Genomic DNA, 57,080 nt, shown 5'->3' with positions numbered 1-57,080 from the left:
GCAAAGCCATCCTGCAATTGCATATGGCGCCAGCGCTGGAGCACTACATTGTGGCGCTGGTGATGGCAACCCGTCAGCCAGCCGCCTACGACGACCAACTCAGCCAATGGCTCTCCTACGGCGCCAGCCCGCGCGCGACCATAGCGTTGGAGCGCTGTGCCCGGGCCAAAGCCTGGTTGGATGGCCGGGACTTTGTCACGCCCGACGATATTCAGGCGGTGTACCACAACGTATTGCGTCATCGCATTATTCTGACCTACGCCGCTGAAGCCGAGGGCATCAAAGCCGATGCCGTGCTGGATAAGGTGCTGGAATTGGTGCCTGTGCCCTGATATGAGCGACTTCAACCCATCCGACTGGTTGCAACAGCTGGCCGCGACTGGTGTCAGCCTGAGCCTGCCTGAATTGCTCTGGTATCAGCGCTACACCAAACTGTTGGATCTGCGACCACAGCAGCACATTCAAAGCAAGCTGGCTGGCAGCTACCTGGCACGCAGCAAAGGCCGTGGCATGGAGTTTGATGAGGTTCGTCACTACCAGCCAGGCGACGATGTCCGTACCATTGACTGGCGGGTTACCGCCCGCACCGGCAAAGCCCATACCAAACTGTTTCGTGAAGAAAAGGAACGGCCGGTCTTTGTATTGACCGACTTATCCGACAGCATGCATTTTGGCAGCCAGTTGCTGTTTAAATCGGTGCAGGCCGCCCACCTGGCTGCACTGATTGGCTGGCACAGCAAGGCCAGCGGCGATAAGTTGGGTGGTTTGGTGTTCAGCGAGCACCATCACCTGGAACTCAAGCCCCGCAGTCGCTCCGCCGGCGTCTTGCATTACCTGCATGCTTTGCAGGCGGTCCACAACCCAACATCCGGTCGTTTTGGGCTGACATTTCCTCAGGCATTAGGCCAGATGCGCCGGCTGGTAAGACCCGGCAGTCTGTTGTTTGTGCTGTCTGATTTTCATCAGCTTGATCAGGAAGCCTTGCGTCATTTAAGTGCCATCCGCCAGCACAATGAGGTAGTTTGTACCGCTTTGCACGATCCACTGGAGCGCACCTTGCCGCAGCACGGCAGCGGTCAGGCACGGGTCACCGATGGAGAACAATCGGGCTGGCTGGACTTGACCAGCAGCCGTATCCGGCAGCATTACCAACAGCGGCAACACCAAGCTCAGCAATCGGTACAGCAACAACTGAAACAGCTGGGCTGTCGCTACCTGGCTATAAGCGCTGCCGAGCCTTTGGTGCAGCAATTAACACGGAGCTGGCATGACTGAACCGCATCCTTTACTGGCAGAGTTGGCCGACATCGTCGAAGCCGGGCAAGCACCAGCAACCGGTATCGCGGCGGGTTGGTGGCTGTTGGCCTTGCTTGCTTTATTGGCGGCTGCGCTGGTGGTCTGGCTGGCCAGCAAGCGCAGACTTCAGCAACAACAGCAGGCTGCCTTAGCCGCTGCACGTCATGAGCTGCAGCAGCTGAGCCAACAGACAGAGCCAGATGCCGCCAGCATCAACCAGCTGTTAAAGCGGCTGATCCGCCATTATGCCCCCCATAGCGCCTTGCTTGGCTGCCCGGTGGCCGAGTGGCAAGCATTTTTGCAGCAGCAATGCCCCGGCGACTGGCCGGATTTAGCCACCCTGCTCTACCAGCAAACACCCGAGCCTGAGTTGGCACAACGCTTTGCCAGACTGGCCAATACCTGGCTTGCGCAGCAAACAGCAGAGCAGCTGCAGCAGTTGGACGGAGGGCCCCATGGTTGAACTAAGCTGGCCCTGGCTGTTGCTGCTATTGCCCTTACCCTGGCTAATACGGGGAAAAAGAGCAGAATCCGGTCAGGCTCTCAAACTCAAGCCCTTGCTGCAGCTGGCCAGTCAAAGCCCTCAAACTGAGGCCAGCTGGCGCCGTGCCAGATCCTGGTGCGCAGCTTTGATCTGGCTTTGCTTGCTGGTTGCTGCCACCGAGCCGCGCTGGTATGGCGAGCCGGTGCAAATTCCGCAACAAGCCCGGGACATTATGCTGGTGATTGACTTATCGGGCTCCATGACCATTGAAGACATGCACTGGCAAGGGCGAAGCATCGATCGGGTGGAAGCAGTGCAAATTCTGACCCGCGACTTTTTAAAACGCCGTCAGGGTGATCGCGTTGGCTTGATCCTTTTTGCCGATGCTGCTTACCAACTGACGCCGTTGACGCTGGATCTGACCACCGTCCAAAAAATGCTGGATGAAGTCGTGGTGGGCATGGCCGGCCGGCGCACGGCCATTGGCGAGGGCATTGGTCTTGCAGTCAAACGCTTTAATGAACTGGAAAGCTCCAACAAGGTGATCGTCTTTTTAAGCGATGGCGCCAGCAACACCGGCAATATCAGCCCGGAAGAATCGTTGGAACTGGCCAAAGCCGCCGGGGTGCGTATTCATGCGGTTGGCATTGGCGCCACGGAAATGGTGCAACAAGGCTTGTTTGGCCCCCGGGTGGTGAACCCTTCGCACGATCTGGATGAGCCACTGCTGATTCGAATGGCCGAGGAAACCGGTGGCCAGTATTTTCGGGCCACCAACATGGAAGAGTTTGAACAGATGTATCGGCTGTTGGATGAGCTGGAACCGATTGAACGCGAAACCCTAAGCTACCGACCACAACGCAGTCTGGTGCATTGGCCGCTGGCTACCGCTTTACTGCTGTCTTTGGCGCTGGCCTGGTGGCAAATCCGCTGGCGGGAGGTGCTAAATGTGGCTCGCTGACCTGCACTGGCTAAGGCCCTACTGGCTGCTTAGCCTGATCCCACTGGTGCTGATGCTGCTTTTGCTCTGGCGTTTTCGCAATCAACACAGCCCCTGGCAACGCTTAATCGCACACCACTTGCAGCCGCAGTTACTGGGCGGCTCACAGCAGCCACAAGCCCGCTTTGCGCTGCCACTGTTGGCATGGTGCTGGTTGCTGGCGGCCATTGCACTGGCAGGGCCTAGCTGGCAACGCATTGAAAAGCCAGCCATCAGCGTCAATAAGGCCACGGTGCTGATCCTGGATATGTCGATGTCGATGTACGCCACCGACATGACGCCGAACCGCCTTAGCCAGGCGCGCTTTAAGGCGATGGACTTTATCGATGCTCTGCCAGAAGGCGAGTTGGCGCTGATCGCTTTTGCCGGGGATGCCTTCGTGGTCAGCCCGCTGACGCCAGACCACAACAATGTCCGCTTGCAGCTGCCAGCCTTAACACCGGACATCATGCCCTCGCAAGGTTCCAACTTTTTGGCTGCGCTAAAAGAAGCCGATCGCTTGTTGCAGCAATCCGGCTATCAGCGTGGCGACATCGTAGCGCTGATTGATGGCTTCGAACGTCACAGTGAGCGCGCTCTGTTCGATCAAATCGCTCAGATGCGCCATCGGCTGTCTATTATCAGCTTTGGCACCGAGGAAGCCGCGCCGGTGCAATTGGCCGATGGTCGCTTTTTGCGTGACAACAACAATCAACTGGTGCTGCCGCGCGTTCCCCTGCCCCAGCTCAGACAGCTTGCTCAGCGTGGCGGCGGCGTCTTTAGTGAGGCCCAAGTGTCCGATGCCGACATCAACGCCATTCTGAATCAGCCGGCAGTGCGCGGCTCAGAGGGCGCCGAACAGCGGCTGCACAGCTTCGGTGATGACTGGCAGGATAAAGCTGTCTACCTGGTTTGGCTGCTGCTGCCACTGGCGCTTTGGCTGGGAAAACGAGGGCAGCTGCTGATCCTCTGTCTGTTGTTCTTGCCGCCAGGTGTGCTGGCAGAAGAGCGCCGCAGCTGGTTTCAGACCGACAATCAAGCTGCGATGCAGGCTTACCAGCAAGGCGACTACCAGCGGGCAGCGCGGCTTTTTCGCGATCCCGACTGGCGTGCTCAGGCCGCCTACCGGGCTGGCGACTATGCCACTGCCGCAACAGAGTGGGCAGCCCTCAACGAGCAGACCCCCAGTGCCCGGCAGTCGCATAACCTTGGCAATGCCCTGGCAAAACAGGGGCTGCTGGAAGAGGCACTCAGCGCCTATCAAAGCGCATTGGCACAAGAGCCTGGTCTGGCAGAAGCAGCGCGCAACGCCGAACTGATACAGCAGCTGCTTGAGGAGCAACAAGCAGAAGAGCAGCAACCGGAATCTTCTGAAGAGGCCCAGCAGCAAGAGCAACAACAAAGTGATGATGGCCAGTCTTCCGACTCGTCCCAAGATGAGCACAGCAGTTCATCGCAAGATGGCAGCACCGACGGACTGCCGGACACCGAGCAACAACAAGATGGCTCGGAATCCGCAACAGCTGAAGATCCGCAGGATGAGGGCACAGAGCCAGATGAAGGCGATGCCCGGCAAGAGGATCAGGCCAGTGCCGAAGCCGGAGCCGAACAAGAAGCAGCTGAACAACAACGGCAAATCGTCGAGTCTCCTTGGCCGGATGCCGATCCGGAGCAACATCAGGAACTCAACAATATGTTGCGTAAGGTACAAGATGATCCTTCGTTATTACTGCGCAATCGCCTGCACCTTGAACACCAGCGACGCAGGCAACAACAACTGCCAACAGGAGCACGGGAAGAATGGTAAGAGCCTTTTGTGTTTGCATGCTTATGATCAGCAGTTGGTCGTTGGCAGAAGTGACCCAGCTGACCGCCAGTGTCGATAAAAATCCAGCCATGGTCGGTGAAGCCATTGTGCTGGAAGTCACCGCCAATGCCCGGTTAAATGCCGATCAATTGAACTTCAGGCAACTGGAGCAGGATTTTCGTATCACGGTGCCCTCCGTTAGCCAAAGCACCCGGGTGGTGAACGGCCAGGCCAGTTTTAGCACCAGTTGGCGGCTAACGCTTTTCCCCAAAGAGCCGGGCCAATACAGGATCCCGGCGTTTGAGCTTGGTCAGGCGCGTTCCGAGCCGATTGAACTGTCCGTCCTTGCGGCTGAAGCCAGTGGCGATGCCAGTCCTGAAGTTTTCTTGCAAGTTCAGTTCGAGCCAGACCAACTGCATGTGCAGCAAAGTGGTTATTACACCGTCACCATTTTTTACCGTGGCGACTTGCAACGCGGCAACCTGTCCGAGCCCGTAATGGAAGGCGCTAGAGTGCAACAAATTGGTCGGGATGAAGAAGGCAGTCAGTTGGTCGATGGCGTGCGGTACCGCACCATCAGCCGCCGCTTTGCCATCACGCCACAGCGTAGCGGCCAGTTCAGCATTAGGGCCCCCGAGTTTACTGGCGAATTGCTGGACAGAGACAGCAGCCGCAGCAACTTTTTTGCACGCACCCGCACGGTGCTGCAGCATGCCGAAACCATCGAGGTGGACGTTCAGCCCATTCCTGCCAACTTTCCCGGTGAATGGCTGGTCGCCGGCCTGGTCACCCTGCATGAGGAATGGTCCGCTGATGTAAGCCAACTGCAACAAGGTGAGCCCATTACCCGCACTATTACGTTATCGGCAGTGGATGTAGCTCCGAATCAGTTGCCCGATCTTGAGTTTGATGCCCCAGCTGGAGTGCGATTTTTCAGCCAGCCACCAGAGCGCCAGGGCGCCCAGCGCAATGGCCGGCTGGTGGCGCAGCAAAGCTATACCTTGTCGATGATCCCAACAGAAAGCGGCACCCTTGAACTGCCCGAGCTGCAAGTCGCCTGGTGGAACAGCCAGCGTCAGATGGTCGACTTTGCCAGCTTGCCGGCGAGAACATTGAAGGTGCAACCAGCGGTTACAACCACGGCTGATGAACCAGCGGTGCAACAGCTCAGCGCTCCGCAACAAGACAGCACCAGACTTGAAGCGCCCTCCCCCTGGCGCTGGACGCACATCAGCAGCCTGTTGCTGCTGGGATGGCTGCTCAGCACCCTGGTTTTGCTTTGGTTTTGGCGTCGCCCTAAAGCCATTGCCCAGACTGAGACCAAAGACAGCTTTAACCCCGCAGCGCTTAAAAAAGCCTGCCGATACAACCAACCGCAGGTGGCCCGGGATTGTCTGTTGTATTGGGCACAACAGCAGTTAAACCCAAAGATCCGCACCTTGCATGCGCTGGCCGATCACGTCGATGAGCCACTACGGACTGAGCTATTGCAGTTAAATCAAGCGCTCTACCATCCAGAGTCCGGCCCCTGGCAAGGTCAGGCGTTATGGCAAGCCTGGCAAAGCTTCCGGCCAACCATTGCTGACTCTGCAACCACACCAAACCCATTGAAGCCACTTTACTCCTAGGTCAGACACCCTGGTTTGCCACCCCCCTGCTGACAGCATGGGGGGGTGGCGCTTCTGCGCTCAGCTTGTTAGCATGAGGCTATCCATACAAAAACAACAACAGCAGCTGAGTAACCAACAGGAGACTATTTTGGAAACTGGCACCTTTATTTCGCTCGCCATCTATTTTATTGCCATGCTTGGCATCGGTCTTTACGCCTACCGCACCTCAACCAGCGATGTCTCTGGCTACATGTTGGGTGGCCGTCAGTTAGGCCCTGGTGTCACCGCCTTGTCAGCCGGTGCATCCGATATGAGTGGCTGGATGCTGATGGGCTTACCCGGCGCTTTTTTTGTCGCAGGCTTTTCCGAGGTTTGGATAGCCGTCGGCCTGGTGATTGGCGCCTACCTGAATTACCGCATCGTAGCGCCACGGCTTCGCACCTACACACATGTCGCCAAAGACTCCATTACCCTGCCCGATTATTTTGAAAACCGCTTTAATGATCAAAGCCGTGCTTTGCGGTTGGTGTCCGCGGTGGTGATTATTGTGTTTTTCACCCTCTACACCGCTGCCGGAGTCTACGCCGGAGGCACTTTATTTGAGAATGCCTTTGGTTTGAATTACGAAGTGGGCCTGCTATTGACCGCAGGTGTTGTTGTTGCTTACACCCTGTTTGGCGGCTTTTTGGCGGTCAGCATGACCGACTTTGTCCAAGGCTGCATTATGTTTATTGCTTTGGTGTTGGTGCCGGTGGCCGCCTTCATGATTTTAGGCGGCAGCGAACCGGTGATGGCAGAGATTGCCCGGATGGATCAGCCCATGCTGGACCCGTGGCACGGCGCCACCTTCCTTGGTGTGATTTCATTGCTCGCCTGGGGACTGGGCTATTTTGGCCAACCACACATCATCGTCCGCTTTATGGCCATTCGTTCCATTAAAGACTTTAAAGTAGCGCGGCGTATTGGCATGAGCTGGATGATAGTGGCCCTGATAGGCGCCATGCTGACCGGCATCATCGGGGCTGTTTATATGAATACTCAGACCGGCGTGCTTGGACCGGCCGCTTATCTGGATGCACAGGGCCAGCTGGCCAACCCGGAAACCATCTTTATCGTACTGTCACAGATCCTGTTCCATCCGCTGGTCGGTGGCTTCTTACTGGCCGCCATTCTGGCAGCGATTATGAGCACCATATCCTCACAGCTGCTGGTCACCTCCAGCTCTTTGACCAAAGACTTTTACCTGGCATTTCTGCGCCGTGATGCATCCGACCGCGAACAAGTGCTGGTCGGCCGTATTTCCGTGGTGATTGTCGCGGCAGCAGCCATCGCCTTGTCGCTGAACCCTAGTCAGAACCTGCTCTCGCAGGTGGGCAATGCCTGGGCTGGCTTTGGTGCTGCTTTTGGTCCCCTGATTATCTTTAGCCTGTACTGGAAGCGCATGACCTACGCCGGCGCCCTCAGCGGTATGTTGGTAGGTGCGGCCACCGTGTTGTTCTGGATCTACGCTCCGGTAACCATTGGTGGCGAGAGCCTGGGCAGCTACTTGTATGAGATTGTGCCGGGAGCATTGCTCAGCGCCATCGCCATTGTTTTGGTTAGTAAGGCGACTGCAGCCCCTGCCAGCAGCATTCAACAAGACTTTGAACGAATGGAACAACGCTTAACCAGCGACATGGAATAAAGCATCGCCCCTGATTCAAGGTCAGGGGCTTTTTTTTACTTGTTTCCTGATGCACAAGCAGCTATAAACTAACTTACAGTCTTCGGTAGGATATAGGGCCTGCCAGCATCAATCTGAGGACCCAAGCTTCCATGTACTTCTACGCGGCTCGCCAGCCAATTCTCGATCGCAATAAAGAACTTTTTGCCTACGAACTGCTGTTCAGGGACAGTCTGGATAACGTCTTCCCTGGGATTGATGGCGATGAGGCCACCTCCAAGATGATCGAAGGCAGTCAATTTTCCTTTAGTATTGAAGATTTTCTCGGTGATAAACCCGGCTTTATTAACTTTACGCTGGAAACCCTGCAAAAAAAGTACCCGCGGATGCTGCCAAAAGAGCAAATCGTGGTCGAAATTTTAGAAACCATTCAACCCGGTAAACGGCTGCTAGCCGAGTGCCAACAGTTGAAAAAAGACGGCTACATCCTGGCATTGGATGATTACGAACACCAGGGCGTCTGGCGCCACTTTTACCCTTTTATCGACATCATTAAGATCGACTTTTTAACCACCCCCCTCGAAACCATCCAGACCATAAAAACTGCGATTACCGATTTCCCGCATATCCAGCTACTGGCAGAAAAAGTGGAAACCAATGAACAGTTTGAAATGGCCATGGAGCTGGGGTTCAGTTACTTTCAAGGGTACTTTTTCTCCAAGCCGGAGATGATGCAAACCAAAGCCTTGTCGCCGGCACAAATGACATTGGCCGAACTTTTGTATGAAACATCCAAGGCTGAAATGGATCTCACCACCATTACCGAAGTTTTCCAGCGCGATGTCAGCTTGTCCTACAAACTACTGCGCTACAGCAACTCGGCCATTTTTAAACGCCGGGCCGAAATTGCCACCATTAAGCAAGCCCTGGTGGTGCTGGGCCAGGCAGAGCTAAAACGCTTTCTTTCACTGCTCTTTACCGCTCAAATCAGCAGCGATAAACCTGCCGAGCTAATGCGACTGTCCATGACAAGAGCCAAGTTTGCCGAGGGTCTTGCTCAATTGCACGGCACCGATAGCTCCAAAGCCTACTTAACCGGCATGATGTCGTTAATGGATGCTCTACTCGATGAACCCATTGCCACTGTGATGGAAAAGTTACCGCTGGCCAAAGACATCAAAGATGCCCTGGTGAATCAGGAAGGGGTTCTGGCTGATTACATGAAACTAATGAAGCTATATGAGCAAGCCGACTGGCAAGGCGCCAAACAACAGATTGAAGCCTTGCAACTGCCAGTAGACAAAGTACCGGATGCCTACCACGAAGCCATCCACTGGGCCAACGAACAGATGAAGGTTATGGGCGACAATTGATCCCTACAAAGCCCCCTGCTTTTATCGGAAGCAGGAGGCTGTCTTCACTTTAGTCCTCAAAACGCACGTACTGCGCTACCGTTGCTGCTAACCTGGGTCCAATACCACGGACCTCCTGCAACTCCTGCTCACTGCGAATTGGGCCATGCTCGGCAACATGCTGCTGGATGGCAATGGCTTTTTGCTGACCAATACCCGGAATCAATGCCAGCTCATCTGAACTGGCCCGATTTAAATCGATTTTTTGCACCCCAGCCAATTGCTGCGATTGCTCCAGCTGCTGCTGTGGCTGTACCTCCAGTGCACACAACTGGTTGGCCGCTAAAAGCGCAAAGGTAAAACCGAACACAAAAAGCATTTTTTTCATTGTTAAACTCCTTTTTTGGGGCTTCTAACCCTAGGGTTAGACCGCTTCAACAACTTGCCTCCCGGCGTCACGCAAATGAATCATTAAAACCCCACAAATTTAACCGGGATTTTTCAAATATAACCCAAAATAAATTATGATCAAATTTTAAACACAAAATAAGCGAAATTTTCTCGGCCATGATTCAGCCAAAATTAAGCATCTTGCCACTAAGCTGTAAATGTTATTGGTCGCTCATCCATAGCTCAATTCAGAAGTGATGATGCCAACCAGAAAGCCACAAGCGAGGTGTCTATGTTGAAATTACTTCCTGTCATTGTTGCCCTTTCGGGCCTGACCGCCGGTTCTGTCTTCGCGCACAGCAGCCATATTGAGTATGCCCGTGTCACCAAAGTCGAACCCATCTACCGTACGGTGGCGACCAGGACTCCACAAGAGGTCTGCCACACCGAGACCGTTCATTACCGTGGTGCCCAGCGAAACGATCAAACGCCAGTAGTGCTTGGCGCCATTGCTGGCGGCGCTCTTGGTCATGCCCTGGGTCGCAACAAAAGCAACAAGCGCGTCGGCATGGCGGCAGGCGCGGTGTTAGGTGGCGCTGTGGTCAGCGATATCCAACGGCAAAATAATCAGCCCGCCGCAGTGCATCAACAGCGTTGCCGGGTCGTCAATAGTTCGGTACAGTATCGCCAGGTGTTTGATGGCTATCAGGTGAGTTATCAACTTCGTGGCCGTCACTATCAAACCATGTTGGACTACGATCCAGGTCCGCGTTTACCGGTCCAGATCTCAGTCCGGCCTGGTTATTAAGCAACAGGAATAGGAAGGATGCAGGTCAATCAGCGAACTCTTTGGTGGAGCTAACTATGTTACGTCGTACCGCAATTTTGGCCCTGGTTGTCATGCTCTGCATCCTGCCGATGCACCTAAGCGCCAACAACAGCCCAGCGATTAGCAAAGAGCAGGCTACGGAGCTTGCTGTGCAGCGATTTCCCGGCCGGGTTCTTAATGTGAAAACAGAATCGCAGCAGTATCGCATTCGCATTTTACAACGCGATGGTCGGGTAGTAACCGTGGTGGTGGATGGTCGAACCGGCCGGGTAACAAGGGATGAAGGCTAATGCGTATTTTAGTGGTAGAAGATGAACAACTGTTGGCCAATCAGATCCGCAATCATCTGACAGAGCAACAATTCAGTGTCGATATGGCCTTTGATGGCCGGGATGGCGACTTCAAACTTGGCGAATACCCCTACGATCTGGCCATTATCGATTTGGGGCTACCACATCTGGATGGTTTGAGCCTGATCCGCAAAGCCCGGAAAAAAGACATAAAAACCCCCATCATTATTTTAACGGCTCGTGGCAGCTGGCAGGAAAAAGTCGAAGGCCTCGACGCAGGTGCCGATGATTACCTGACCAAACCATTCCATATGGAAGAGTTGCTGGCACGTTGCAATGCGCTGATACGCCGCGCAGCTGGCCAACCCGATCCTACCCTGGCCGCAGGCCCCATTGCTTTGAACAGCCGAACTCAACAAGTCTGGTTGCATGAGCAGGAAATCAGCTTGACGGCTTATGAGTACAAGGTATTGGAATACTTTATGATGAACCCCAATAAAGTCATTTCCAAAACCGAACTGACCGAACACATTTACGATCAGGACTTTGATCTGGACAGCAATGTGATCGAAGTTTTCGTACTGCGGCTCCGAAAAAAGCTCGATCCGGAAGCCGAACTGAAACCGATTGAAACTCTTCGAGGCCGCGGCTATCGCTTCACCTTAGCGGTCAACTGAGCCGCGCATGTCTATTCTGTCTTTATCGCTGAAACTGCGGCAGGGTTTAATCAGCCTGCTGCTGTTCGCTTTTTTACTACCAGGCTCTTTCATTGCCATTGAGCGCGCTTTTTACACCCAGCTGGTCACCAACACCGAGCAAAAGCTGGAGGTGCATCTGTATGCTATTTTATCGGAAATACAGGTGTCTGCCGATAAGGTCCAGCTAAGCAATGTAGCCCTGGCGCCCGATTTTTCCCGGCCCAATTCGGGACTCAGCGCCTTTATCACCAACGAGTCGGATATTCTCTGGCAATCCGACTCCTCCATCACCCAGCAGTTTGAACCAGCCTTGCTGCAGCTGTTGCCCGGTAAAAGCGACTTTCGCCCCGAAGTGCAGCAGGGGCAGAAGTTTTGGGTGCTCTCCATTGCCTTGCTGTTTGACCAGGGCAATTACACCATTCCACTGACGGTGCATGTGGTGCAGGCAGATCACTTACTAAATACCCCTCACCAAAGCTTTTTGCGTACCTTAATCCGCTGGTATCTGGGGATCGCCCTGGTGCTGTTGTTGGTGATGTTGCTGGCTTACCGCTGGACCACCCGCCCGTTATCCCGACTGGATCATGAAATACGCCGGGTCGAAAGCGGCAAGCAAGAACAACTGACCGGGCGTTACCCATCAGAGCTAACCGCATTAAAAGAAGATCTGAACTTACTGCTGGCCAGCCAAAACCGGCAAAAGCAACGGTATCGCCATCACCTGAGCGACCTGGCCCACGCGCTAAAAACACCGTTGGCGGTGCTTAACACCTCACCTTTGAGTGAGCAACCCGAATTAAAAGAGCAGCTGGATCGCATCAGTGCCATGATCGATCACCAATTAAAGCGCGCCAGCAGCTCAGGACAGGATGTCTGGAAGAAACAGATTTTATTGCAGCCTTTGCTGGATAAAATGGTCAAAGCCTTAGCAAAAATTTATCAGCATAAAAATTGTCAAATCAGAGTGGAGAGTCCGGAAGGTATCGCCTTTAAAGGCGATGAAACCGATATGATGGAGATTTTAGGCAACCTGTTGGACAATGCCTGCAAAGCTTGTCGACAGCAAGTGCAACTCACCATCAGCCCGGAGCCACTGACTTTGGTGATTGAAGACGATGGCCCTGGCATCCCCGAGCATCGTCGCAAAGAGCTCTTTCAGCGTGGCACCCGGCTCGATACCTATCAGGAAGGCCATGGTGTGGGTTTATCCATTGTCGCCGAGTTGGTCAGCTCCTATAATGGATCGATGGAGGTGGGCAACAGTGATTTGGGTGGCGCCTGCTTTACCGTTCAATTCCCGGACAACTAGTTCTTCTATTCCCCAACTCGGAGGTTGGCATGACGATTCTTAGCCTGAGTATGCTCGCTGTCGCCTTGCACACCGCAGCCATTGAAGAAAAGTGCCCCTGGCCAGAATCCGGTCCGCAACAGCAGCGCTATCACCAACAGCTGAGCTGTTACGACCAGCAGTTGGTCACTGCCAGACGACAACTGGCACAATGGCAGCAACATCATCAGTTTGTGTTGCAGCAGCACAGCCAACGAACCGGCCGCCCCGCCGCCTTAAACAGCTTTCAGGCGGCCACCGAAAGCTTCCAACAATTGAAAGAGCAGCACTGCCGCTGGCAATACCAACTGCAACTGCCAGATGTTCAACTGGGTGCGGCCTACTACAAGCGCTGCCAGTTGCAGCTTATTTTGCAACGGGCAGAGCAGCTGGAATCGCTGGCCGCGCGCTAGCATCACTAGAGCAACGGCTTTTTCAGATCGTCGCGCTGTTGAGTTTGCTCCTCGGAGTCCAACAAAACGGCAATCCAGCGACCGTTGGGGCTGTTTTCCAGCGCAATTTTTACAATCATCGTCAGCGGAATGCTCAGCAACATCCCAACCGTTCCCAGCATCCAGCCCCAGAAAATCAAGGATAGAAACACCACCAGAGTGGACAGCCCCAGGCCCCGCCCCATGATACGCGGCTCCAGCATGTTGCCAACCAACAGATTCACGGCTACAAAAACCAGGGTGGTTGCAAAAGCCAGACTTAATCCCCCATCCACTAAAGCCACCAGCACCGCTGGCACGGCCGCAATAATAGAGCCGATGTTAGGAATGTAATTGAGCAGAAAAGCCAGCATGCCCCACAGCAAGGGGTAACTCACCCCCAATAACCACAGCATCAAGCCGACCACCACACCTGTTAAGGCACTCATCATGGTTTTAATGGCAATGTACCGATTCACCGATTGCAAAAAGCGCTGCACTTGCTGCAACTTTTGCTCGGGCTGCTGCATGCCAAGCTTGATTTTGGCCGGGATGCTATGCGCTTCTAACAGCATAAACACCACGATCAACAGAATCAGCAAAGTATTGGTCAGCATGGTGCCAAGACCAGCCAACAGGTTGGTTGCCAGTGTCATGGCTGAGCCTGGGTTAATTTGACTGAGCAATTGGCGCGGCTCCACCACCAGATGGTACTCCGCCAGCCAATTCAACAACTGCAACACCGCCGCATTAAGTCGTACCTGATACTCCGGCATGTTGCGGGTCAAATCGGTCAGCGACTGGCCTACAATGGTGGCGAAAAACGTACCCACCACCAAGATAAGCAAAATAACCAATAGGATAGCGAGCATTTTTGGCAAGTGCCAACGGTGCAGCAACTGAATCAGCGGACTGCAGATAATGGCAATAAACAGCGCCAGCAAGAAAGGGACCACGATGGTTGCGGCGGCTTTAATGCCCGCCAGGATGACCACCAGGGCGGCACAAGCGACCAATACCCGGGTGGTTTGAGCTTCAGGTAAATTCATAAACTTCCTTGCATTGTCTGATCGGCAAAGGCTTAATAGGCGTAAAGCAACTGGCTAGCCAACTAAAAATTATGGAGTTTTAGCGCATGGAATTAAACCCAGCCATCATTCGCATTAAAAACCTTCGCCTTCGCACCTACATTGGCATTAACGACGATGAAATAAAGAATAAACAGGATGTCGTAATCAACGCCAAAATTCAATACGTAGCAGATGATGCTGCCAACAGTGATGATATGGACAAAGCGCTCAATTACCGCACCATCACCAAAAAAATCATTCCCTTTGTCGAGGACAACCGCTTTGCCCTGCTGGAAAAACTGACTGCCGATGTGCTGGCCATTGCCGCCGAACACCCTTCAGTCCGATACGCTGAAGTCGAAATCGACAAGCCGCATGCGTTGCGTTTTGCCGACTCAGTTTCACTCACTCTGTCGGTGACAAAATAATTCAGATGCCGCATCTCAGAATGGAAGTCGGCTATCGACTATACTGTTTGAAAGGACGCACAGGAGCCAGGCCATGAATCTGCTTATCACCGGTGGTACCGGTTTAATCGGTCAGGCCGTGATCCGGCGCTGGTTGCCTGATCACAGCATCACCGTGCTTAGTCGGTCACCCGCTAAGGTAAAGACCCTGTTTGGTCATGATGTCAGCAGCTGCGAACAACTGACCGGCCTGGACATTAACCGCTATGACGCCGTGCTGAACCTGGCCGGTGAACCCATTGCCGACAAGCGCTGGAGTAAATCGCAAAAAAACCGCATTTGCCAAAGCCGGTGGGCCATCACAGAGCAGCTCAGCACCCTGATACAGCAAGCCAGCAATCCACCCAAGGTGTTTATCAGCGGCTCAGCCATTGGCTACTATGGTCGTCAGGATCCCCACTGCATTGATGAATCCCATCAGGACTTCTACCCAGAGTTTAGCCACGATGTCTGTGCCCGCTGGGAGAATCTGGCCAAACGAGCTGCCAGTGATCGTACCCGGGTCTGCCTGCTGCGAACCGGTATCGTACTAGCAGCAGATGGGGGGGCCTTAAAGAAAATGCTGCCACCTTTTCGTTTTGGTTTAGGCGGTCGTATCGGCGATGGTCAGCAGATGATGTCCTGGGTCCACCTGGACGACATGGTGGCCATTATCGACTTCCTGCTGCAGCACAGTGAGTTGGATGGCCCAATCAATGCTACTGCTCCCAAAGCCGTCTCGAACCAACGCTTTGCCGAACTGCTGGCTGAGCGACTAAAACGCCCTGCGTTACTGCCCATGCCTGCGTTCATGGTGCGGCTATTGTTTGGTGAAATGGGCGATTTGCTGCTGTATGGACAAAACGTCTACCCAAAGAAGCTACTGGATGCTGGCTTCCAATTCAGCTACCCGGACTTGCGTCAGGCCCTGCAGCAACTGGCGCTCTGAACAAAAGCAGGCAACGCAGCCACCGACATGGACGCGTTGCCTTGATTTGTGTCTTCAGCTATCTACCTAAGAATAAATAGCCCGCCGCATCAGCACCGAACTCTGTGTTGCCAGCAGCTGACGCAACTGCCACCAGCCCAGCAGGGTCACCACCAAAATGCCAAAGCCAGGCCCTATCCACCACAGGTTCCAGTGCAACTGAAACGGCAACTCGAATAGCCGGTACTGCAACACACCCAACACCGACTCAGCCAGAATGGTTGCCAGCACACCAGCCAGGGCCCCTAAGGCGGCAAACTCGAGCAACATCGCATTGCGTAAGAACGCATAACGTGCGCCCAGAGTACGCAAAATGGCCAGCTCTTGCTCACGCTGCTCCATGGTTGCCTGGACCTGAGCCACCAGCACCAGCACGGCAGCAGCAAATACCAGCAACAGGATGCTGCTAAGAGCAACCGTCACCTGGGCAATAATATCCTGCACCTGCTGGATAATGGCATCCACATTCAGCACGATCACCGTTGGGAACTGCCGGTTCAGCTGATTCAGCACAGCAGCGCGCTCCGCATCCAGATAAAAAGCACTGAGGTAACTGGCCGGAAAGTCCGCCAGCAAATCCGCGCTAAGAATCATGTAGAAGTTGGGTTGCAGCGTATTCCAGTCCACCAACCGAATGCTGGTCACACTGGCCGACACCGTCTGACCACCAATAGAAAAGGTCAACTCATCACCCAGCTCAATGCCCAGCCGCTCAGCCAACTCAGACTCCACCGATACCTCGGCGGCAGTTTCCGCGGTAAACCAGCGGCCTGACTGCACGCTGTTGTTGGCGGGCAGCTCTGAGGCCCAGGTCAGATTCAGCTCACGCCCTACGCCCACCCGCTCGGTGTCTTCTTCTTTGCTGGCCCGTTGCCGCAATTGCTGCTGGTTGGTTTCGGTTAAGCGCCCTCGCACAATCGGATAAAAGGTATCAAGCTCTAATTGATGCTCGGCTGCGAAGGCCTCAATGCCCGAACGCTCGTGCTCGGCAATATTAACCAAAAACTGATTGGGCGCCCCTTCGGGGATCTGCTGCTGCCATTGCTCCAGCAGCTCCATCCGTAAAAAGTACAGCAACAAGGTCAAAAAGAGTGCCATGCTGAAGGTCAGCAACTGAAAGCTGTTTTGCCACAAACGGCGACGTAAATTTGCCAGTGCCAGTTTTAGCGCCGAACTTTGACCAGCCGCCATCGGCCGGGCAACCCGTACCAACACAGCCGCCAGCCCCATCAGAATCAATGCAAAAAGCACGCAAGCGGCAAAGAGGATCAGACTCAGCATCAGCTCCTTGCTAAACAGCCACATCAACAACCAGACCGCCAGGGCGCCGGTCAGCAAATGCCAGACATCAAAACGCCATTCCGGCAATTGACGCAGCACCGCCATGGAAGGAACCACAGCCAGTTGCCAGACCGGGCGGGCTGAAAACAGACCAGCACAAATCACAGCGGTCAAGGCCCCCATCCACAAAGGACGACTGCTGAATACCGGCTGGTAATCTTCCAGCCACAACTGAATGCCCTGCTGCACCAATACCATCAAGACCAGGCCAGCGCCAATGGCCAGCAAAGAGCTCAGCAAGCTCACCAGCAGCAAGTGACTGCAATAAATTTTCCGGGCGGTGCCGGTGGTGGCGCCCAGCGCTTTGATCACCGCAACTGCTTCGGCATGACGCTGCCGATAGCGATTGGCTGCCACTGCAGAAGCACTGGCGGCCAACACAATACCTAACAGGCCCGCCAGCAGCAAAAAGCTCTCTGCCCGCTCCATAGCGGCGCCTATCGCTGTTTCCGGATCCAGCTCCTGCCACTGTTCATGCACCGATAAACGGTCATCAAACTGTTGCCGCAGCTCCGATAAGGCACCAGCAGAGCCGGCAAACAGATAACGATAGGCAATACGGCTGCCTGGCTGCACCACTTCGGTGGCGGCCACATCGTCCAGATGCATCAGCACCCTGGGATTGCCACCAAACACATTGAGCGGTGCATCGGGCTCGGCTTCAATGATGCCAGCCACCCGCAGCTGGGCCATCCCCAATTCCAGTGAATCGCCAGGCTCTACCGCCAACAGACTCAGCAACCTGGGCTCCAGCCAGATATCACCCGGCTCAAAACGACCAGAGACGCCTTGCCCTACTTCACTGCCATGGCGCAGCACCAGCTCACCACGCAAAGGGTAAGCACTGGACACCGCTTTGACAGTGACCAACTGCATTTCTTCGGCAGAAAACAGCATGGAGTCAAACAGCATTTGCTGCGCCTGTTGGACCTCGAGATCGTCAGCGACCTGCAGCAGCTCATCCCGAAAAGGCCGGCTGGAGCGCAGCACCAAATCGGCCGCCAGAAAGCTGGCACTGCGTTGATACAGGGCCGAGCGCACACTTTCGGTAATGCCGGTCAGCATCACCACGGAAAAAACCGCCAGAAAAAGCGCAAAAGCAATTACCCACAGCTCGCCACGCTTTAATTCACGCCAAAACAACCGCCAGGCAATGCTAACCCACATGGCGCTGCTCCGAAATGGATGCCAGTTCGGTTTGTTGCTCCAACTGGCCATGGTGCATCAGATACTGCTGTTGACAGCGCTCTGCCAACTCGGTTTTATGGGTGACCAACACCAGAGTGGTGCCTTGCTGTTGATTCAACTCAAACAGCAAGTCCTCGACCAGCAAACCGGTTTTCTCATCCAGGTTGGCCGAAGGCTCATCAGCAAATAAAATCCTCGGTTCGGTAATAAAGGCTCTGGCGATGGCCACCCGTTGTTGCTCACCGCCGGACAGCTGGGTCGGATAAAAATCACGGCGCTCTGACAGGCCAACCTTGGCCAGCAACTCCAAACCACGGGCTTTGGCGTTGTGAATACCAGCCAACTCCGCAGGCAAGGTGATGTTTTCCAGCGCCGTGAGGCCAGGAAGCAGTAAGAACGACTGAAAAACAAAACCCACATGACTGGCTCTCAGCCCTGCCCGACTGTCTTCATCCAATTGATGCAGCGGATGCCCTGCTAAAAAGACTTCACCTTCTGAAGCTGTATCCAGGCCAGCCAAAATCCCAAGCAAGGTCGATTTACCGGAACCGGAAGCACCCACTATGGCAACCGACTCACCCCGCTTGATTGTTAAATGCAAATCATTCAGGATAGTCAGTGATCCTTCAGTCAGTTTGACCCGTTTTGTCAAACCGGTCGCTTTAATCTCAATTTGTGGTGATGATGTCATGCGTGCTTTCTTAATTCTGCTGTTTGTTGTTTACAGTACCACGACTTATGCGCAGCCGAAAAGGTTGTTGCTGCTGGGGGATAGCCTGAGTGCTGCCTACAATATGCAGGAGCAGCAAGGTTGGGTCTATCTGGTGCAGCAATGGTTGGATACGGAGCAAGTCCCGCTGACGATCATCAATGCCAGCATCAGCGGTGAAACCTCGGCCGGTGGCCTGGCGCGTTTACCTGCTTTGCTTGAGCAGCATCAACCGCATTATGTGTTGATTGAGCTTGGTGGCAACGATGGGCTGCGTGGCTTTGCCATTCCGCAGCTTGAACACAACCTGAGTCAGTTGATTGCACTCAGTCAGGATGCCGGTGCTCAGGCGCTGCTGATGCAGATCCGCATTCCACCGAACTTAGGCCCTCGCTACACCCGCCAGTTTGAAGCCCTCTACCCCACCCTGGCTGAGCGTTATCAGCTGCCACTCTGGCCCTTTTTTATGGAACAAATTGCCCTGGATGATGACCTGATGCTGCCAGACGGCATTCACCCGAACCGGGAGGCACAGCCGCTGATTAAACAGCAGATGAAGCTTTGGTTTGCGAGACTGGTGGGAGAGTAGTTTTGAGTTTTGAGTTTTGAGTTTTGAGTTTTGAGTTTTGAGTTTTGAGTTTTGAGTTTTGAGTTTTGAGTTTTGAGTTTTGAGTTTTTTAACTTAACACTTAAAACTAATAACTCAACACTAAAGAAGAAATGGCGTCCCCTAGGGGATTCGACCCCCTGTTACCGCCGTGCCAGATGGCTTTGCGCGGTGTCCCGACACCGCCTCACGGCGATAAGTATTCGGACAGAAGTAATCAATTGAAGTGAAAAAGGTGTGGCGTCCCCTAGGGGATTCGAACCCCTGTTACCGCCGTGAAAGGGCGGTGTCCTAGGCCTCTAGACGAAGGGGACTTAGGAAGTGGCTGACTGTTAGTGGCGTCCCCTAGGGGATTCGAACCCCTGTTACCGCCGTGAAAGGGCGGTGTCCTAGGCCTCTAGACGAAGGGGACGCAGAACGAACAGTAGCACTTTGACAAGATTAATTGGCGTCCCCTAGGGGATTCGAACCCCTGTTACCGCCGTGAAAGGGCGGTGTCCTAGGCCTCTAGACGAAGGGGACGCACTAAAAAAATCTTTGGTGGAGCTAAGCGGGATCGAACCGCTGACCTCTTGCATGCCATGCAAGCGCTCTCCCAGCTGAGCTATAGCCCCACACGGGCGTATTCAGGAAACTGGTTTATCGCTGAACACGGAGCGCATTCTAGGGGTCACCCCGCCAGCTGTCAACAGTTTTTTCAGAGCCTTGTTTTGTTCGCGTATTTTTTAAACGTGATGCTGAAATTTAGTGCAAATCACTGCCAGTATTCACGCTGCCAGCGAAAAGTGGTAGCATGGCGTTTGCATTAAGAATTCTTTGCGCGTGACTACAGGAATGGATTATGTACGAAAAGTACTATGGGTTTAAGGAACGCCCTTTTCAGCTAACGCCCAACCCAAATTGGTTTTTTGCCAGCAAGCTGCACAAACGAGCGCTGGCATATCTACAATATGGCCTGAGCCAGGGTGAAGGCTTCATTGTCATTACCGGCGATGTTGGCACCGGCAAAACCACCATTGCCAATCAATTGCTCAGTCAGCTGAATCAAGATGAAATCATTGCCAAGCAAATTGTCACCTCCCGCTTATCGCCCGATGATTTGATCCGCATGATTGCATCGGCCTTTAACCTGGTGGTCAGTGAACACAGCAAAGCATCCTACCTGGATGCCATTGGCAGCTTTCTCAAGCGCCTGCATGCACAACATCGTCGCGCCCTGCTGTTGGTGGATGAAGCTCAAAATCTGCCCCTGGAGGCCATTGAGGAGCTTCGTATGCTGTCCAACTTTATGGCGGATGGCAAACCTTTGCTGCAAAGCTTCCTGCTTGGTCAAAATGAATTGAATGCGGTGATACAAGCACCGGATATGGAGCAGTTTCGTCAGCGCATCATTGCCTCCAGCAATCTAACCCCCTTGCAGGTCGAAGATACCCAGGCGTATGTCAGCTATCGCATTAAACAGGCCGGGGTTGAAACGCCCCTGTTGTCGGATGACTGCTTTGCATTGATCCAGGGCTTTAGCCGGGGGATCCCACGCAAGATCAACACCCTGATGGACCGGGTCTTCCTATACGGCTACCTGGAAGAAAAACCCTATTTGGAAGCTTCGGACGTGCAAGCAGTGATTGATGAGATTATGGATGAAGTGGCCAATCTCAAGCCGGTGCAGACAGAAGCAGCACCAGCCCCCGCTGCGGATAAAAGCGCTGCAGAAACGAACGCTCAGTTGCTCACTGAAATCAGTCAATTGCTGGATAATTCCCTGGAAAACAAATTGCGGTTGGCCAAAGAGCTGGACCAGCTGATTCAAAAGCAGCAAAAGGCGCTAAAAAATACCCCACCCGAGCAATAAAGCTCTGCCCAGTTACAAAAACAGCTGCCGAGGCAGCTGTTTTTTTGACTAGAAACGATGATGGTAAGTTAGCGATAAGCGATTTTCCCGAAAATCAAAGTTATCATTGCTGGAGTCTCGCTTGCTGTGACGAGCTGTCAGGTTTAAGTCGGACGAGGCCGTAAGATCACGCGCCCAACCTAACTCGTACTGCCAACTTTTATCTTCGCGATTATCATTGCCAAAGTTGTATTGATAAGCCCGCACATTAGCCCGGATGCTGCTGTGCGGCGTCAATCGCCAAGCGGTTTGCAAACTGGCATTGTGGCGGCGATCGACCCGGTCAATCTCCTGATAGCGCTGTTCACTGCTGGACAGGTTCAGGCTGGTGGTCAAACGATTTTTGCTGTAACCAATAACGAATGCGCCCTGCCGGTTTAACACCACATCGTCACGGATCTGCACATCGACATCAAACAGCTGTTGCAACTGCTCGTTGGCGCCCAGTTCATAGTCAGCACCCGGTAAATTAAAACAGGCGCCAATATCACTGGCATCGTCCGGACAGACAAAAACACCTAGATCAATCAATTCGGTTTCCAGGAAGTTACGGGTCGACACCCGATCGGTGTAGGACAGCCGCATGGTCAAAAAGCGCAGATTGTATTGCCCGTTAACCTGAGCCGTGCGGCCAAAATAGCGTCGATCCCACTGACCACTGAGCGAGGTTCGGCGTGAGGGTGCGATAAAAAAGTCGGCCGATACAAAGTCGCCATCATCCCGCCCTTTCAGCACAGTGTTGTAGCTCAGATTCACCCGGGAAACACGGCCAAATTGCCACTCCAGGCCTGTTCCTGCTGTATTGTACTCGTTAATAAAAGATGTGTTGCGAACATTGTTCTTCTCGTAGCGCCCTTGCACTGTCCAGGCAAGTGACGGCAACAGCGGAACGCCGAAGAGCATGTGAGCACTGTCTCGAGTCAGTCGTTCACGCGCCTCTCGCTCAGTTCGGCTTAAGTTACCATTGCCCCGCCAATACAAGCCGCCATATTGCTGATCCCGTGAAGTTTGCAACCGGAGGTCGTACTGCTCACTGTTGATATCGCCCAGAAAGTCATCCTGCTGCGGACGCTCTGATTTGACTTTGCGCCCGGACATGCTGAGGGCAAACTGAGCTTCTTTGTGACGGGCCGTTTCCAGCGCCAACCCCGTTCCTAAACGGCGGGTTTTGCTTAACTCGCCCGGATTGGTGATGCGATCGCGAAAAATAGCCCCGCCCTGCCCCGCTCGAACCGTATGGCGCTGACTGGCATCCAACGACCAGCGCGCTCGCCGATCAAAGCCAGTCAGCACATTTTGCAGGCTGTATTCATTCAGTGACAAGGTATCCTGATCACCATCGCTGTACCAAACCCGCTGATGACTGGCATCGATACGCGTCTGCAATTTCGGGCCCTGATAACGCCAGCGTAGGCCTGGTTCCAGCTCGACGGCAGCACCATTGTCTTTGCCATCCTGCGATGGAATATCAAGCCAGTAGCCGTGACCGGTGATGCCTAAACGCGGACTGAAGTTGGCCTCTGCCAGGACCAGGGAGGGGCTGGCAAGCAGCGCTACGCCAACCGCCAGCACCAAGGGAGTTACACAACGCTTCGACGGCTTAGTCCGACGATGAATAGTAGTAGCCATATCCTTTGCCTTGATTACGGTGCGCTTTATTAATGACAAAGCCTACCGCCAACTCCTCCGGCAGCAATGCCACAGCTTGTTCTATTTCAGCAAGTTTGGTTTGATTCTCTTCAATCACCACCACGGCCTGACCACACATCGAGGCCAGGACCGCAGTCTCGTTGACACCCAGCAGTGGCGGTGCATCAAAAATGACCACCCGATCCGGATAACGGGTGGCAAACTCCATCGCCAACTTCAGCATCTTTTCACTGGCCAGCAATTCGGTGGACAAATGATGTGGCTTGCCAGCACCAATCAGCTTCAGACGCTCAACATTGCTGCTCAGTAAAACATCTTCCACCGTTAATTCATCGCCCGACAAATAATCGGTCAGCCCATGTTCGGCACTAAAACCTAAAGTTTTGGAAACATTCGGACGCAACACATCGGCATCCACCAGCAACACCGTTTTATCTTTTTCCAATGCCATACTCAGCGCCAGATTAACCGCGGTAAATGTTTTGCCTTCACCGGGTCTGGAACTGGTCACCATAATCAGGTTCGGATGCTGCAAAGTACTGCTCAGACTACCAAAAGCGTTGTTCAGCAACTTCCGCTTGATGCTGCGCATCTCTTCGTTGATCAAACGCCGCTCTGGGCTTAAAGAAACAAAGTTCTTTTGTTCCAGCCGCTTTAAATCCAGCTGCACATCAATGACAGTCTCCTGCCGTGCCGCTGCAGAGGGTGACGACGGCGTCAGCTCAGGTGAAACCTCGGGTATGGCCGTGCTTGGCACCGCAGGCTCAGCCTGCTGAGTTAATTCGGCTTGCTTATCAACAGCTTTTTCGATGGTACTCATGGCAACAACCTCATCAATGCATCCACTGGTCGCCCGAGCATCAGTTCATTGCCCAGTAAAAACAGATAAATACTCAGCAAGGCACCACTTAGAATAACAAAATAAATAAAATGCTTTCGCACCTGCCAAACAATGGCATCCCGATCGATATGGGATATCACACCAAACACCGGAAAATGCGAGATGCTTTTCAGCTGGATGGTACTGGTCATCATCGGTGAGATCAGGCTACGCAATAAAGCGATGGCAACACCGGCGCCAACCCCCAGCATCAACACCATGGTGTAATACAACTGACGGTTCGGTCCTGCCGGTCGCGATGCTACCCGTGGCGGATCGATAATACGGAACTGCATGTCCATTTCAGAGTCGTCGACCCGGCGCGACAGCTCAGCCGATTCACGGCGTGACAACAACTGCTCGTACTTGGAACGGGTAATGTTGTAGTCGCGGTTCAGGCCGGTGAGCTGGGCTTCAATTTGCGGCACCAGATCCATCCGCTGACGCAATTCATTCAGACGGGTTTCGTGATTGGCCAAGCGAACCCGCCGGGAGGCAATTTCACCTTCAAGTTCTGAAATAGCCGTCATCAACCGGACATAGAGCTCGTTCTGCGACAACGCATTGTCGATACCAGACGCAGCCAATTGCCGTAAAGTCGCAATCTCTTCTGCGCGTTGCTGCTCAATACGCTCAATCAACAGCATGGTCTCACGCACATCAGGATGGTTGTCGGTAAAACGCATCCGCAAAGTATCCAGCTGGGTCCGAAGCTCCGCCAAGCGGGCATCAAACTGGGTTGCCGGCTCGCGGCCGCCTTCCGAGCCATCGGTCAAACGAGCCAATTCAGCCCGGGCTGCTTGCAGTCGGGTTTCCAGCTCGGCCAATCCCAGCCGGGCTTCTTCAATCCGTGTTTGCTCCTGCGAGATACGATTGTAGAAATTGCCATCGGCAGAGAGGATTTCCATGTTGTTGCGGCGAAAATCCGATAAACGCTGCTCGGCTTCGACCAGGCGGCGTTCATAATCGGCTATCTGCTGATTCAAAAAGTTCTCAGCCGACAAGGCATCCGAACGGGTACCACCCAGGCGGGTTTCAATGAAGACATTCAGGGTTTCCTGCACCACCCGCAAGGCCTCTGCCGGCATTGGGCTGTCAAAGGAGATGTTGTAAATATTGTCGCCGGAGCGGTGCGCCTGGCTGAACCGGATCCCCCGCTGCAAACTATCCACCACCCTGTCAAACTCTTCGGTACTCAGGGCCGTTCGGTCGAGATCGGCAGCCCGGGCAATTTTTTCCAGATTTGGCCTGCTAAGCAAGGTTCTGGCCAGCAAGCGAACTTGCTGGTCAGCATTAGTTTGCACGGTTAAACCACGAAGGATGGGGTCAAGCACAGTGCGGGTTTCAACATAGACCCGGGCATCGGCCTGATACACTGGCGGCATCGAATAGACATAATACCAGCCGATGGGGCAAATCAGCCAGGCCGTAATCACAATGTAGCGTCGGCGTAGCCAAATGCCATGCAAATAAATAAGCACTTGCTGGATAGCAAGATTAAGTTCCTTCATGTACTGCTCCGTGCGTCCATGTTAAAAAAATAGCGGGTCAAACGAATCAATTAAAACCATGCCTCGGGAATAATAACGATATCCCCTGGCAACATATCAACGTTGGCACGGATGTCGCCTTCGCGAATCAGATCATCCAACCGAACACGATAGCTGACCTGACGGCCATCCACGGTGCGGACCAATTGAGCCCGGTTGCCGCTGGCAAAGTCCGTTAAGCCGCCAACCTGAATCATCAGATCCAGCAGAGTCATGTACTGGCGGTAATTAACAGCCTGAGGGTTGGTGGCAGCGCCAATGACCCGAACCTGCTCGCTGTAGGGGCCAACAAAGCCAGACACTGAAACCGTGACAATAGGGTCACGAATAAACTGGCTCAGCACCTGCTCCATATCCCGGGCGACCTGGGTCGGTGTTTTGCCACTGACCGGTATATCCTCCACCAAGGAGGTTGAGATCATACCATCCGGACGCACCAGAAACGACCCCGAAAGCTCAGGGTTGCGCCAGACAAAGATGTTGAGATTATCACCCGGGCCGACCAGGTATTGGTAATTTTCGACAGAAGTCGTCAATGAGTCATGAACTGTGGCCTGCGGCAAGGTATTCGTGCTACCACAAGCGACTACCATCAGCGTCATCGCGACTGCAAGCAAGCCGCGCAATCCTTGTAAACCTTGTACTTTCATGGAGTTAATCCTTCGATTCCTTAGACAAGTCTGTGTACTATAGCGCATTTTTATACGGAAGTTAGCCGCATAAAAAACTATTTCAGTTTCCTGCCAGAACAGTGTATACTTTATGGGCTATTTTTAAAAGCCTGCAGCTTAACTGCCCGGTTCTGAAGTATTAAATGCATAGGATGCACAAGGACGATTTTTATGAACAAGGCTACCGGTTACGGAAAAAAATCTTTCGCAGACCAGATTTTCCTGTTAGGTGAACTCTTTCTGCTTCTGGCTTCCAGCTTTATCGCCAGTTACTTACTCCACCAGTTTGTCACCCCTATCCCCTTCGATGTTCGCCTGATTAACGCCATCTTGTTTGCAGCGGTGGTGATGCTTTGTGCCTTATCGGTCGGTCTGTACGACCAGCAACTGCGTGAAAGCCATGGTGGCATTCTGAAACGTGTATTGATTACGGTGCTCTTTAGTGCTTTTCTGTTGGAAGTGGTGCTGTTCAACCTCTTTAGCTCCATTGCCATCAATGTCTGGTACATGCTGCTGGCTTGTGGCATAGCTATCTTTTTCCTCAGCAGCTTCCGCGCTGTTTTTCATTACCACGACATCACCAGCATCAGCCGCCGACGCGTATTGATTCTTGGCGCCGGTGAGCGGGCCTCCATCATTGAAAAGCGGATGCGTCGTACCGTGGATCGCCGTAATTTTGAAATCGTCGGTTTTGTCCGTATCGAGGGCGATAAAGAAGGTGCTCTGAAAAATGAAACCATCCTGGACTTGAATGTTCAGGAGGAACTGTTTCAGTTTGCAATGGAAAACGCCATCGACCAAATGGTGATTGCCTGTGATGAACGTCGCAACATGCTGCCGGTGGAGCATCTGTTTAAATGCAAAACCCGCGGCATTGACGTGGTCGAAATTCTCGACTTTATCGAACAGGAAACCGGTCAGATTGCCGTCAACTTGATTTACCCGAGCTGGGTGATTTATTCCAACGGTTTTGACAGCAAAAAATGGCTGAAAACCAACCTGGATTACCGCCTCAACTTTCTGTTGGCGCTTTTCGTGTTGGCACTGACCTGGCCCATCATGCTGATTACCGCCATTCTTATTTATTTGGAAGACGGTCGCCGTACCGGTGCCTCGGTGTTTTACAAGCAAGTTCGGGTCGGCATTGATGGCAAACCTTTTCACATCATCAAGTTCCGCAGCATGGGCCCCGATGCAGAAGCTGGCGGTGCCAAGTGGGCCAGCAAAGACGATGACAGGGTCACCCGCGTTGGCCGCGTGATCCGCAAGTACCGGATTGACGAGCTGCCGCAACTGTTCAATGTGTTCCGTGGCGAAATGGGCTTTGTCGGCCCGCGCCCTGAACGCCCTGAGTTTGTCTGCGAGTTGGAAAAAGACATCCCTTACTACGCCCAGCGTCACAACGTCAAACCTGGCCTGACCGGTTGGGCACAGTTGAAGTATCCTTACGGCTCCACCACTGAGGATGCACTGGAAAAATTGAAATTCGACTTGTACTACATTAAGCATCGCAGTCTGCTATTGGATCTGGTTATCCTGGTGCGTACGGTAGAGATTGTCTTGTTTGGAAAAGGGCGATGATCGGATGCCATCAGAAGTAAAGCAACCTTTTCACGCCTTAACCATTGATATTGAAGACTACTTTCAGGTCGCTGCCTTCGAAAAAAAGATTCAACCCGGACAATGGGATCAGTATCCTATCCGGGTGGATCGCAATACCTACCGCATCCTGGACGTGTTTGACGAACACCAGGCCAAAGCCACCTTTTTTATTTTGGGTTGGGTTGCCGAGCGATTTCCAGAGCTGATCAAAGAAATCCATCAGCGCGGTCATGAAGTCGCCAGCCATGGCTTTAGCCATACCAAGGCCACAGTGCAAACGCCAGCCGAATTTCAGCAGGATGTCAGCAGCACCAAAATACTGCTGGAAGACATCATTGGCGCTGAAGTAACCGGCTACCGCGCGCCGAGCTTCTCAATTTGTGCAGAAAATGAGTGGGCTTTCGCTTGCTTGAAAGAAGCAGGTTACCACTACAGCTCCAGTACCTACCCGATCAAGCACGATCATTACGGCACCCCGTACTGGCCGGCAGAGCCCTATTTGCGCAAAGAAGGCATTTGGGAGTTTCCGATGCCTATCCTGCAGCTGAAAGGCAAACAAATTCCCATTGCCGGTGGCGGTTATTTCCGGCTACTGCCCTACTGGCTTAGTAAACACTTGATCCAGCGTTACCTGAAGCAGAGTCAAAGCCCGTACATGTTTTATTTTCATCCTTGGGAGATTGATCATCAACAGCCCAGGATTGCCGATGCCCCGCTCAAATCCCGCTTCCGGCATTACGTCAATCTAAAGCGGATGGAAACCAAAGTCGCCAAACTGCTGCAAGACTTTGAATGGAATACCGTGCAGCAAGTGTTTGAGCAGTATCAGAATCAACAACAACGCTAACCGCTGCCAGCAGGTGACAAGGAATGGTTGAACAAGTCAGACCCGCAGAGCGCACTTCAAACACAGGCCCCTGGCTGGCACTGCCCCTCTTGCTGCTTGGCTACCTTTGGGTGTTTTGGCCTAGCCTGGCCCGGATGGAGTCCATTTGGCGCCACTCCGAGACCTACATGCATGCCTATCTGATTTTACCCATCAGCTTGTGGTTGGTCTGGCGTCAGCGTGAACAATGGCTTGGGCTAGCCCCCAAAACAACCTTACTTCCAGCCATTGCCGCCTTCCCTTTTGCCATACTTTGGTTGCTGGCTTATGCCATCGATGTCAATTTTGTCAGCCAATTTGCCGCCATTTTCTTTTTGCAGTTATTGCTTTGGGCTGTGCTCGGTCACCGTCTAATGCGTATCCTGTGGTTCCCGGTGGCCTTCTTAGTTTTTTTGGTGCCTTTTGGTGAAGCCGCCAATCCCATCTTGCAAAACATTACCGCCGATATGGTGGTCTATTTGCTGCGGCTGGTCGACTTTCCAATTTTCCGCGAAGGGCTCTATATCTACACCCCCTCGGCTGTTTTTGAAGTGGCCGTGGCCTGCTCGGGTCTGAACTTTTTGCTGACCAGCCTGGTATTGTCCTGCCTGTACTCCTACCTGCATTACCGCCACTGGTACAAGGCCATTGCTTTTATCGCTCTGACACTGGCGTTATCCATCATCGCCAATGGCATCCGGGCCTTTTTGCTGGTGGTGATTGGTGAGAAATCGAACCTGGCCTATGGGTTTGGTGCCGATCACTATTATTACGGCTGGCTGGTGTTTTTTATCGTGATCATGCTGGCCTTTTGGCTGGGCGCCAAATTTGCCGACGATGAAGTGCCGGCTGTCTCTGCAAGCCATTTAGCGAAGAGCAGTAAAGCAAGCAAAATAGCCTGGGTTGCTTTGCTGCTACTCAGTCTCACCATGCTGGCAGTCGGCGCATCGAGCCGCAGCATGCAGCAGACAGAAGTACCGGAGCAACCTGCCCAGCTACTGGCGGTTGATCAGTCCATTGCGGAGCGTAGCAGCTGGGGCATTCAGTTTTACGACGGTTTAACCCGGGATCACTGGCTTTCTGAGGATGGCGTCGAGCTCTTTGTTGCGTCCTATGCCCATCGCCAGCAACGAGGCGATATGATCACCTGGCACAACACGCTGTACCGGATTGATCAGTGGAGCATCACCACGCAACAGGATTATGGCTCCCGGCTGGATGGCTACCGGGTACTGCAACTCAGTAGCCCAGGTGGTCAGCGCCGCAGCATGCTGTATTGGTATCAGCTGGGCGAGTATCGCACCAGCAACCGCATTGTGATGAAGCTGCTGCAATTGCAAGCCTTGCTGCGCGGTCAGAATGACCCCGCCTATGTTGTTGCCTTGTCATTATCCGGCCATTACTCGATGGATGAGAGCCAGCAACGCTTGCTGCAAGCCAAGGAGCAGCAGCTGACAGGCCTGTTACCATGAATCAATCGGTGAGTCAGAGCGTTTTGAAAAGCTCTGCCATTTTGCTCACCATCCAACTCTTTCAAAAAAGCCTCGGCTTGATTTCCACCCTGATTCTGGCCCGCTTGCTGGTGCCGGAGCATTTTGGCGTGGTCGCTCTGGTGATGATCTGTCTGATGCTGTTCGAAAATATTGCCGATGCCGGCAATCAGCATTACATTATTCAGAAACAACAGCTGGACGATGCCGATCTGCACACCGCCTGGAGCATCGATCTGTTGATGAAATTGGCCATGTTTGGTCTGATCCTGCTGCTGGCACCCTGGCTGGCACGATTTTTCAGCATGCCAGAGCTGAGCACAGCCTTGATGGTGGCCAGTCTGGTGTTGCCCATCAAGGCCTTGCAAAATCCGGTGCTGATGCGCTTTGCCAAAGAAATGAACTACCAGCCGGTGTTTCGGTTAAGCCTGTGGCAAAAGTTGCTTTCTTTTGTCGTCACTGTTGGCCTGGCCTGGTGGTACCCCAGCCACTGGCCGGTGATCATTGGCGCTCTGGTCTCTGCGCTTAGCTTTACCCTAGGCAGCTATTTTGTCAGCGCCTTTCGGCCGCATTTTTCACTGGCGCGTTTCAGACAGCAGTGGGATTTTTCGAAATGGCTGATGCTACGGGGTGTCATCGGTTTTGCCCGCTACCAGGCCGACAACCTGATAGTCTCCAGGCGCTTTAGTACCGCCGATTTAGGCGGCTACCATTTGCTGCGGGAACTGACCCTGCTGCCAGCCATTGCGGTGATAGTGCCCTGCACTCAGCCCTTGCAGGCCGCCATTGCCAACCAACGCGAACTGGCACAGCGCCTAAGTTACCGCACCCGGATGAGTTTGTTCTTGCTGCTACTGCTGCTGATTCCGATCACCGCCTTCTTACTGACCCATCCGGCCCTGATCGTCGATACCCTGCTGGGAGCCCAGTGGACCAACTACAACAGCTTGCTGGCCCCTTTTGCGCTGTTTTTTTTAACCTTTTGCCTGTTTGATTTGATCAGCAATGCTATTTTGGCCATTGGCCGCAGCAAGGCTCTGTTCTGGTTTGATTTCTGGTCGACGCTGCTGGTCATTGCGGCTTTGTTGCTGCTGGCAACAGGCTCATTAAGCGAGATGGCCTGGCTGCGCGCCTGGCTGTCGGTGCTCACCACCCTGGCCTTGCTGTGGCTGCTGCACCAGGCAACCCAGCTCAATTTACTACGTTTGCTGCTGCTTTGCCTGCCTTACCTTGGGTTTGCTGCCTTGGCCAGCCTGGTTAGCCAGCAGCTGAGCTTTGCAGCAGACACCTGGCTGCTTTGGCAACTGCTAAGCCACGCTCTGGTGTTTTTTGGCTGCTTTAGCCTGTGCTCTGTGGTGTATACCCTACTGGTTAAACAGCGGGTGCCCGAACTGGCGCACCAAACCGAGGTGATGGCACAGCTCTATCAAAAACTGCGCGGCGCAGAAAAGTCAGCTTAGATCTCGCCCCTGGCCGCCATCAGTTCGCGATACAAATGGCTGTAGGCCTGCTCCATCGCCTGGGCAGAAAAATGCTGATAAACATGCTGACAACCCGCTTCAGCCAGCTGCTGCTTCAATGCCGGCTGCGCAATCAATTGTTGCCACAAAGCAGTTAAGGCGGCAGTATCGCCATAGTCGGCCAACAAACCGGTTTTCTGGTGTTCAATCAAGCGATCCACACCGGGAATGTTAAAGGCTGTAACGCAGACCTTCGCCGCCATGGCTTCCATCAAGCAGCGCGGGATCCCCTCCAGACTGGAGGTCAGCACAAAACAATCGAAGCTGGGCAACAAGCGCAGCCGATCATCGCGAAAGCCCATGAAATCGACCTGCCCGGCCACACCCAGCTGCTGCGCCAATTGCTCCAACTGAGTCCGCTCATCGCCATCACCAATCAACACCAAACGGCAATTGGCATGCTGCTGCACCAAAGCAGCAAAAGCCTGCAAGGTGGCGGTCAGGTTTTTGCGGCTGATCAGCTGACCGATGTAGCCAATGCGAAATTCCTGCTCGTCTTTTAAAAAAGGCTCGGTCAAGGCTCGTTCAACCTCGGCTAAGTCCACGCCGTTGTTGATCAACCGGACGCGATTGGGGGCAACCCGGTACTGCTCCAGCACCGTCTTTTCAATGTCCGGTGATAGCGGGCATACCCAGTCGAACCAGTGAAAAGCCTTGCCCCCCAACCACATATAGGCTCGCAGGCGTTTGTCGCTGGAGTTTTCAAAGCCATGAGGGGTACAAACCGAACCGATGCCAGCCCATCTTGCGGCAATAGCGCCTAAAATATCGGATTTATAGCCGTGGGTATGAATGATCTGAATGCCTTGCTGGCGAATTAAGTCCACCAGCCGCTTAATGGCCCGCAGATCAAACTTGGATGCCATCGCAATACGGTGCTGTCGCTCAACCGGCAAGCCACAACGGCGCAGCACATCGTCGCAAACACCGGGTTCATCGGTGATGGCCAGATGCTGCTCCAGGTCCCCGGTGGGTTCAACCGACAACAGCGCATTGACCCAACGCTCCGCGCCATAGTAGCCACTGGGGCAAATCAGTTGCAATACTTTGATGGTCATGCCGCATCCTTACGCATTAGAAAAAAACGAACACCGGCCAGAGTGCCAATTGCCCTGGCGGCAAAATACACGGTATAAAACAGCAGCAGATAACGCAGCCCTACTTGATTCTGCGGTAAACCGTACAAGCGCAGACTGTACAGCAGCACCGGCAGGAACAGCAACAGCAACGCTGGTGCCAGTAAAACCGGTTTAAAGGCGGAAGCGACAGCACCGAATAACGCCAGCAATATCCAAAAAGGCAACAAAATGCTGGGCCACTCACGCAATGGCACCTTGCGCCCTCGCAATGAGGTTAAATTGTATTCCGAGCGCCAGATTTCTTTTTGGAAGGTCTGCTGCAAACTTTGATCTTCACCCAGGTGGACGTAGCTGGTTGCCGAGGTATAAAACAATTCACCCAGCGCACTGAGCTGGTCGGTGTAGTAATAATCTTCGCAGGTTTGCAGGTGCTGCGGGAAGCCGCCAACCGCCAGGTGGTGCTGACGACTCAGCAGCAAATTGCGTCCGGGCAAAAATTGCACAGCGCAGTCCAGTGCCGCGTTGCTTAAAGCCGTTCGCAATAATTCCACCTTTGAGGGATCAGTACCAGCCTGTTGCATGGCACTGACCACTACCCGCTCGGGTTTTGCTTGCAATAGTTCGAGGCATACACCCAGCCAATCGGGCGCTAACTGAATATCGGCATCCAAAAAAGCCAGCCAGGGTGACTGCCCTTCAGCCGCGCCCAGGTTGCGCTGCTCAGAAATGCTGCCGGCATCGGGCCGGTACAGCACCCGCAGTTTCGGATGCTCCGGTAGGGCCAGCGGCTCTGAGTTTTTGGTCACCACCACCACCAGACCAATGCACTGTGCCTGTTGCTGGGCGAAGATCGATTCCAGCGTGGCCACCAGCATCTCCGGCCGTCCCATATGCGGGATGACAAAATCAACCTGCCCCTCAGTCATGCTGTGCACCTGCTTCCGGCTTTGCTGTCGCCTGCTGTTGCAGCTCTGCCACAGTGCGCAGCACGCGCGCCGGATTGCCCACCACAATCACGCCGGGAGGAACCGGCTCGGTCACCACGGCACCGGCACCCACAATGCTGCCATCGCCGACCGACGCCATCACGATGGCACCATTACCCAGCCAGCAGTTGCTGCCGATCCGTACCTGCTCAAAACTGCCGCCCTGATCTTTGTAGGGCTTGGTTGGGTCCTGAATATGATGCTGGTTTTTGCCGCTTAAAATATGCACGCCGCTGCCCAGCAGCGTATCATCACCGATCGCGCACCAGCCAATATTGCACTGAGGCCCAATGTAAGCGCCGCGGCCAATACGGGTGCCTTGCTGCGAGAACAAGGCGCCAAAACCAATGTAACAATCGGCTGCGCACTGCTGCATCGTCAAACGGTAAGCGGCAACCCGCAAATAACTGCCCAGCACGCCGGGCACCAAAGACAACAACTGTGAAAAGCCGCTGAATAATGCATCTTTGGTAGAGAAAGGCCGCAGCAGCAGGTACAGCAGCACCAAAGGCGCCACCAACAGCAACATCAGGCCCCGTACCGCCTTTTTTAACAGCGACTTCATACTGAAGCCTCCTCTTTAGCCGCCAAGATGCGCTGCAAAGGCTGCAATACCCCCTCCCAGCTGTACCGCTGGCGGATCAGCTCAGGTCCGTTTTGCTGCAACGCTTGTCTAAGCGCCGGATTTTGCTGCACCTCAGCAATGCACTGCAAAAACTCGGCTTCGGTCTGGGCGGTTAACAGGTGCTCGCCGGGCTGACAGGCAATGCCTTCGGCCCCCATCGGGGTGGTAATGACCGGTAAGCCACAGGCCATCGCCTGCAAAATTTTGTTTTGCACCCCCCGGGCCAGGCGAAAGGGGGCAATAAAGATACTGGCCTGATGGTAATACGGCAGAATATCGTCGACGTAGCCGGTCACTTCAACACCCGGCTGACTGGCCAGTTGTTGAATTTTGGCGCTTGGGCTCATACCGGCAATAATAAAACGGGCATTTGGGTACTGCTGCCGAACTTGTGCCCACATCGATTGCACAAACCACAGCACCGCATCTTCATTGGGTTTGTAATTCATCACTCCGGTAAAGAGAAACACCGGCTCGGTTGCATTAACGGGTGCAGAAGCAGGATAAAAGGCCGAGGTATCCAGGCCATTGGCCAGCACACTAACCTTACTGGCATCGGCCAGTTGTTGGCTGAACAGGGTCACTTCGTTGTAGGAGATAAAAAAACAGCGATCAAACTGCTGGTAAATCTGTCGCTCGGCCCGGGCAACCAGCCGGGCTTCGCGTTGATACACCCAGCGCATCGGAATCGACGCCTGGCGGGCATACTGCTGCCATTTGTCCGAATCCAAATCCATAAAATCCATCAGTAAGGTGCAGTCCCGTTTGGCCCGTTCGGATAACCCGGCACGGTCCAGATAGAGCGCCATGGCTGAACTGGTGCAGAGCACGGTATCAGGCTGCTCTGTCCTAAGTAGCTGCTTGAATTGCGCCAACAGCGCCGGACTAAAGAAATGACTTTGCGACACCGCCAAACCGCGCAGAACGGCACTGATTTTCCGGCCAAAGCCAGAGCCCAGCCTGGCAGTAATGACGTCAATCCCCAGCTTTTGCTGCAGCGCTTCGGCAAAGCCTTGCTCCGCGTCGTCTTCCAGCGGCGCCAGCACCGTCAGTTGGTGACCTTGCTCAACCAGGTACTTGATTTGATGGTAAGTGCGGATTTTTTCGCCTTTATCGGCGGGGTAAGGCACCCGGTGGGCCAATACCAGGATTTTCATAGCTTAAACCCCAGCCTTTTAGCGCACTGAAACTGTCTCAGGACTAGCGTCATTCAGACTTCCTTCCTTGGTTAACTGATAAAGCGGTCAATGGCTGCAAGTATACCCTGCTCAACGAACAGTACAACAGCGGCATTCCATGGATTGGCCATGATTACTTTCGCTCCCTTAATCGAATCGGGTTGGTGTAAAAGTAATGCCAGCGGCCATCGGTTAACTCCATGCCTCCACGGGCACGAACTACGACAAAATCGGACTCCAGCCGACCGCGCCAGCGAGCACGGTAGTGCAAGCCATCAATCTCCGGATACAGACGAACCGTTTCCACCCGCTCCGGGTAAATCACCACCAACTCGACTTTATCCAGCCAGGTCGGATCGCCCTGATAGTTGCGGGGTTGCAATGTTAAATCCAACACGACCTCGTATCGCTGCTGGGGCAGCATGTAGCCTTCATCCCCGCTGTACAAGACACCTTCAGAGGTTACTAGCTGAAAATCGAGCTCTTTTAAAAAGTTACCCTGTGACCCATAAAAGCGCCCGGCGCGCAATGCTGCAAAGATGCTTTGCTCGGTGCTATCCTGCACCAACAAGTGGGTGCGTGAGTATTTGCATGGCAAGTAGTCCAGGCGATGTGTATGATAGTCGGAGTTCGACAGCGCCCCCCAAAACATCATCCCTTGCTGCAATAAAGTATCCCATTGCCCCCCCACCACTGCGACCGCGGGGTCCCAACCGTGCAAGGTTCGGTACCACCACTGATAAGACGCATTATGGGGCCCTTTGTCGCGTTGATGGCCAGGCCCGCCTTCAAAACCAAGCAATGTTTGATGATCTTTTCGCCAGGTTCGGACATCGAATAAGTTTTCAGTAAAGGACAGGGCTTTGCGACTGGGGTGGTTGTAAAAAAGAACGGCCTCCGGCATGTGTTCTTTCAGCCAGTTTAAAGCTTCTGAGGCATCCAAGCCGGTCCGGTTCACTTCATTGTCAAAGCGCTGGCGAAAGGAGCGCAGCAAATCGGCATCCTCACTGGCCTGTGGCAACAGCAAGGACACATGCTCTTTGCCCGCCATGGGCGGAATGTTCCACTCCATGCCGGTAATCAGCTGCATAGGCAAATAAGCCGCTCGGGCACTCTGTATGGCTGCCAGATACGCCGCTTCGTCAAAACGACGATTGCTTAAATCCGAATGATCGGTGATGGCAATGACATCACACCCTTGCTGCTGGGCTTGTTGCGCCAACCAATCAATGTGCCTGGAGCCATCAGAAAAACGACTGTGGATGTGCAAATCCGCGATCAGGGTCTGGTTTGGAGGCGGCAAGTTTGCCGGACGTTGTTCCAGCTGTACAGCCGGGTGCAATGTAGCCCCGAACAAAGCCAATTGGGATAAACGTCGATCAATTTCAGCCTGCAAGCGAGCCGTACCCTCGCCTTGCAACCCACCCAAGAATTGTTCAAAGCGCTCCTCACGCAAGCCTTCCGGCAGATCGTGTACCGCAGGCATAAAGGTCATTTCAAAGGCTTCTGCCGTCAGCTGATGCGCCAGGGCTATGTCAATGGCGTTTAGATGTTGAACAAACCAGATGCCAGCTTTGTTTGCGGCAATATCGACAAAACTAAAGCCGGTTCCGCCTTCTCCTGCATCATGCAGCTCTTTTAAGTTTCCGATCTGCTCGGCAATGTGCACATTACCGACCATTTTAATGACCGCTGAATACAAAAAGTGCAAGGTTAAATCTCGACGGCCGGCCAAGACGGCAGCAGGCAAAGCAGGAACCTCATTAGGCTGCATCTCAGCATGGGCGTAACGAATAAAGCTGCGATTGCCAAAACCGACCGCCAAAGCCCACAAGGCGGCATGGTATTGCGCTTCGAGTTGCCGGCCATTGGCTCTGGATTCAGCGGTCAGCAGCAATTGCTGTAGAAAAAAAGCCAGCCGACGCTCATCCGGGTTCGCTTTTGCCAAGGTCTCGAGCTGCTCGAGGTAGACCACCACATCCGGCGCCAAACCTTGCTGACCACCAGATAAGTCCCGCCCCAGACTCAATCCGCTGTAGACCCGTTGCGCAAGACGAGGCCGTATCGCTTGTGCATCCATTTGGGTAAAACTGAGCCTGCGCTCTGCAATACGGCCGTGCTGGAACAAAGTCAGCAGCTGATCATCCGCTGGCGAATCAATAAAAAAGCGGATGCCAGAACGCAGCATAAACATGGAAAGACGGCCGGAAAAAGGCATTCGCCCTAATTGACAGGATTCAATCTGAAAACCATCCGCTTGCCTGGAAAGCCAGCAATGACCATGCACAACCCGCCCACGAAAAAGACCGGGCAATTCGATAACCGCATGCAGTACAGCCGAGGACTCCAGGATAGCCCCATGAAAGACGACAGGTCGCAAGGCATGGCTGGCGACATTCAGCAAGGCGTCCAATTCCGATTGTTCCAACTCGATGGAAATGCCGGCGGAGGCCTGTCTTAACTCCGCCAAAGTAGCCGCAAACAGATTATGAGCGGCAACCACATCCTTGCTGGCTACGGTGCGTTGCTGCACCGACCCTTTGGTCGTCAGCAACCAAAAAATAACCACCAACAAAACTGCAAAAATAAATGCAGTTCTTACCAGCCATGTCAGCAGCTTTTTCCTCATAACCCTTTCCAATTCATTCATGCAACAACAGGCCGGCTTTTCGAAAAGTTACAAGCTTCTCTAAGCGAACAGCCGTTTTAGGATGTACAATACTACAGATTTTTGTTAAAAAAGCATTAGTCTCGCTTCGACTGTGCACAACGATTGAAAGGATGCCTTATGTTAAAGCCTGTCATTATGGCTGGTGGCTCAGGAACCCGCCTCTGGCCATTGTCCCGTGGAAACTACCCGAAGCAGTTTTTGGCGCTGGCCGGAAACAACAGCATGTTGCAACAAACCCTGCAGCGACTTGAAGGGCTGGAGCATCAAGCTCCCTTGGTGATTTGCAACGAAGAACATCGCTTTTTGGCTGCCGAGCAAATCCGCCAGCTGGGGTTAAAAGACAGCGCCATCGTACTGGAGCCTTTTGGACGCAACACCGCCCCCGCTGTCGCTCTGGCTGCAATCCAGGCGATGCAAGCCGATGGCGATGCCACCTTGCTGGTGATGGCCGCCGATCATGTCTTTGCCGATGTCAAAGCGCTGCAAGAGGTTATCAACCAGGCCGAGCAACTGGCCGAAACCGGCGCCATGGTGACCTTTGGCATTACCCCAACCCAGGCTGAAACCGGCTATGGCTACATTCAGCAAGGCAGCGCGGTCAGCCATGGTGGCTTTAAAGTGGCGCGCTTTGTCGAAAAACCCAACGCCGAACTGGCAGCCGAGTACCTGGATGCTGGTGACTATCTGTGGAACAGTGGTATTTTCGTGTTTAAAGCCAGTCGCTACCTCGAAGAATTGCAACAATACCGGCCCGATATTTATCAAGCCTGCCAGGCGGCCATGCAGCAGCAAACGCCGGATCTGGATTTTATCCGCATTGATGAGGCCGCCTTTGCCAATTGCCCGTCCGAATCCATCGACTACGCGGTGATGGAAAAAACCGATGCGGCTGTGGTGATCCCGCTGTCAGCCGGCTGGAACGATGTCGGTGGTTTTGCCGCCCTGTGGCAAATTCTGGATAAAGACGACAACGGCAATGTCTGCCGGGGCGATGTGGTGTGCCAGAGCACCCGCAACAGCCTGATCCACAGCAGCGATAAACTGGTGGCGACCGTGGGTGTGGAAGACCTGGTGATTGTCAACACCAAGGATGCGGTGCTGGTAGCGCACAAAGATCAAACCCAGCAGGTGAAGAACATCGTCGAAGCACTGAAAGCCGAGGATCGCAGCGAGGTCAGCTTCCACCGCGAAGTCTATCGCCCCTGGGGCAAGTACGATTCCATCGACCACGGCAGCCGTTTTCAGGTCAAGCGCATTACCGTCAAGCCGGGTGCCAAACTCAGCGTGCAAATGCACCACCACCGAGCCGAGCACTGGATCGTGGTCTCCGGCACCGCCAAGGTCACCATCAACGACACCGAGCAGTACCTGACGGAAAACCAGTCGGTCTACATTCCAATCACCGCAGTGCATGCGCTGGAAAATCCCGGTAAAGTTGAACTGGAGCTGATAGAAGTACAATCGGGCTCTTACCTGGGTGAAGACGATATCGTTCGCTTTGAGGACCGCTATGGCCGCGCCTGAATCCAGCAAGCAACTGATTGCCAACAGCGGCATTGCCTTTGGCACCAGCGGTGCCCGCGGCCTGGTCGAGCAGTTTAGCCCGGAAGTCTGCGCTGCTTTTGCCATCAACTTTGCCAAACTGCTGCAACAACAAGGCTCGGTGACAACACTGGATATTGCCATCGACAACCGACCCAGCAGCTATGCGATGGCGCAAGCCTGCGCCGCTGGTTTGGCGCAACTGGGCATGGCTTGTCAGTACCACGGCGTGCTGCCGACGCCAGCGCTGGCGCACTTTAGCATGGCGCAGCAACGGGGCTGCATTATGATTACCGGCAGCCATATCCCCTTTGATCGCAACGGCATTAAATTCTACCGGCCCGATGGCGAAATCAGCAAAGCCGATGAAGCCGCCATCGTCCAGGGTGATTACCCGATTCAGCCGTTAACCGCCTTGCCGGCTCTGAGCGCCAGCGATGCTGCCCAAAAGGCGTACTGCAGCCGTTATCTAAGCACTTTTCCGGCCAATTTGCTCAAAGGCAAGACCATCGGCCTTTACCAGCATTCGGCAGCCGGGCGCGATCTCTACCCGGCGCTGCTGGAGGCCTTGGGCGCCACCGTGATCCCACTCGGGCGCAGCGATGCCTTTGTGCCGATTGATACCGAGGCAGTCAGTGCCGACGACCGCGCCCAGGCCAAAGCCTGGACCCGGCAGCATCAGCTGGATGCGCTGTTTTCTACCGATGGCGATGGCGACCGGCCCTTGCTGGCTGATGAGCAAGGCCATTACTTTACCGGCGATGTGCTGGGTTTGCTGTGCTCGGATTACCTGGGTATCTGCCAGATCGCCGTGCCGGTCAGCTGCACCACAGCGCTGGAAAAATCTGGCCGCTTTGCCAAAGTGCTGCGCACCCGCATAGGCTCGCCCTATGTGATTGCCGCCCTTGGCGATTTGCCAGCGCCCTGCGCCGGCTTTGAGGCCAACGGCGGCTATTTGCTGGGCTCAGACTGCATGGGCTTAGCCGCCCTGCCGACCCGGGATGCATTGCTGCCAGCACTGGCCTGTCTGGCTCTGGCTGGGGAAAAACCGTTATCGACCTTGCGTGACGCCCTGCCTAAGCGCTTTACCGCCAGCGATCGGCTGCAGCAGTTTGCCCGCGAACAAAGTGATGCGTTACTGGCACGGCTGCAAAGCCAGCCGGCCACGCTGTTGCACTGGCTTGGCAGCAGCAAAGACGATGCAGAACAGCAGGCCGGCCAACTTGGCATCGATACCACCGATGGTCTTCGCATCACCCTGCCCAATCAGGACATCGTGCACTTGCGTCCCAGTGGCAACGCACCGGAGCTGCGCTGCTATGCCGAAGCACAATCGCAAGAGCAGGCCACCAAGCTGATGACCATCACACTGAAGGCCATCCAACAGCATTGAGCTGGCTGATGGGAGTGTCCGTGTTTTGCGGGGAATAAAGCAGCCGTCCAGCACTCCTGCTTGGACGGCTTGCAGTTATAGCTCAGCCAGCCATTACAGCTCTGCCAACAGCTGCGCCAACTGCCGGGTCCGCTCGTAGCGCGAGTAAGCCGCAATGGCCTCAGGCACTTGATCCGCAGGTAAAATCCCCTGACTGTCAGCCACAGCATCGACTGGGTTTTGCTGTGCTCGCTGCTGCGCCATGATTTGTTGCTGTAAGGCCTCGGCGACGGCCTGGACACCACTGGCACAGTGGCAGTGTTCAAGAGGTTGCAGAGTTTGGTAGGTCGAGCCTTTGTCCGGTGTCACCGCCAACACAGGCCTGCCGGTGCGGATGTAATCGTACAATTTGCTTGGGATCTGATTGTTAAACAAAGGCCCCTGGATCAGCAGCAAGGCATCGGCCTGCCCCATCTCGGCCAATGACTCCAGATAAGGCACGCCGGGCAAAAAATGCACCAGAGTGCTAATCCCGAGCTGCTGCAACAAAGCATGCTGCTCTGCGGTGCCCTCAAAGCCACGAAAGTGCAGCGCAAAGTTGTCTTTATCAATCAGCCCCTGCTGTTGCAGCAAAGCCAGTGCATGGTACAGCTCGGACGGATCCCGCCCCTGCCCGTACAAAGCACCACTGTGCAGTAGAATAAAACGCTGCTCCTGGCGGGGCGCTTTGGCGGGCAGCCCCTGAAAATTGGCTTCATCGAAGCCGTTTTCAATCACGGCAAATTTACTGAATGGCTCATCGGCATAAAGCCGGTGATACAAACGAGCGGCATTTTCGGTGGTAAAGACCGCTTTTTGGCAGTAACGGATGGTCTGCTGCTCAATCCATTTGGCAATGCCACTGTACCGACGAGCACTGGCATCGTAACGACACTGCAAGGGATCGCGGTAATCGGCAATCCAGGGTAAACCACTGAACCGCTGCAACCGATAGCCAATGTAATGGGCGGTTGAAACCGGGTAGGTACTCCAAATCAGATCGGGCTGGTATTGTTTGATCAACCGCTTCCCCGCCGGGATGGCGGACAGCGCCCAGCTCCACCAGCGATCCGGCACGCAGCTAAAGCCCAGGTATTTACCGCGCCAGGATAGATCACGGGCCGCATCCAGCGCCGCGCAGCGTTCAATGTGCAGCACGTCCGGGCAACCGGCGGCGGCATCGGTTTGCTGGTAAACAGAGGCTTTCACCGTCAGCACCACCACATCCCAACCAAAATCCTGCAAGTACTGGGCAAACTTGTAAGTGCGCTGCACACCCGCACTTTGGCAGGGTGGGAAATCAAGGGCTATCATCAGGATGGTTTTACGGGTCGACAATTCAGTAGCCATCGGGGGCTCCGGCTTGCGGCTGGGTACTGCGCAGTAAACTTAGCATAAAGCGACTTTCCGAGGTTGGCCAGGGTGAAACCCGATGCAGGCAAAGCGCCTGTTTTGTAAGGTCGTTATTGCTGCCCGGATTGGTGCTGACAGCGTAGCGAAAGCCGGCCTGTTTCACCATTGCAATGTGATGATCATCAAAATCACGGCCATACTGGCCATTCGGGTAGGCAAAACTCACCACCTCCTGCCCGAGCAGCGCTTCGAGCTGCTGCTTGCTTTGCAGCACTTCCTGATAAGCCAGCTGGTCGTCTTCCAGCAGTAAAATCGGGTGATGCACCGAATGAGCACCAAACTCCATGCCCGCCTGCGCCATCTGCCGCATTTGCTCCGGCTGCAAAAACTGGCGACCACTCTGCCCGGCACCGGTTAGTTGCTGCAAGCGAAGCAAGCGCTGCTCCCGCTCTTGCAAAGGCAGATACTTGAGTTCTGCAATTAACTTTTTGGTCAGTTGCAGCCGCTCGGCAAAATTGCCCATTGGGTGGTCCCCATCCTGCCAGCTCAGTTGCTGACAGCTTTGGGGCGCATCAATGATGGCTTCGGCAATTTTCTCTTCCCACAATTGGCCGTCTTGCAAACCAGCAGTTGTAATAAAAAAGCTGGCGGTCAGGCCATGCTGTTGCAGCAATGGAAAGATGTAATGAAAGCAGTCGTCGTAACCATCATCCACCGTAATCACAGCGGCATTGGCCGGTAAAGATCCTTCGTCAGCCCTGCGGCCGGCTTCAGCCAGCGTCATCACTTGAAAGTAGCGTTTAATCCAGCCAAGCTGACGTGAAAAAGCCTCGGTGCTCAAGGCCGGCAAATAGGTGATTTGCCCTTCTGGTGCGACACGATGGTAGGTCAGGATGGTGAGGCGATTGCCTGACCTCTGCTGAGAAATATGTTGAAAAAAACGGATCATCCCTGAAATCATAGGTTTTGTTCCCGCATCGCCTGGGCAGCTAACAGTTGTTCAAGCCGTTGAACAACCTGATCCGCAATCCTGACTTTACAAGCTTTTCTGAATTTACCGCAACTGACAATTCGGGACTCCCAAGCAAGCCGAGCTAACTGAATAACCGATTGCGCCTGACTGGTTGTCAAAAAGTGAATGAAAGCGGGTTGTACTGAACGCAATGAAAACAAACCAAAGAGTGCTTGCGGTTTGCCACTGGTTGCAGCTGTTGTCATTTCAAGTAGAGCGATCACCTCACTAAAGCCTAAAGGCTCGATGCAGATGTCTTCCACATCGGCCAACACCAGGGTATCCCGGCTCAACAACACATTGCCCCAGGCATCGCCTTTAAAGCCAAGCGCCATCGGTTGATCTGAAGGAATGGCCGCCAGCACCTCTTCAGCAATGACTTTCGACTGGCGAATGTCTTTCACCCAGTCAGGTGCATTAATTTGGTAGAGTTCAGTAAAAAAGTGGTGATAGGCCTTGTATTGAGGAGGATAGACCTCTTTCCCCTTTCGCAGCTCGGGTAACAGCTCCATGCGAACAGAGACATCGTCATCGTCCAGGGCGACCCAGGAAGGCAAGCGCACACCACTAAGCTCAGCTGACAGTAATTGGATCGCTTGCAGGGTGTACTTGGCGTTGTTGTGGCAATGGACTTTTGCCCAGCCCTTAAAAGTTTTTACAATATGGTGTGTGCCATCGGGGGCCGTAACACGAAATACATCCTTGTAGTGACTGAGCTTTAATGCTTTTGCATCAACCAATGCCAACATCCTTTTACTAAGTTCTTTGATAACACCATCACAAAAAGCCTACATTATCTGCTAATATGGGCTAACACCAAGGTCGGGGAAACTAACAATCCTGTTGTTTCAGCGACCTGCCTTAGTTTGTACTTGATGGGTTGAATAGTTCAGCGATTATGCAACACTAGCGGCTCTGCTTCAACCTCTGGTTTGGTCTGCATGGCAAGGACGATGTAAGGAAGAATCATGCGCAAGATGGAACTGCTGTACCACAACCTGCTCCCCCACCAGGCTTCCGGGCACTCCCTGCTTTGCAGCCGCGATCACAGCATCTACCGGCTGGATTTGGCAAGCCAGCGGCTTCGCCCGGTGTGTCATTTGCCAGCAAAAAGTCCAGGGCTGCAGGGTTGGCTGAAAAACAAAGTTGCCAGAAGCCGTCTGCGGCAATGGCTTAAGCCACAGCTGGGCATTGAGCATGCCATTGAAACCAGCGATGGCAACATTGTGATGGTGTACGACCGCATTTATCTGTACCGGCCGAATCAAGGCAACAAAATCGCTTGTGTGGTAGCCAGTGATCACATTGCCAATCTGGTAGGGCCGCTGCGAGCGGGTTTGGCAAGTCACCCAGAGTCGGGCCAGGTGTACTTTGGCGAGTACCTGAACAACCACAGCTGCCCTATCCGGGTGATCAAGGTCTGTCCGGCGACGGCAACGGCCAGCATCTGCTGGGAGTTTTCCCGTGATGAGATCAAGCACATCCACGCCATTCAGTACGATCGCTACCGCAACCGCTTGTGGATCACCACCGGCGATGCCGATCAGGAGTCCGCCTTTTATTACACCGACGATGAGTTTACCACTGTGCATCGTTTTGCCGGCGGCGATCAAAGTTGGCGGGCCATCAGTTTGCTGTTTTACCCCGACTGCATCGAGTGGGGAATGGATGCCGGTAAAGATGCACCGGCCGATGCCATCAATCACATTTATCGCTATCATTTCGAAACCAAGGCACGCGAGCAAGTCGCCACCATTGGCAACCCGGCCTATTTCACCACGCCCTGTGCCGATGGCAGCGCCATCTTAGCCACCACCTTCGAGCCTGGACGCCAGCAAGACACCCCGGAGCAAGCGGCCTTGTGGCGACGAAGCCCAGAGGGAGACTGGCAGCCTTTACTGGCGCTGGATTACCGGGACAGTCAGATGGCAACGGTGGGCCGCTATGGCATGATTTACCTGCCCGGCGGAGAGCTGCCGGCCAACCAGCTGTTGTTTACCCCGATTAACTGCGTGGACAGCCATTTACGCTGCTACCGACTTTCCCTGACTTCCTAACCGACAAGGACTCAGCATGCTTCGCTCTGTGAAAAACCTGATTAAATCCGCTTTGGAGCAACTCAACCGGCAACGCTCAGCGCACAAAGTAAAACAACAAGCGGAGCACATCACTCCGCAGCAGCTGGTTGAGGATTTAACGGCTTTGGGGATAAAGCCGGGGGATACGCTATTTTTGCATTCGTCGTTGCGCAGTTTAGGCTATGTCGAAGGGGGCCCTGCTGCGGTGATTGCTGCTTTGCAACAAAGCGTTGGCCCCGATGGCAATATTTTACTGCCAGCCTACTATTTGCCCGGCGGTACCATTGATGCCACCTGCCAGCTTGATGATTACCAGTTTGATCCTCGCATCCATGGCACCCATATGGGGCGCTTGCCGGAAACCTTTTTAAAATCGACCGGGGTTAAGCGCAGCCTGCACCCGACCCACTCGGTCGCCGCCTGGGGCAAAGACGCGGATTACCTGACCAATGGCCATCATCAAGCGCCATCGGTGTTTGGCGAAGGCTCGCCCTGGCAGCGCTTTCTGGAGATGCCACAAGCCAAGGTGCTGGGGCTGGGCATCAGCATGGGGCCGGTCACCTTTTATCATCTGCTGGAAGATACCCTGGGTGAGGCTTACCCGCTGCCCGTATGGGATAAAGAGCACCAGATCCCTTGCATTGATGCCAACGACAAAGTTTGGCAAGTGCCGGTGCGCTCTTACAACAAAGCGCTGGCCAGCCAGCGCATTGATCACCCTTCACGCGAGGATCTGCGGCAGTATTTCCGGCAGGAGTTTCTAAGAGCAGGCTTGTTGCACGAAGGCCAGGTCGGTGCAGGCACCAGCTGGTTCATTCCAGCGGCGGATTTTTACCGCCACTTGCAGCACCTGGCCGAGCAGGGCATTACGATTTATAGCCAGAAATTGGAAGGTGAACACACCCGATAAGTTTTATCCCTATGAAGCATAGCGGATGCATGCTCGGCGAACACTAAGAGCCCACTAAATAGCGACTTCTGGATTTAAATATCAATTTGACAACATCCACAATCAATAGGCAGATAGAAAAGGTTAACAGGATGCAAGCTACATAGAGAATAAGGTGAAACCTAACAGGCTCATCGTATAAATGAGCGTAAAGAACTTTGCCAAATGATATGATATAAGAGTGTATAAAAAACACACCAAAACTATAATCAGCGACTTTACTTAGAAGCTTGGAGGTAAGCTTATAATTAAACTTATACAATAAGCCAAGAAAGAAAATACTGGCAAAGCATTTCTGAAGAAAGTTCAACCAAGTCATCGTTCTCGTGGTGTAGTAAAACTCTGAGAATGCAAATGCAACGACTAGGGAAAGGGATGCAATTAAGAACGACGGTTTAGAGATAACATCGTTAATTTGATCTTTGTAGTGACTGCAAAACATTCCTAACATGTATATCGAAAAGAAATGTGTGAAGTTTTGGTATGGCATCCCTCCCCTTGGGATGACGCACGATATGAGTATAAGGATGGGGAGAAGCATGTAAAAAAACCGGCTTTTATCAAGGTTCTTCAATGGAACCGCCACCATAAAAAATATCGCTATCATGGGGATAAACCATAATGGAGCAAGGTGTCTTCCCGTCAAGATAAAATACGTGATAATGTTTATGTAGCTCGAGTCGTATAAGTCTGCTGGCACTCGGTCTCTTTCGATGATAAACGTAAATATAATTATTGCAGGGATCGATACAATTAAATAAGGAAGCAAAACATTGGTCAGCTTATTCTTGTAGTACTTTTTCGCATCAAACTTAACAAGTAAATGTTGAAAAAGATAGCCAGCTATAAAAACAAAGAGCGCACTACCATTGGATATAAAGATACGAAGCCAACGCTCTAACTCACTTCCATCAGGCCAGTCAAATATATCGATGGAGTGCCCCGAAACGATAAAAATAATGGCTAATGCTCTGAAGTAATGAATATAATTCAGTTTAGGTGACATGACTCTTCCTTAAGTTAAAACGCCACTCATAAAAGGTTCCAGCCGGAATATAGCCCAAAAACAATGTCATTACAAACCGACGACTCTCACCACCCTAATACGAAGAACACCAGCAGCACAATCTAACGTCGCTTTGTGACATCAAATCACTGGTTTGAAACTAATACAGTGAATAACGGATGACGCAACAGCTTCAACCACAACAACCACCAGAATGGCATCAGCAGCGCTATACTAGCCACAATCAACCAGGGTTGACCTTGCTGAAAGTCATACAGCTGATGAAAGCCCCATACCGGCATCAGACACAGCAGTGTGATGACTGCATTCTGCAACATGGTTCGAATAAAATACTTGATATTCAGATCAATCTGGCTTTGCAACAGCCACAACAAAACAGCGGCTTCAATCAATGCAATGACCACAAAGCCAGCGGCCATTGCCTGCAAGCCTTTAGAGTACAACAAAGCACACATCAGCAGAGTCGCTAGTGCGTTGCCGCCCTCTCGCCACAGGGTCAAGCAGGGTCGGCCAAGAGCAATCACAAAACTATGAAACTGAAAATGCAGTGTTTTTAACCCCGCCCAAAGCATCAATACCGAAGCGATGGGCGCAGCGGCATCCCATTGGTCGCCAAAGAGTACCCGGATCACCGGCAAGCTGGCCAAGGCTGCGACTGCCAGCACCGGCCATGCCAAGGCATTGAACAAGGCACTGCCGCGGATGTAGGCAGCGGCCAGATCGCCACCACTGCGTTTGATTTCGGAAAGGTAGGGCAAGGACACAATGCCCACCCCCATGCGCAAGCCATCGGATAGAAACTGCACAAAGCCCTGGCCGCGGGAGAAGATACCGACTTCAAAGGTAGTCCCCAGGCGCCCAATCACCAGGTCCGGCATCACCTGACTGGCGCGTTTCATAAATTCCGCCGCTGTGGTCAGCAAACCCAGACTGGCAATGCTCTGCAGCTGGCAAAACTGAGGGCGGTACTGCATCTGTGCAGGTCGATACAGCCTATTAAGCAACCCCAGCTGGGTTGCAAAGCCAAAGGCGTACCCAAGCGCCAGGGCATAAAAGCTCAGCCCCCAGACAATACCAGCCAGGGTCACCCCAAAAGAGGCCAAAGCACTGACCAGCTTGATGGTGCGCAAGGCGCCAAAGTCCATGGCACGAACCAGCAAGGCATAAGGAATGCTGACGTAGGGCGTGATGACAAAGGTTGAAGCCAGCATCAGCAGCAACAGCGGCGCTTCCTCAATCCGGTAATAACGCGCTATGGGCACAGCCAGCAGCAGGATCACCGCCGCCAGCAACCAGGACATCAACATGGTTAGGCCAAGGGCACTGCGCACTTTGCCGCTGTCTATCTGCTCTTCACGTACCAGATACACCCCGGCGCCCAGCGCCTTAAACTCCGACAGAATCATCACCAAAGCCGCCACCACGGCGTAGGTGCCGATTTCTTCGGGCGTCAGTAGCCGCGCTACGGCAATGGCCGAGCAAAGCGCAATGCCTTGCAGCAACACCGAGGTAATGGAGGCGTTGATAATGGCCTGTTTAACTTTACTCATGCACCACCGCTAGCCATGCCCCAGATGCTCACGTTTGGGAAAACGCCAATGGCGCAGCTGATTCAGGTAAATCATCGGTCGGAAAAAATAAAAAAAGGTCACCGCACTGTCTTTCACCGTGCTGGACCGCAGACAGGATAGCAGCGCACGCAAGCGCATCGGCGCCGCGATAAAATCGGCCTGGGCAATTTCCCGCATCAAAGCCAGCACATTAAACAGGGTTCGCCTGCCGGCCAGGGCATCACCGCGCGCTTTGTTGCTGGCAAAGGGGATATCGGCAAACTCAGGAAAGGCCTGCGCAATGCAGTTGGCATGAAATTGCTGTGAAAAATACAAATCTTCCGGCAGTGCCCGCAGAAAATCAAACAGTTCGGCTTGCATGTAGGGGAAAAAAGCCTGGCTGTTGCCATTTAATTGCCGAAAACTGCTGATGGCAATGGCGCGGCGGCTGCGATTCCAGAAGTAAAAGCTTTTCACCGGAATCACCTCGTCGGCGAACTTTTCCAACTCGGCTTGCAGCCGCGCTTGCAGTCGCTCTGGCGACACTAAAAACTCGGGCCTGGCTTGAAAGTAGGCTTCAAAATAAGGATCCATCGGTGCAATTAAAGCCGCTAATGCGGCCCAGTCGCCTTGCTGATAACACCGATGCATCTGCGGCGTCACGACTTTCGACTGGCTGAGCACATCCCCACCAAAGCCGTCCAGCACCAGGCCCGGCGTTTTTTGTGTCATGTACTGGCCGACCTGATTGATCCAAAAATGATCGTAGGTTTCAAAACTGGTACGGATGTTTTTTTGCTGTTCGGCATTGTGCAGCCGCTGCTCTGAATCCAGTACCCGGTGAGGCACCTGCAGCCGCTGGCAGAGCTCTCGGGCTATGGTTACGTCATCGTTGCTGTGAGGCGACAGGACCCGGGTGGTGTAGCTTTCTTTAATCGGCAAACCCAGGGAACTGGCGGTCAACAAAATATGGCGCGAGTCTTTGCCGCCGGTCAGTGGCACATACAGCGGCAACTGAGCGCCACGAAGCTTTGCCAGCGCCCCAGCAAACAATTGCTGATAGCGGGCCGCGCTAAAGGGCTGCGACATTCGTTTAAGCTCTGGCCGACGGCTTTCGATGGTCAGGCCGGTGTCATCCAGCTGCACCCTCAGCTGGCCTTCGGCTCGTTTAACGCCTAAAAAGGCCGTATCGCTGCCCAGGTAAAAACCAAGCCGCAGAAAGAGTCCCACCGCTTCGGCATCGGTTTCCAACGGAAAGCGCTCAGCCAAAAGCGCCAGCGAATTGCTGATCACCAGTTGCGCGTCCATTTCAACGTAATACAGCGGGTACAAACCGAGTCGGTCCGCCGACAGCTCAAAACGGCCCTGCTTTAAAGACCAGCGTACAAAGGCGCCGTCATCCGGCGTGTCGCCAGCTAGCTGGTAGCCATAAAAGCCTTCTGGCTCGCCTTCCAGCAGCACAGCCCCCGGCTGCTGTTGCAAACGCAAGATAAAATCATCCCGACGGCCGGTTTGCAGCTGCGTTTTGCGCACTGAGGCCGCAACCCTCGGCGCTGTTAGTCCGGCCATAAGTCCCTCAAGTTTTTATGCCGCAACCCCTGCCAGCAGCGCCAGTAAAACAGCAGCCTGATGGCTTGTTCTGGCAATTCGCTGCCGTTTTCAATGCTCGCCATCAAAGCGGGGTTCAGATCCAACGCTCCCTGCCCGGCCAACCGACTGGGATCGAGAAAACGGGACCTGGAAAAGCCAGCGGCGGGCTTCAACCCCAACCGCTTCATCCAGCGCGGATACCGACTGAGCCGGTTGTGGCAGGCCAGGGCCGCCAAAAAGCCGTAATCGACCAAAGAGCGGCTGTGCATGGGGGAGACCACAGAGCCATGCGCGATTGGAAAGCGCAATGCATCCGGGTAGTGGCGGGCAAAGAGTTGTTGGTAAAACTGATGCTGTTGCTTGCTGCTGTGCGGCACCGACATGGCCGCTTGCAGATAGGCCCGGCTCATTCCCGGCATCAAAACCGTTGCTTTTTGCTGATAGACTTTAAACGGGTTGGGCCCAACCCGGTTGCGGGCGCGATGAGCCAGATTAAAGCGGGCGGTACCTTCACCACTGTCTGGAAAAACAGCCTGCTCTTGTTGCCAGCGCTCGGTAAAGGCTTGCCACATGGCAGCCGCTTGCTCAGCGCCAAACACCAACTCGGCGGCACGCCATTGCGGCTGCTTAAAGTCTTTGACATTGGCGGCCCAAAAAGCCGCAAAGCTGGCTTCACTGGCTTTTAGGGTTTTGCCGGGCAACAGCCCCTCCCACACCACAGGCGCATCGATAAACTGACCAACCTGACTGATAAAAAGATACAAACTGGGTATTTCGCCATCGGAAGCTGCCAGATAATCGAGATAAGCCGGGCTGGAAAAAAAGTCTTGCTCAGGCAGCTGTAAACGAAAAGGGATCTGCAAATGCCGGGCAATGGCCTTGGCAAAGCGGGCATCGGCATCCAGGTTTTCATCGTAGTGCGATACGATGGTGGCTCGCATCGACACTTGACGTTGGTGCAGCAAAAAAGCGATTAACCGCGAGTCGTAACCGCCACTGAGCAAAATGCCGTGCTCGGTATCAGGCACTGCGGCAATGGCCAAGTCAACACTCTGCCCTAAGGCGCTGGCGACTTCATCGATCGAAGCCGCTGGAGCTTCGCTGTCAAATTGCCAGTAACGCTGCTGCTGGCTGATTTCGCCATTCTGCTCCAACACCCAGACAGTAGCTGGATCCAGCCGTTTCACCTCGCTGGTCAGGGTATCGGCTCCAAGCGGGTAGCCCAGCGCCAAGAACGCGCCCCAACCGGCCAAATCGGCCGACCCAACAAAAGTGGTGGTTTTATCGGATAGCACCACCTCGCCCGGACGGCGTTGCCAGTACAAAGGCTGCAAACCCAGCACATCGGTGCAAATCACCAGTTTTTGCGCCTGTGCATCCCAAAACAGCGCAGCAAATACACCTTCGCGCTGTGGCAACTGCTGCATGGCGGCTTGCCAATTGGCAGGAATGATTTCAATGGCCGGTAAGGGGGTGCCCAACACCAGCAGCAGGTTATCGCCATCGCGCTGGGGCGCGATGCTGCTTTGCAGCGTCAGGCCCGGTACCGAAATTTCCGGCACCGCAGCTAAGCGTTCGATGGTGGTTGGTGCCAGCGGAATGGTCGCTTGCTGGCCCAGTCGAATTACTGCCTGCTTCATCACAGTCCTTTGCTTCTGACATGCCGCAACGACGCCTTGGCTGTTGCTGCTGTCATCTGGTTGTCATACCCATGCATGATGCTGAGCATAGGTGGCTTTGATTGCAGTTTAATGACAATTAGATAGTCGAGCAGAGACACCAGCGCAAGGGAAAAACGAAAAAGCCGCCTGAAAACGGCGGCTTGGGCAAAATCGGTCCTTAACGAACTTGAGATTGGCTGGCTAGGCCATGTACTGACCACCATTGACTGAAAGTGTGGAGCCTGTAATGTAGCCAGCATCGGCAGAAGCCAGAAAAACGGCACAGCGTGCAATTTCCTCGGGTTGTCCCAGGCGGCCGACCAAAATGTGCGGTACGATTTTTTCGTTCACTATCTCTGCCGGCATCGCATTGACCATGTCGGTGGCAATGTAACCAGGGCAAATCGCGTTGACGGTAATGCCTTTGCGGGCATTTTCCATCGCCAGTGCCTTGGTAAAACCCAGCTCGCCTGCTTTGGCCGCGCTGTAATTGGTTTGGCCTGCCTGACCTTTTTGACCATTGATCGATGAGATATTAATAATGCGGCCAAAACCCCGCTCACGCATGCCTTCAATCACCGGGCGGCACATATTGAACAAGGAACTCAGGTTGGTGTTAATCACGGCCTGCCACTGCTCAAACGTCATTTTATGGAACATGCCATCGCGGGTAATACCGGCATTGTTGACCAGGATCTCCACCGGCCCCAAATCAGCTTCTACCTGAGCAATGCCTTGCTGGCAGGCGTTAAAATCACTGACATCCCACTGATACACTGGAATACCGGTTTCCTGATGAAAAGCCTGCGCCGCTTCATCATTGGCAGCATACACAGCCGCAACCCGGTAGCCTTGTTGTAAAAAGGCTTCAGATATCGCCCGGCCGATGCCACGGGTACCACCGGTAATCAATGCTACTTTGCTCATAACAATTCCTTTTCGTTTCACCATTCCTGATTGAGGGTGAATACTATACCGCTAAAAAAAGCCGAATGTAAAAAAGCTTTTTAACCAGTTGCGATGCTGATCGGTTCGAAAATGCATCCGAACATAAGCAAACGCCTGCTGGATGCCCTCTTTGCGGTAGGTGTAGTAAGTGCCCATCACAAATTTTTTGAACTGCGCCTTGCACAATTGAAAGTGATGCGCCCGTAAAAAGCCAGCATCGCCCAAACGACTGGAGTACAGTGCCAACTGCTGCTGAGCATGCAACTGCTGCGATTCAGTCACTGCGGTTAAAAAGCCATTTTGACCAATACGGGTCGGGATCACCTTGTCCAACTGGGCTTCCACCCTGCCCGCCTGCTTCACCAAAGAGACAGCCAGCACCATGCCCTGCTCGACCTGCCCCGGACGATTGTGCATGTAGCGAGCCCGGTGAACTGGAAACACGAAATTTCCCAACGAATAGGCAATCACGCAGCCTTTGTACACTTCAACGCCTTGCAAGGTGTGAGGATGATGATGCACCACTACTTTGCAATAAGGCGCCAGAGCCCGCGACAACCGTACTCGCCAGGGAGCCGGGTAATTGGTGAACTCGAGATCGGCATGAACAATCACCACCAAGGCATCGACCTGAGCAGACAACCGACGGGCTTGCTGCAGCAAGCTGCTTTTGTGCAGCGCCGCGACTCCAGCCTCTTGCGCACTGGCCGCATAATGACTGGCATCGGTGACATTCAACACCCCCAGCGTCAAACCGCAGCTTTCCAGCACCAGCATGCGGTTAGCAGACTCGGCATTGGCACCGGCCCCCACAAACTGGCAGCCACTGTGCTGGATGTGTCTTTGCATCTGCAGCAAAGCATCTGCCCCCGCATCCTTCACATGATTATTCGCCAGACAAAACACATCGACCCCTAAAGCTTGCAAGGGGGGCAGTTGTTCAATGGGGACCGACATGCGGATCGTTTCGAACGACGACTCCGTACAGCAGCACTCCAGATTGGCAAAGGCAATGTCAAAAGGTTCGAACAAGGCGGCAATATCGGCAAATGCCTGCTCAGCCGTCGAATATGGCACATGCTTGACACTGGTTAAACACAGATCTCCGGCAAAGGCTAACCTGACCACTTGCTCACGTACCTCCCCAAGGTTAGCTCAAATAGCGCTTTTTCCGGCCCATCCGGCCAGCGAGAGAGCATGCAGAAAAAGAACAGACTTAAGGCATAGCTCAAAGCACCGATCAGCGCCAGCGGTATGCTGAGCCAACCAACAAGGCCGATGTCAGCGATCAGTGGAAGTTCACGCAGCAGCAGCACCACCACCACCATCACCACCGTGGCGCTCAGTACGCGCCACAGTTGTCGGTACAATAAGCGAAAGTCAATCAGGCCAAGTCCACGCTGAATCCATTGAATCACACCCATGCCAATCAAACTGGACAGCAAGACGCCCCAAACCAGTCCTTCAGCCCCGCCGAGATAAATCCCGATGCTCATGGCAGTTGCCTTAATCAGCAGCATGTAGAAGGAGTAACGCCCCAGCAAATCGGCTCTGCCTACCGCCGACAAAGCCGACACCGCGCAGGCAACGTTCACCCGTGTCACCCCAACAAAAGCCAGAATTTGCAAAAACAAAGCCGCACCAGACCAGTTGGGCCCCAGCAACAGCAAAATGATGTGATCAGCCAGCAAACTTAAGCCAACTGCGGCCGGGATCGCCAGGAACAATACCGAGGCTAAAATTTGGGTGTAGAGCTGTCGAAAAGCCAGCTGCTCATCCACCAGCTTGGCCAGCGCTGGCAAGGATGCTCTGGCCACCGGCATGGCAATTTCGGTGGAAGGCATGCCAGCGATTTCTTTGGACACCGTATACAAACCCAGATTTTCCGTGGTACTCAGTTTACTGAGCAAGAAGGTATCCAATTTAATGGAGACGGCTTTGAGCGATTCATAGACAAAGAACCACTTGGAAAAATTAAATACCTGCTGAAAAGAAGCCAGACTCAGACGTGGCCGGAATCGTGACATCCAATAGCTCAACACAACTTTGACCAAAGCCCCGGCCAGGGATCCCAGTGGAAAGGCCCAGTAACTTTGATAGCTGATAGCAACGGTCACTGTGACCAGAAACTCAACCACCCGGGCTGTCAGGGTAAAGCGAAACTCCCGGTCAAAACGCATCTCGCGCTGAAAGTCCACCACCCCAACATTGATGCAACCATGCAACACCGCAACAGCAGCGTATGCAAAAATCACCGGATAAATGGCCGGCTCGTCAAAAAAACCAGCCCAAAAACCGGCGGTGGCAGCGATGATCACACCAAGCAGCCAACCGCGGATCAGGCTAAGGGTCCAGACGGTGTTGTAGTCCTGTACCGTTGCATCTTTATTGCGCACCAGTGACGTCAACAGACCAAACTCCGTCATCAGCTGAATAAACGTCGAGAACATTATGGCTTTGGCAATCAAGCCATAATCTTCGGGCAACAGGATACGGGCAATGATGATAACCGAAACAATGCCCAGCAAGCGGGACGCCCAACGCACCAGCAAGGTCCACAAACTGCCGGTGGTTATTTTTTGGCCCAGACTTGGCTCAGCCATCGCGCCCCGGTTTCCAATCAGCGTGCATCAGGACTCCCTGCAAATAAGCAATTTTCCGAAATGAAAACAGCAACCGCACCAGCTGCGAACGGTCACGGACAGAGGACAAGGCCAAACAGCTGGCTCTGAGTTTTCTGGCCGGTGACAGCAGGCTGTTGCTACCAAGGTAGCACAAAAATGCCGTCAGCAATCGTTGCCACTGCCGGTAATTGAGTTGACTGCCAGCGACTTGTTGTTGCGAAAATGCTAAGGCCCTGCTGGCGGGCACCAGCTGCTGAATGGTATCGCTGTGAAAGCAGTTGGAAAAGTACTGTTCAACCGGCAAGGTAAAGAGAAAATCGACCAGATCTTTTTGCATAAAGGGCATAAAAGCCGTGCTTTGGCCCGATAGGTAGCGAATGGAGCTGATGGCAATGCTGCGCCGGCTGCGGTTCCAGAAAAAGAACTGCGCCATGGGGTTGATATCCGAACGGTACTTGCTTAGTTCCTGCACCAAACGCTGCTCCAGCAGGACATCACTGGCAATAAAGGCCTGGTGCTGCCGGTTGAGCCAGCAATCAAAATAGCGGTTGTCTTTGACAAAAGCCCGTATCAGCCCCCGCCAATCCTGTTGACGATAGAGTTGATGCATCTGAGCGGTAATTACCGAAGACTGGCTAAGCACATCCCCGCCAAACCCATCCAACACAATGCCTGTTGGTGCCTGTTCAAAAAACTGAGCCGCCGGTGCCGCCCAGCTGTGATCCCGGCTTTCAAAGTTGGTCTTCAGGTTTTTAGAGCATTCACTGGGAATTAAAGACTGATCAGCAGCCAGCACCTTGTGCTCAACCGCCAACAGGGCTGCCAGTTTCTGCCCTATCGCCACATCATCGTTGTAATGAGGGGCCAGCACACTGACGGTGTAGCACAAATCTGGCTTGATATTCTGCCGCGCCAGACTTAAAAAAATATGCCGGGAGTCTTTACCGCCCGTCAGTGGCATGTAAAGCGGCTGCTTCTCTTCGCATACCAGAGCCAGGGAGGCTTCCATCAATCGTTGATAACAAGCTACCGTATGCGAGCCTGCAGGCGCTGCGGGCGTCGGCCTGACGGTATCCAGCTGAATGCCTGATGAATCGGCCCGGATGTTGAGCTGCCCTTCTGGCCGCAGCAACCCTTTGAAAGCGGTATCGCTTCCCAGATAAAACCCCAAT

Annotated in this window: 49 protein-coding genes and 4 tRNA genes (2 of these 53 only partly in view); 25 read left to right on the top strand and 28 right to left on the bottom strand. The window is 53.7% G+C overall.

The genetic code is table 11. The annotated features are described in order from the left end of the window. The 8 genes from Q3O59_RS03915 to Q3O59_RS03880 all read left to right on the top strand — a co-directional run. Positions 1–332, top strand: partial view of an AAA family ATPase gene (locus tag Q3O59_RS03915; RefSeq protein WP_305944321.1) — the end only. 622 nt of this gene lie to the left of the window's left edge; only the last 332 of its 954 coding nucleotides appear in the window; the start codon falls outside the window, past its left edge; its stop codon occupies positions 330–332. A 1-nt stretch (position 333) separates the two neighbouring features. Next, positions 334–1,275 (top strand): DUF58 domain-containing protein, encoded by a 942-nt coding sequence (locus tag Q3O59_RS03910; protein ID WP_305944320.1) that lies wholly within the window; start codon positions 334–336, stop codon positions 1,273–1,275. Further along, positions 1,268–1,759 carry a DUF4381 family protein gene (locus Q3O59_RS03905; protein ID WP_305944319.1) on the top strand — a complete coding sequence of 164 codons (492 nt, stop codon included), beginning with the start codon at positions 1,268–1,270 and terminating at the stop codon, positions 1,757–1,759. Before Q3O59_RS03910 ends, Q3O59_RS03905 begins: the two co-directional genes overlap by 8 nt. Beyond that, on the top strand, positions 1,752–2,741 hold the full coding sequence (locus Q3O59_RS03900; RefSeq protein WP_305944318.1) for a VWA domain-containing protein: 990 nt from the start codon (positions 1,752–1,754) through the stop codon (positions 2,739–2,741). Before Q3O59_RS03905 ends, Q3O59_RS03900 begins: the two co-directional genes overlap by 8 nt. Then, positions 2,728–4,566, top strand: a complete 1,839-nt coding sequence (locus Q3O59_RS03895; RefSeq protein WP_305944317.1) for a VWA domain-containing protein — start codon at positions 2,728–2,730, stop codon at positions 4,564–4,566. Before Q3O59_RS03900 ends, Q3O59_RS03895 begins: the two co-directional genes overlap by 14 nt. Positions 4,567–4,583: 17 nt before the next feature. Then, complete coding sequence (locus tag Q3O59_RS03890) at positions 4,584–6,194, top strand: BatD family protein (protein ID WP_305944316.1); 1,611 nt, start codon at positions 4,584–4,586, stop codon at positions 6,192–6,194. Positions 6,195–6,324: 130 nt separating this feature from the next. After that, positions 6,325–7,860 carry a sodium/proline symporter PutP gene (gene putP / locus Q3O59_RS03885; RefSeq protein ID WP_305944315.1) on the top strand — a complete coding sequence of 512 codons (1,536 nt, stop codon included), beginning with the start codon at positions 6,325–6,327 and terminating at the stop codon, positions 7,858–7,860. A gap of 131 nt (positions 7,861–7,991) precedes the next feature. Continuing rightward, on the top strand, positions 7,992–9,212 hold the full coding sequence (locus Q3O59_RS03880; protein ID WP_305944314.1) for an EAL and HDOD domain-containing protein: 1,221 nt from the start codon (positions 7,992–7,994) through the stop codon (positions 9,210–9,212). Between the two features lie 49 nt (positions 9,213–9,261). Here the strand turns inward: Q3O59_RS03880 and Q3O59_RS03875 are convergent, their stop codons facing one another. Beyond that, complete coding sequence (locus Q3O59_RS03875) at positions 9,262–9,579, bottom strand: ComEA family DNA-binding protein (RefSeq protein WP_305944313.1); 318 nt, start codon at positions 9,577–9,579, stop codon at positions 9,262–9,264. A 294-nt stretch (positions 9,580–9,873) separates the two neighbouring features. Here Q3O59_RS03875 and Q3O59_RS03870 point away from each other — a divergent pair, with 294 nt between their 5' ends. From Q3O59_RS03870 to Q3O59_RS03850, 5 genes are read left to right on the top strand one after another with little or no spacing between them, the layout of a single operon-like run. After that, the gene (locus tag Q3O59_RS03870) at positions 9,874–10,389 is read left to right on the top strand and encodes a glycine zipper 2TM domain-containing protein (protein ID WP_305944312.1); all 516 of its coding nucleotides are present in this window, start codon (positions 9,874–9,876) and stop codon (positions 10,387–10,389) included. Between the two features lie 56 nt (positions 10,390–10,445). Further along, positions 10,446–10,700: a PepSY domain-containing protein gene (locus Q3O59_RS03865; protein ID WP_228590177.1), complete on the top strand. Its 255-nt coding sequence runs from the start codon at positions 10,446–10,448 to the stop codon at positions 10,698–10,700. Beyond that, positions 10,700–11,377: a response regulator transcription factor gene (locus tag Q3O59_RS03860; RefSeq protein ID WP_305944311.1), complete on the top strand. Its 678-nt coding sequence runs from the start codon at positions 10,700–10,702 to the stop codon at positions 11,375–11,377. The genes Q3O59_RS03865 and Q3O59_RS03860 overlap by 1 nt, the downstream gene beginning before the upstream one ends. Positions 11,378–11,384: 7 nt before the next feature. Continuing rightward, complete coding sequence (locus Q3O59_RS03855) at positions 11,385–12,707, top strand: ATP-binding protein (protein WP_305944310.1); 1,323 nt, start codon at positions 11,385–11,387, stop codon at positions 12,705–12,707. A gap of 29 nt (positions 12,708–12,736) precedes the next feature. Next, a complete protein-coding gene (locus Q3O59_RS03850) occupies positions 12,737–13,138 on the top strand; it encodes a hypothetical protein (protein ID WP_305944309.1) in 402 nt (133 codons plus the stop codon). A 5-nt stretch (positions 13,139–13,143) separates the two neighbouring features. Here the strand turns inward: Q3O59_RS03850 and Q3O59_RS03845 are convergent, their stop codons facing one another. Continuing rightward, positions 13,144–14,205 (bottom strand): AI-2E family transporter, encoded by a 1,062-nt coding sequence (locus Q3O59_RS03845; protein WP_305944308.1) that lies wholly within the window; start codon positions 14,203–14,205, stop codon positions 13,144–13,146. 86 nt (positions 14,206–14,291) lie between these two features. Here Q3O59_RS03845 and folX point away from each other — a divergent pair, with 86 nt between their 5' ends. Next, on the top strand, positions 14,292–14,654 hold the full coding sequence (gene folX / locus Q3O59_RS03840; protein ID WP_228590187.1) for a dihydroneopterin triphosphate 2'-epimerase: 363 nt from the start codon (positions 14,292–14,294) through the stop codon (positions 14,652–14,654). A gap of 73 nt (positions 14,655–14,727) precedes the next feature. Further along, on the top strand, positions 14,728–15,621 hold the full coding sequence (locus Q3O59_RS03835) for a TIGR01777 family oxidoreductase (RefSeq protein ID WP_305944307.1): 894 nt from the start codon (positions 14,728–14,730) through the stop codon (positions 15,619–15,621). 66 nt (positions 15,622–15,687) lie between these two features. On the opposite strand, the gene Q3O59_RS03830 is transcribed toward Q3O59_RS03835, so the two are convergent. After that, positions 15,688–18,168, bottom strand: coding sequence for an ABC transporter permease (locus Q3O59_RS03830; protein WP_305944306.1), 2,481 nt, complete (start codon positions 18,166–18,168; stop codon positions 15,688–15,690). After that, positions 18,158–18,880 (bottom strand): ABC transporter ATP-binding protein, encoded by a 723-nt coding sequence (locus Q3O59_RS03825; RefSeq protein ID WP_228590193.1) that lies wholly within the window; start codon positions 18,878–18,880, stop codon positions 18,158–18,160. Before Q3O59_RS03825 ends, Q3O59_RS03830 begins: the two co-directional genes overlap by 11 nt. Between Q3O59_RS03825 and Q3O59_RS03820 the strand changes: the two genes are divergently transcribed. Then, complete coding sequence (locus tag Q3O59_RS03820) at positions 18,879–19,487, top strand: arylesterase (protein WP_305944305.1); 609 nt, start codon at positions 18,879–18,881, stop codon at positions 19,485–19,487. The two genes, Q3O59_RS03825 and Q3O59_RS03820, sit on opposite strands and share 2 nt — an antisense overlap. A gap of 256 nt (positions 19,488–19,743) precedes the next feature. Here the strand turns inward: Q3O59_RS03820 and Q3O59_RS03815 are convergent. From Q3O59_RS03815 to Q3O59_RS03800, 4 genes are all read right to left on the bottom strand, one after another. Next, positions 19,744–19,819 (bottom strand) — tRNA-Glu (locus Q3O59_RS03815). Positions 19,820–19,841: 22 nt separating this feature from the next. Then, positions 19,842–19,917 (bottom strand) — tRNA-Glu (locus Q3O59_RS03810). A gap of 34 nt (positions 19,918–19,951) precedes the next feature. Then, positions 19,952–20,027, bottom strand: a tRNA-Glu gene (locus tag Q3O59_RS03805). A gap of 16 nt (positions 20,028–20,043) precedes the next feature. Next, positions 20,044–20,119 (bottom strand) — tRNA-Ala (locus Q3O59_RS03800). Between the two features lie 227 nt (positions 20,120–20,346). On the opposite strand from Q3O59_RS03800, the gene Q3O59_RS03795 reads away from it, so the two are divergent. Then, positions 20,347–21,357: an XrtA/PEP-CTERM system-associated ATPase gene (locus tag Q3O59_RS03795; RefSeq protein WP_305944304.1), complete on the top strand. Its 1,011-nt coding sequence runs from the start codon at positions 20,347–20,349 to the stop codon at positions 21,355–21,357. 48 nt (positions 21,358–21,405) lie between these two features. Here Q3O59_RS03795 and Q3O59_RS03790 read toward each other — a convergent pair whose 3' ends face one another. From Q3O59_RS03790 to Q3O59_RS03775, 4 genes are read right to left on the bottom strand one after another with little or no spacing between them, the layout of a single operon-like run. Beyond that, complete coding sequence (locus Q3O59_RS03790) at positions 21,406–23,025, bottom strand: TIGR03016 family PEP-CTERM system-associated outer membrane protein (RefSeq protein WP_305944303.1); 1,620 nt, start codon at positions 23,023–23,025, stop codon at positions 21,406–21,408. Further along, positions 22,997–23,866, bottom strand: coding sequence for an XrtA-associated tyrosine autokinase (locus Q3O59_RS03785; RefSeq protein ID WP_305944302.1), 870 nt, complete (start codon positions 23,864–23,866; stop codon positions 22,997–22,999). Before Q3O59_RS03785 ends, Q3O59_RS03790 begins: the two co-directional genes overlap by 29 nt. After that, entirely contained in the window at positions 23,863–25,437 is a 1,575-nt protein-coding gene (locus Q3O59_RS03780) for an XrtA system polysaccharide chain length determinant (protein ID WP_305944301.1), read from the bottom strand. Before Q3O59_RS03780 ends, Q3O59_RS03785 begins: the two co-directional genes overlap by 4 nt. Before the next feature lie 50 nt (positions 25,438–25,487). Beyond that, positions 25,488–26,126 carry an XrtA/PEP-CTERM system exopolysaccharide export protein gene (locus Q3O59_RS03775; protein WP_369812342.1) on the bottom strand — a complete coding sequence of 213 codons (639 nt, stop codon included), beginning with the start codon at positions 26,124–26,126 and terminating at the stop codon, positions 25,488–25,490. A gap of 192 nt (positions 26,127–26,318) precedes the next feature. On the opposite strand from Q3O59_RS03775, the gene Q3O59_RS03770 reads away from it, so the two are divergent. Genes Q3O59_RS03770 through Q3O59_RS03755 form a run of 4 tightly spaced genes read left to right on the top strand, consistent with a single transcriptional unit; the run spans position 26,319 to position 31,564 of the window. Then, positions 26,319–27,728, top strand: a complete 1,410-nt coding sequence (locus Q3O59_RS03770) for a TIGR03013 family XrtA/PEP-CTERM system glycosyltransferase (RefSeq protein WP_305944300.1) — start codon at positions 26,319–26,321, stop codon at positions 27,726–27,728. Between the two features lie 4 nt (positions 27,729–27,732). Then, positions 27,733–28,596: an XrtA system polysaccharide deacetylase gene (locus Q3O59_RS03765; protein WP_305944299.1), complete on the top strand. Its 864-nt coding sequence runs from the start codon at positions 27,733–27,735 to the stop codon at positions 28,594–28,596. Between the two features lie 23 nt (positions 28,597–28,619). Continuing rightward, positions 28,620–30,086, top strand: a complete 1,467-nt coding sequence (gene xrtA, locus Q3O59_RS03760; RefSeq protein ID WP_305944298.1) for an exosortase A — start codon at positions 28,620–28,622, stop codon at positions 30,084–30,086. Then, a complete protein-coding gene (locus Q3O59_RS03755) occupies positions 30,083–31,564 on the top strand; it encodes an oligosaccharide flippase family protein (RefSeq protein WP_305944297.1) in 1,482 nt (493 codons plus the stop codon). Before xrtA ends, Q3O59_RS03755 begins: the two co-directional genes overlap by 4 nt. Here Q3O59_RS03755 and Q3O59_RS03750 read toward each other — a convergent pair. The 5 genes from Q3O59_RS03750 to Q3O59_RS03730 all read right to left on the bottom strand — a co-directional run bounded on the left by Q3O59_RS03750 (position 31,561) and on the right by Q3O59_RS03730 (position 38,121). Then, the gene (locus Q3O59_RS03750) at positions 31,561–32,682 is read right to left on the bottom strand and encodes a glycosyltransferase (protein WP_305944296.1); all 1,122 of its coding nucleotides are present in this window, start codon (positions 32,680–32,682) and stop codon (positions 31,561–31,563) included. The two genes, Q3O59_RS03755 and Q3O59_RS03750, sit on opposite strands and share 4 nt — an antisense overlap. Then, a complete protein-coding gene (locus Q3O59_RS03745; protein ID WP_305944295.1) occupies positions 32,679–33,629 on the bottom strand; it encodes a glycosyltransferase family 2 protein in 951 nt (316 codons plus the stop codon). The genes Q3O59_RS03750 and Q3O59_RS03745 overlap by 4 nt, the downstream gene beginning before the upstream one ends. Next, entirely contained in the window at positions 33,622–34,254 is a 633-nt protein-coding gene (locus tag Q3O59_RS03740) for an acyltransferase (RefSeq protein WP_305944294.1), read from the bottom strand. The genes Q3O59_RS03745 and Q3O59_RS03740 overlap by 8 nt, the downstream gene beginning before the upstream one ends. Beyond that, positions 34,251–35,471: a TIGR03087 family PEP-CTERM/XrtA system glycosyltransferase gene (locus Q3O59_RS03735; protein ID WP_305944293.1), complete on the bottom strand. Its 1,221-nt coding sequence runs from the start codon at positions 35,469–35,471 to the stop codon at positions 34,251–34,253. The genes Q3O59_RS03740 and Q3O59_RS03735 overlap by 4 nt, the downstream gene beginning before the upstream one ends. A 154-nt stretch (positions 35,472–35,625) precedes the next feature. After that, complete coding sequence (locus Q3O59_RS03730) at positions 35,626–38,121, bottom strand: CehA/McbA family metallohydrolase (protein WP_305944292.1); 2,496 nt, start codon at positions 38,119–38,121, stop codon at positions 35,626–35,628. Positions 38,122–38,280: 159 nt separating this feature from the next. Between Q3O59_RS03730 and Q3O59_RS03725 the strand changes: the two genes are divergently transcribed. Next, positions 38,281–39,687: a mannose-1-phosphate guanylyltransferase/mannose-6-phosphate isomerase gene (locus Q3O59_RS03725; RefSeq protein ID WP_305944291.1), complete on the top strand. Its 1,407-nt coding sequence runs from the start codon at positions 38,281–38,283 to the stop codon at positions 39,685–39,687. Then, entirely contained in the window at positions 39,674–41,098 is a 1,425-nt protein-coding gene (locus Q3O59_RS03720) for a phosphomannomutase (protein ID WP_305944290.1), read from the top strand. The genes Q3O59_RS03725 and Q3O59_RS03720 overlap by 14 nt, the downstream gene beginning before the upstream one ends. Positions 41,099–41,191: 93 nt before the next feature. On the opposite strand, the gene Q3O59_RS03715 is transcribed toward Q3O59_RS03720, so the two are convergent. From Q3O59_RS03715 to Q3O59_RS03705, 3 genes are read right to left on the bottom strand one after another with little or no spacing between them, the layout of a single operon-like run. After that, the gene (locus Q3O59_RS03715; protein WP_305944289.1) at positions 41,192–42,466 is read right to left on the bottom strand and encodes a glycosyltransferase; all 1,275 of its coding nucleotides are present in this window, start codon (positions 42,464–42,466) and stop codon (positions 41,192–41,194) included. Beyond that, positions 42,456–43,418, bottom strand: a complete 963-nt coding sequence (locus Q3O59_RS03710) for a polysaccharide deacetylase family protein (RefSeq protein WP_305944288.1) — start codon at positions 43,416–43,418, stop codon at positions 42,456–42,458. Before Q3O59_RS03710 ends, Q3O59_RS03715 begins: the two co-directional genes overlap by 11 nt. Before the next feature lie 8 nt (positions 43,419–43,426). After that, positions 43,427–44,221, bottom strand: coding sequence for a hypothetical protein (locus Q3O59_RS03705; protein WP_305944287.1), 795 nt, complete (start codon positions 44,219–44,221; stop codon positions 43,427–43,429). A gap of 228 nt (positions 44,222–44,449) precedes the next feature. Between Q3O59_RS03705 and Q3O59_RS03700 the strand changes: the two genes are divergently transcribed. Both Q3O59_RS03700 and Q3O59_RS03695 read left to right on the top strand, forming a co-directional pair. Then, the gene (locus Q3O59_RS03700) at positions 44,450–45,538 is read left to right on the top strand and encodes a hypothetical protein (RefSeq protein WP_305944286.1); all 1,089 of its coding nucleotides are present in this window, start codon (positions 44,450–44,452) and stop codon (positions 45,536–45,538) included. Positions 45,539–45,554: 16 nt separating this feature from the next. Further along, positions 45,555–46,469 carry an AAC(3) family N-acetyltransferase gene (locus tag Q3O59_RS03695; RefSeq protein WP_305944285.1) on the top strand — a complete coding sequence of 305 codons (915 nt, stop codon included), beginning with the start codon at positions 45,555–45,557 and terminating at the stop codon, positions 46,467–46,469. Between the two features lie 43 nt (positions 46,470–46,512). Here the strand turns inward: Q3O59_RS03695 and Q3O59_RS03690 are convergent, their stop codons facing one another. From Q3O59_RS03690 to Q3O59_RS03655, 8 genes are all read right to left on the bottom strand, one after another. Then, positions 46,513–47,514: an acyltransferase family protein gene (locus tag Q3O59_RS03690; protein WP_305944284.1), complete on the bottom strand. Its 1,002-nt coding sequence runs from the start codon at positions 47,512–47,514 to the stop codon at positions 46,513–46,515. 146 nt (positions 47,515–47,660) lie between these two features. Next, the gene (locus tag Q3O59_RS03685) at positions 47,661–49,085 is read right to left on the bottom strand and encodes an oligosaccharide flippase family protein (protein WP_305944283.1); all 1,425 of its coding nucleotides are present in this window, start codon (positions 49,083–49,085) and stop codon (positions 47,661–47,663) included. Positions 49,086–49,094: 9 nt separating this feature from the next. Continuing rightward, positions 49,095–50,654 carry an asparagine synthetase B family protein gene (locus Q3O59_RS03680; protein ID WP_305944282.1) on the bottom strand — a complete coding sequence of 520 codons (1,560 nt, stop codon included), beginning with the start codon at positions 50,652–50,654 and terminating at the stop codon, positions 49,095–49,097. Beyond that, complete coding sequence (locus tag Q3O59_RS03675) at positions 50,642–52,315, bottom strand: asparagine synthase-related protein (RefSeq protein WP_305944281.1); 1,674 nt, start codon at positions 52,313–52,315, stop codon at positions 50,642–50,644. The genes Q3O59_RS03680 and Q3O59_RS03675 overlap by 13 nt, the downstream gene beginning before the upstream one ends. Before the next feature lie 222 nt (positions 52,316–52,537). Then, a complete protein-coding gene (gene phbB / locus Q3O59_RS03670) occupies positions 52,538–53,263 on the bottom strand; it encodes an acetoacetyl-CoA reductase (RefSeq protein WP_305944280.1) in 726 nt (241 codons plus the stop codon). A 51-nt stretch (positions 53,264–53,314) separates the two neighbouring features. Then, on the bottom strand, positions 53,315–54,412 hold the full coding sequence (locus Q3O59_RS03665) for a CapA family protein (protein ID WP_305944279.1): 1,098 nt from the start codon (positions 54,410–54,412) through the stop codon (positions 53,315–53,317). Beyond that, positions 54,400–55,887 carry a lipopolysaccharide biosynthesis protein gene (locus tag Q3O59_RS03660; RefSeq protein WP_305944278.1) on the bottom strand — a complete coding sequence of 496 codons (1,488 nt, stop codon included), beginning with the start codon at positions 55,885–55,887 and terminating at the stop codon, positions 54,400–54,402. The genes Q3O59_RS03665 and Q3O59_RS03660 overlap by 13 nt, the downstream gene beginning before the upstream one ends. Further along, positions 55,880–57,080, bottom strand: partial view of an asparagine synthase-related protein gene (locus Q3O59_RS03655; protein ID WP_305944277.1) — the 3' portion only. It continues 320 nt past the right edge of the window; the window shows 1,201 of its 1,521 coding nt (coding positions 321–1,521); its start codon lies beyond the right edge, outside the window — the gene reads right to left on this strand; its stop codon occupies positions 55,880–55,882. The genes Q3O59_RS03660 and Q3O59_RS03655 overlap by 8 nt, the downstream gene beginning before the upstream one ends.

The sequence above is a fragment of the Alkalimonas delamerensis genome (assembly GCF_030717955.1).
In the GTDB taxonomy this organism is placed as follows: Bacteria; Pseudomonadota; Gammaproteobacteria; order Enterobacterales; family Alteromonadaceae; genus Alkalimonas; species Alkalimonas delamerensis.
This window is presented reverse-complemented; position numbering and strand designations above follow the sequence as displayed.

What these genes read in the sequence shown, in the direction of transcription:
- Q3O59_RS03910 (WP_305944320.1), top strand. Translation starts at nt 334, where the DNA reads ATGAGCGACTTCAACCCATCCGACTGGTTGCAACAGCTGGCCGCGACT.
- Q3O59_RS03905 (WP_305944319.1), top strand. Translation starts at nt 1,268, where the DNA reads ATGACTGAACCGCATCCTTTACTGGCAGAGTTGGCCGACATCGTCGAA.
- Q3O59_RS03900 (WP_305944318.1), top strand. Translation starts at nt 1,752, where the DNA reads ATGGTTGAACTAAGCTGGCCCTGGCTGTTGCTGCTATTGCCCTTACCC.
- Q3O59_RS03895 (WP_305944317.1), top strand. Translation starts at nt 2,728, where the DNA reads ATGTGGCTCGCTGACCTGCACTGGCTAAGGCCCTACTGGCTGCTTAGC.
- Q3O59_RS03890 (WP_305944316.1), top strand. Translation starts at nt 4,584, where the DNA reads ATGCTTATGATCAGCAGTTGGTCGTTGGCAGAAGTGACCCAGCTGACC.
- Q3O59_RS03880 (WP_305944314.1), top strand. Translation starts at nt 7,992, where the DNA reads ATGTACTTCTACGCGGCTCGCCAGCCAATTCTCGATCGCAATAAAGAA.
- Q3O59_RS03875 (WP_305944313.1), bottom strand. Translation starts at nt 9,579, where the DNA reads ATGAAAAAAATGCTTTTTGTGTTCGGTTTTACCTTTGCGCTTTTAGCG.
- Q3O59_RS03870 (WP_305944312.1), top strand. Translation starts at nt 9,874, where the DNA reads ATGTTGAAATTACTTCCTGTCATTGTTGCCCTTTCGGGCCTGACCGCC.
- Q3O59_RS03865 (WP_228590177.1), top strand. Translation starts at nt 10,446, where the DNA reads ATGTTACGTCGTACCGCAATTTTGGCCCTGGTTGTCATGCTCTGCATC.
- Q3O59_RS03860 (WP_305944311.1), top strand. Translation starts at nt 10,700, where the DNA reads ATGCGTATTTTAGTGGTAGAAGATGAACAACTGTTGGCCAATCAGATC.
- Q3O59_RS03855 (WP_305944310.1), top strand. Translation starts at nt 11,385, where the DNA reads ATGTCTATTCTGTCTTTATCGCTGAAACTGCGGCAGGGTTTAATCAGC.
- Q3O59_RS03850 (WP_305944309.1), top strand. Translation starts at nt 12,737, where the DNA reads ATGACGATTCTTAGCCTGAGTATGCTCGCTGTCGCCTTGCACACCGCA.
- Q3O59_RS03845 (WP_305944308.1), bottom strand. Translation starts at nt 14,205, where the DNA reads ATGAATTTACCTGAAGCTCAAACCACCCGGGTATTGGTCGCTTGTGCC.
- folX (WP_228590187.1), top strand. Translation starts at nt 14,292, where the DNA reads ATGGAATTAAACCCAGCCATCATTCGCATTAAAAACCTTCGCCTTCGC.
- Q3O59_RS03835 (WP_305944307.1), top strand. Translation starts at nt 14,728, where the DNA reads ATGAATCTGCTTATCACCGGTGGTACCGGTTTAATCGGTCAGGCCGTG.
- Q3O59_RS03830 (WP_305944306.1), bottom strand. Translation starts at nt 18,168, where the DNA reads ATGTGGGTTAGCATTGCCTGGCGGTTGTTTTGGCGTGAATTAAAGCGT.
- Q3O59_RS03820 (WP_305944305.1), top strand. Translation starts at nt 18,879, where the DNA reads ATGCGTGCTTTCTTAATTCTGCTGTTTGTTGTTTACAGTACCACGACT.
- Q3O59_RS03825 (WP_228590193.1), bottom strand. Translation starts at nt 18,880, where the DNA reads ATGACATCATCACCACAAATTGAGATTAAAGCGACCGGTTTGACAAAA.
- Q3O59_RS03795 (WP_305944304.1), top strand. Translation starts at nt 20,347, where the DNA reads ATGTACGAAAAGTACTATGGGTTTAAGGAACGCCCTTTTCAGCTAACG.
- Q3O59_RS03790 (WP_305944303.1), bottom strand. Translation starts at nt 23,025, where the DNA reads ATGGCTACTACTATTCATCGTCGGACTAAGCCGTCGAAGCGTTGTGTA.
- Q3O59_RS03785 (WP_305944302.1), bottom strand. Translation starts at nt 23,866, where the DNA reads ATGAGTACCATCGAAAAAGCTGTTGATAAGCAAGCCGAATTAACTCAG.
- Q3O59_RS03780 (WP_305944301.1), bottom strand. Translation starts at nt 25,437, where the DNA reads ATGAAGGAACTTAATCTTGCTATCCAGCAAGTGCTTATTTATTTGCAT.
- Q3O59_RS03775 (WP_369812342.1), bottom strand. Translation starts at nt 26,126, where the DNA reads ATGAAAGTACAAGGTTTACAAGGATTGCGCGGCTTGCTTGCAGTCGCG.
- Q3O59_RS03770 (WP_305944300.1), top strand. Translation starts at nt 26,319, where the DNA reads ATGAACAAGGCTACCGGTTACGGAAAAAAATCTTTCGCAGACCAGATT.
- Q3O59_RS03765 (WP_305944299.1), top strand. Translation starts at nt 27,733, where the DNA reads ATGCCATCAGAAGTAAAGCAACCTTTTCACGCCTTAACCATTGATATT.
- xrtA (WP_305944298.1), top strand. Translation starts at nt 28,620, where the DNA reads ATGGTTGAACAAGTCAGACCCGCAGAGCGCACTTCAAACACAGGCCCC.
- Q3O59_RS03755 (WP_305944297.1), top strand. Translation starts at nt 30,083, where the DNA reads ATGAATCAATCGGTGAGTCAGAGCGTTTTGAAAAGCTCTGCCATTTTG.
- Q3O59_RS03750 (WP_305944296.1), bottom strand. Translation starts at nt 32,682, where the DNA reads ATGACCATCAAAGTATTGCAACTGATTTGCCCCAGTGGCTACTATGGC.
- Q3O59_RS03745 (WP_305944295.1), bottom strand. Translation starts at nt 33,629, where the DNA reads ATGACTGAGGGGCAGGTTGATTTTGTCATCCCGCATATGGGACGGCCG.
- Q3O59_RS03740 (WP_305944294.1), bottom strand. Translation starts at nt 34,254, where the DNA reads ATGAAGTCGCTGTTAAAAAAGGCGGTACGGGGCCTGATGTTGCTGTTG.
- Q3O59_RS03735 (WP_305944293.1), bottom strand. Translation starts at nt 35,471, where the DNA reads ATGAAAATCCTGGTATTGGCCCACCGGGTGCCTTACCCCGCCGATAAA.
- Q3O59_RS03730 (WP_305944292.1), bottom strand. Translation starts at nt 38,121, where the DNA reads ATGAGGAAAAAGCTGCTGACATGGCTGGTAAGAACTGCATTTATTTTT.
- Q3O59_RS03725 (WP_305944291.1), top strand. Translation starts at nt 38,281, where the DNA reads ATGTTAAAGCCTGTCATTATGGCTGGTGGCTCAGGAACCCGCCTCTGG.
- Q3O59_RS03720 (WP_305944290.1), top strand. Translation starts at nt 39,674, where the DNA reads ATGGCCGCGCCTGAATCCAGCAAGCAACTGATTGCCAACAGCGGCATT.
- Q3O59_RS03715 (WP_305944289.1), bottom strand. Translation starts at nt 42,466, where the DNA reads ATGGCTACTGAATTGTCGACCCGTAAAACCATCCTGATGATAGCCCTT.
- Q3O59_RS03710 (WP_305944288.1), bottom strand. Translation starts at nt 43,418, where the DNA reads ATGATCCGTTTTTTTCAACATATTTCTCAGCAGAGGTCAGGCAATCGC.
- Q3O59_RS03700 (WP_305944286.1), top strand. Translation starts at nt 44,450, where the DNA reads ATGCGCAAGATGGAACTGCTGTACCACAACCTGCTCCCCCACCAGGCT.
- Q3O59_RS03695 (WP_305944285.1), top strand. Translation starts at nt 45,555, where the DNA reads ATGCTTCGCTCTGTGAAAAACCTGATTAAATCCGCTTTGGAGCAACTC.
- Q3O59_RS03690 (WP_305944284.1), bottom strand. Translation starts at nt 47,514, where the DNA reads ATGTCACCTAAACTGAATTATATTCATTACTTCAGAGCATTAGCCATT.
- Q3O59_RS03685 (WP_305944283.1), bottom strand. Translation starts at nt 49,085, where the DNA reads ATGAGTAAAGTTAAACAGGCCATTATCAACGCCTCCATTACCTCGGTG.
- Q3O59_RS03680 (WP_305944282.1), bottom strand. Translation starts at nt 50,654, where the DNA reads ATGGCCGGACTAACAGCGCCGAGGGTTGCGGCCTCAGTGCGCAAAACG.
- Q3O59_RS03675 (WP_305944281.1), bottom strand. Translation starts at nt 52,315, where the DNA reads ATGAAGCAGGCAGTAATTCGACTGGGCCAGCAAGCGACCATTCCGCTG.
- phbB (WP_305944280.1), bottom strand. Translation starts at nt 53,263, where the DNA reads ATGAGCAAAGTAGCATTGATTACCGGTGGTACCCGTGGCATCGGCCGG.
- Q3O59_RS03660 (WP_305944278.1), bottom strand. Translation starts at nt 55,887, where the DNA reads ATGGCTGAGCCAAGTCTGGGCCAAAAAATAACCACCGGCAGTTTGTGG.